Here is a 55136-nt window from a genome sequence, read left to right as displayed (position 1 = left end):
CTGCCGGTCGACGATCGGGCCGACGTACTGCTCGCACAGTTCGCTGACCTTGTCCTCGTAGCCGGGGGTTTCCGGCGTAACCGTGGACGGCAGGTCGAAGGCCCGGCCGACCTGGCCGTTGTGCGACTTGCTGCACGGCACGTCGTCGGTCTTGGTGCCGTTCTGGTTGATGCACTGGCCGGTCTTGTACGTGAACGCGTCGATCACGTCGGCCGAGCCGCTCGCGGAGCCGGTCGGCTTCGGCAGACCCGTCGCCTTGCCGGTCGGCTTGCCGGTCGGGCTCGTGGTGGCCTTTTCGGTGGCGCTCGCGTTCGTGGACGCGGTCGCGGAGGACGAGGGAGCTTTGCTGCTCTTGTCGCTCTTGTCACTGCCGAGACAGCCGGACAGCAGGGCGGTGGCGGCGACGACTCCGGCCACGGCCGGCGCGATCGTGCGCAGGCGGTGGATGGTGGGCATGAAGGACACAACCTTTCGCTTTTCGGGACGCCCAAGATCCTGTCGCGATCCACGGTCGAAAGGTTGAGGGAAACGGTGCTTGAACATTCGCCGAAATCGGCGTATCCGCGCACGGTGGCACAGCCGCGGCAATCAGTCGCGGTACGCGTCGAACCAACGGGGTTCGATCCCGCGCCACGCGCCGTCCATCGTGTCCGATTCCCGCGCCCCTTCATCCTCGTACGCCGGCGCCGTCCACGCCAGCCCCTCGCGCGAGGTAGGTGCCGCGCCGCCCGGCGGCGCGATCCGGCGCACCGCCACGCCGACGACCTGATCGCGGTGCACGAAGCCGTACGCCCGCGAGTCCCAACTCGCGGCGGTGTTGTCGCCCAGCACGACCAGCGCGCCCTCGGGCACACGTTCCTCGGCCACGTCGCGCAGTACCGGGAACCGCTCCCGGGGCACCCGATCGCCGCCCACCGCCACCGCCCGCTTGATCATCAGCCGTCCGGCCGGTCGCGGGGCCAACTCCGGCCGCATCGGCAGCGCGGCCAGCTCCTGCGGGGTCAACTCCAGCAGCTCGGGCGGCAGTCCGGGCAGCGTCGCCGGATTGGGCACCAGGACGACCACCACCTGACCGGCCCGGACCCGGACACCGCGCCGCACCAGGAGCCGATCGCCCGGCGCGAGTGTGGGCTCCATGCTGGACCCCTCGACCGTGGCCACCAGATAGCGCTGCCGCATCCACAACAGCGCCGCCCCGCCCAGCGCCCCGATCGCCGTCCCGGCCGCCACGACCGTACGTCCGTGCACCCGTGCGCTCACTTCGCCTCCTGATATCCCGCGGCCTGGAGCCGGAAGAGTTTCGCGTAGTGCCCCTCGCGGTCGAGCAACTCCTCGTGCGAGCCCTGTTCGGCGATCCGACCGGCCGCCAGCACCACGATCACGTCGGCGTCGCGCACCGCGCCGAGCCGGTGCGAGATGAGCAGGCTGGTGCGACCCTCGCGGTACTCGCGCATCCGGGTGTGCACCTCGTGCTCGGCCTGCGGATCCAGCCCCGAACTGGGCTCGTCCAGGATCATCAGATCCCGCCCGACGCGCACGAACGCCCGGGCCAGGGCCAGCCGTTGCCACTGGCCGCCGGAGAGCACCACACCGGTGTCCGGGTTCTCCTTGTCCGCCTCGCTGAAGAACATCCGGGTCAGCAGCGTGTCGTAGCCACGCGGCAGGGCGGCCAACTTCTCGTGGATGCCCGCCCGTTGCGCGGCGGCCACGATCCGGTCCCGGTCCTCCGAGTGCGCCGGGTCGCCGAGCGCGATGTTCTCCGCCGCGCTCATGTCGTAGTTCATGTGGTCCTGGAACACCGCGCTGATCCGCTCGCGCAGCGCGGCGGGCGGGATATCGCGCAGGTCCACGCCGTCCCAGGTGATCCGGCCCCGGGTCGGGTCGTACATCCGGCACATCAGCTTGACCAGCGTGCTCTTGCCCGCGCCGTTGAGCCCGACCAGGGCCACCGCGCGGCCGTGCGAAAGGCTCAGGTCGACCCCGTTCAGCACCCAGGGGTGGTCCTCGCTGTAGCGGAACCAGACGTCGTGGAACTCGATGCCCGTCCCGGGCGCGGGTACCACCGTCGGTGCGGCGCTCGCCGAGACCAGGTCGGGTTCGGCCCGGGACACCGCGACGTAGTGGGTCAGGCCGAGCAGTTGCCCGTAGGTGGCGGCGATCGAGGCGACCAGGGTGTTCAGCGCGTTTTGGATACCGGTCAGCGCGGCGACGAACATCACCACGTCGCCGACGGTGAGCCTGCCGTCGTGGGCCGCCGTCACCGCCCACCACAGGCCGCCGCCGGCCACCGCGGCGCCGAGTGCGCCCAGTGCCGCCTGGGTGACGAACTCGCGCAGATCCATGCGCCGTTCGGCCTCGTTGGCGCGCCGCCGTTCGCCCATCATCCGGGCCCGCAGCATCGGCCCGATCCCGAACAGCCGGATCTCGGTGGCTGCCTGAACACCCGTCAGCAGCCCGCCGTAGAAGAACTCCCGGCGGTGCACCTGCTCGTTGTCCCACACCATCGCGGCCCGCATGCGGGACAACCGCAGTTCGGCGATCAGCACCGGCACACCCGCGGCCAGCACCAGGGCGGTCATGGTGGGGCTGAGGATCAACAACGAGCCGATGAAGCCGACCAGGGTCAGCGTGCCCTGCAGGGTGCTGCCCGCGCCGTCGACGAGGCCGCCGAAGTCGGTGGTGCTCTGCTTGGCCAGCCGCAGCCGGTCCAGGAACGCCGGATCCTCGAACCGGCGCAGCCCCACCTGGCGTTCGGCCGCGCCGAAGAGCCGATCGGTGGCCAGCACGCCGGTGGACCGGCCGATCTGGGCGTGCAGATAGCGGCCGAGCCCGGGTAGTACGGTCGCCGCGAGCCCGATGCCCGCGAGCGCGAGCACCGGCGCGGTGATCGTGTCGTGCGGGTCGGCCAACCGGTCGATGACCAGCTTGGTCGACCAGGCGGTGGCGATCGGCAGGCCCGCCGAAGCGATCGTGGCCGCCAGCGACGCGAGGGCCCGCCCGGGCGCGGCGCGCAGGATCAGCGCCAGCCCCACCCGCGCGGCGCCGGCCGCCTCGCGGGTGGATATCCGTCCGCTCACGCGGGGGCTTCGCTGAACAGGTCCGCCATCCGGCCGCCGGCGGCCACCACGCGTCGATCCCGCCCGAGCAGGTACAGCGAGGGGGTCCAACTGTTGTGGAAGGCCGCCTGCACGGCGCCGTCGTAGTCCTCCCGGATCACCCGGGCCACCGGGGCGAGGATCGCTGTCAACTCCGGGTCGTCGCCCGCGATCACCGTGATCACCCGTTCTCGCCCCATGACCCGGGCCTGTTCGGCGAACCGCGGCGCGAGGGTGTGGCAGGGCTCGCACTGTGCGGAGAAGAACCCGACCATGCCGTAGACATCGGAGTCGCAGACCTGCTCACCCTCGGTGGTGGTCGCGGTGAACACTTCCGGCTGCGCGCCGAGGGGCAGCCCGTGCGCGGGTGGGTCCGAGGGTGCGTGGCCGCCGTGCGCCGGACTCGATGGTTCGCGCAGGCGCCGGATCACGCCCAGGGTGAGCAGCAGATTGACCGCGGTGATCAGGGCGAGCAAGACCACGGCGGCGACCAGGTAGGGCATCAGGCAGTCCTCGCGAACAGGTCGACGATGTCGTCGAGGGTGATGATCAGGAGTGCGCCGACCAGGCCCGCCACGCCCGCGATCAGGCCGCCGGCGAGCGGCGGGGAGTCGGCGGCGCCCAGCATGGCGGCTGCGGCGCCGGCGCAGGCGGCGGCGAGCAGGACCGCGTTGCGGGCCAGGTGGCGCGCGCCCAGCGGGGCGTCGGAGGTGCCGAAGCAGCGGCACGAGGAGCGCCGGCCGCGCCGCAGGGCGCCGGCGATCGCGACGGTGAAGGCGAGCAGCAGCACCGCCGCGACCGTGAACCCGAGTGCGCCCAGGGGCGGGACCGCGACCAGGATCGGCACCGCCGTCTCCGCGGCCACCACGAGGAGCGCGATCGGCCGGGCCCGCCCGATCGGCATCGGCACCAGTCGCGGCACCGACGCGACGAAGCCCGCGAAATCCCGGAGCTTCGAGACCGCCGAGACGACGAGTACCAGGCCGACCAGACACGCGCAGCCCACATATACATACCCCATGGGCACCCCCTTTTATGGCGCACGGAAACAGCGCGCGCGAAATCATCGCGGCCCGCCGTCGAGTCGGGTGGGCTCGTTCGTCCTTCCGTGCCGGAAGCGGTGGTCGAGAGATCCGCGGGACGCCGACCTCGTGGGTCGGCGTCCCGAAATTGACGGCAGTAATCCCGTTGTACGTTATTGCGAGGCGAAGTAATTGCACCGGGGAAAGCTGTTGCCGCGAGAGCGATGGAGAGCGATTTCTTGGGGTCGCCGCGGGCGGGGAGGGTTGGGGGCCTGCCCCGCCCGCGACGGGGTCATCGGTGGATTGTCAGCATCCCTTGGCGATCAGCGTGGTCTGGCAGCCCTCGTTGAGGCAGCAGACGCGCAGGTAGTAGTACCCGTTCTGGCAGTAGTAGCGGGTCGAACAACCGGCTTCCACGGTGACCTTTTGGGTCATGCGGTTGAGCAGGCGGTCGGCGAGACGCATCATGACGTCTCCTCTCCCGGCCGGGTAGGGCCGTTTGGATTGGGTGATCGGATTATTTCCAGTTCCCCTTTTTATTGGCAAGACCCAAAATTGCGCCGGCCGATGATCGACATCGCCCGGTGTGGCCGTCGGCCAATTCCCGCCAGGTAATGGCAGGTTCGTTTACCCGCACGCGGACATATGGATACGACTGGATACGACGCTCTTACGGGACGAGGTGGGCGAAAGCGACGACATTGCCGGAGTAGTGATTCTTCTTGCTGTACGCACCACCACAGGTGATCAGCCGCAATTCCGGCCGCGCCGCGTCGCCGAACACCCGCGCGGTGGGGAACGCGTCCTTGGCGAACGCCTCGACCCCGTCCACCTCGAACGCCGCGACGCTGCCGTCCTCACGATCGATCTCGATCCGGGACCCGCGCGGGAGCGCGCCGAGCGGATAGAAGACCGCCGGGCCGGCCGCGGTGTCCACGTGGCCGGCGATCGACGCGGTGCCCTTCTGCCCGGGCGTGACGCCGCCCTGGTACCAGCCGGCCAGGTTGCGCTCGCCCTGCGCGGGCACGTCGATGCCGCCGTCCTTGTCCAGACCGACCCGCGCCAGCGGCGCCGAGATGCCCAGCGCCGGGATCCGGATCCGGGTCGGCGACGACGCGCGCATCGGCGCCGCCTCCGGCGCGGGCGCGGGTGCCTCGGCGGCGCCCACCGGCCCCGCGCCCGCGCCCACCGGCCCCGGAGCCGCCCCGGTGACCGGCACGGCCGCCGCGGCGGGCGGGCGCGGCGGCGGCCGGTCGGCGTCGAACCCGGCGGACAACAAAGCGGTGCCGCAGATCGCCAGCGCGCCGGTGGCCGCCGCCCAGACCAGGCGGCGGCCACTGCGTCGGTGCTGCCGATCCGCGGCGCCCTCGGGTGCCTCGGGTACGGAACGGGCCATCGGTCAGGCGGGGTTCGCGGCCCGACGGCGCAGCGCGACGAAGCCGGTGCCGGCCGCGCCCGCGAGCGCCAGACCACCCACCGCCAGCAGCGCCGGGTCCGCCCCCTGGGTGCCGCCGAAGCCGGCCGTGGACGGCGCGGTGGGCGCGCCGCCCATCACGTGCAGGCTGCCGATCAACTCCTGACCCTCACCGCAGACCACCTTGACCTCGTAGTCGCCGGTGGCCACGTCCTTGATGGTCGCCTGACCCTTGACCTCGTCGCCGGAACGGGTGAGAGTGACCGAGGACGTGAACGCCTCCGAGGTCGCGGTCGCGGTGTTCGCGGTGCAGTGCTTGTCGTCCGACAACAACACGGTGTCGCCGGGGCGACCGGAATCGGCCTGCATCGGCGTGGCGGCGAATGCCGCGCCTGCGGAACCGCATACGGTGAGACCGACGATCGTGCCGACGACGGCGAGACGGGCACAGCGCATTTCGTCCTCCAATGGGCAGCCGGAACCCGAACCCGACAGACCGGGCTCAAGGGGGAGTTCCGCTACAAGGAACGTAAAAAGTCGCCGAATCGCCCGCCACCGCTCGCCGCCGAACGGTGGATCACGCCGAGCGTGGGGGTGGAACGCGCCCGGCGGGGGGTTTACCGCTCCCGCACCGAGCCGCCCTCCGACAACCGGGCCGCCACCACCGCGATGTCGTCCTCCACGGGCGGCACCACCAGCCGGTCCAGGAGCGTGTCCACCAACGACTCCAACGGCGCGTCCGACGCCAGCCGCACCGAGGCCAGGCGGGCCAGCGACGCGTCGATGTCCTCGTCCCGACGCTCCACCAGGCCGTCGGTGTACAGGATCAGCACCCCGCCGGCCACGTCCGGCCGGATGTACGACGCATAACCCCCGCACCCGGTGCCCAGCGGCGGACCGGTCGGCAGGCGCAACAACCGGCTCGCCCCGTCCGGCGCGATCAGCAGCGGCGGCAGATGTCCGGCGTTGGCGAACGTGGAGATGCCCGCGTGCGGGTCGATCAGGACCAGCAGACACGTGGCCACCCGATCCAACTCCACCTCCTGGCTCATCCGATCGGCCTGGGCCAGGATCTCCTCCGGCGCCAAGCCGCCGGCCGCCAACACCCGCAGCAGCGCCCGATAGTGGCTCATGTCCACCGCCGCCTGCACGCCGTGCCCCATCACGTCGCCGACCGCGAGCAGCGTGCGCCCGCGCGGCAGCGCGATCGCGTCGAACCAGTCCCCGCCCACCTCCGCGCTGCGCCCGGCGGGCAGATACCGGGTGGCCAGTTCCACGTCCGGGTGCGGCACCTTGGGCCGGGACAACAACGCGCGCTGCAGGGCCAGCGCGACACCGTGCTCGCGCGAGTAGCGCCGCGCGTTGTCCACACACGTCGCCGCCCGGTACGCGAGGTCGCGGGCCATCTCCACGTCGTCCTCGGTGAACGGCGGCGAGGAGCCGGCCCGGATCAGGCTGAGGGAGCCGATGATCTCGCCGCGCGCGATCAACGGCACGATCAGCGCCGAGTGCAGGCCCGCCTCGCGGTACACCGCCACCCGCGACGCGTCCGGCGCGGTGGTCCGCAACCGGTCGTCGGGCGGCCGGTTGTCCACCACGGTGGCGCCGGTGCGCACCACGCGCGCCACGTCGGCGCCCGGCTGATAGTCGATGTGCTCGCCGGGCCGGCCCAGTACGGCGCCGAGCCGGCGCAGCTCAGGGATCGACGTCCACGCGGCCCGGCGCAGCCGCACGGTGTCCGGCGCCGGGCGCGAGCGACCGCTGTCCTGGTCCGGGTCGGCCGGCTCCAAGAGTTCCACACCCACCACGTCCGCGAGCACCGGCACCAGCAGCTCGGCCAGTTCGCGGCACGTGGTGTCGGTGTCCAGGGTGGTGCCGATCTCCAGCGCGGCCCGATCGAGCAGCGCGAGCCGCCGGTGCGCCTGATCCAGCGCCAGTTGGGTGCGCCGCGACCGGGTGGTCTCCATCAGGATCCCGACCACGCCGAACACCCCGCCCTCGTCGTCGAGGCGGTGATACGCGGCATGCCACCAGCGCTTTTGCGGCAGGCCGCGCACCGTGGTGATGCCGCTGATCGTGGTCTCGCGCGCGACCCCGTCGGCCAGTACCGCGCGCAGCAGGTCCTCGGGCACCTCCAGGCCGGGAAACCCCTCGGCGATGGAGCGCCCCACCTGCTCGCTCGCGGGCCGACCGTCGATCGCGGACATCGCCGGATTGACGTACACGTGCCGCAACCGCGGGTCCAGGATGCCGATCGGCGCCTTGGTCTCGGCCAGGACCCGGTGGAACAGCCGCAGCCGAGCGCGCACCGACAACCGCGAGTCGGCGCCGAGCAGTCCGCCCACGTCGAACTCGTCGTCCGCCGGGTCGACATCCCTGTGCAAGCCGCTCCCTCCTCGCCACCGCCGCCGTCACCCGCGCTCAGCCCGTGGGCACCCCCGACGGACCCGCGAGCGCGGCCGGGTCGAGAGGCGACAACCCGTACGCGCGCAGCGTGCCCGCGACGGCGGCGAAATCGGCGCCGGCCGCCACCGGCACCGCGGTACGCACCCGCGGATCGGCGGCCCGCGCGAACGCCCCCAGCACGTCCCGGGCCCCGGTCTCCACGAACAGCTCGATCCCCCGCTCCCGCAACGTGGTCACCGCGTTGCGATAGCGCACCGGGTGCCGCAACTGTCCGACCACGCCGTCGCGCAACTCCCGCTCGTCGGCGTAGTCGCGCCCCAGCAGCGGCGACAACACCGGATAGCGCGGAGGGTGGAACTCGACATCGGTACCGAGGCGACGCCACTCGGTCGCCGCCGACTCGCGCAACCGGTTGTGGAACAGGGTGCGCACGGTCAGCGGCTTCGAGGCCACCGCCCGCCGCTCGGCCAGCGCGGCGAACGTCGCCAACGACTCGTCCGGCCCGGAGACGACCGTGTGCTTCGCCGAGTTGTCACAGGCCAGATCGAGCCCCGGCAACTGCGCCGAACACAGCAGCTCCAGGGTGTGCCCCGGGGCCAACCGCAGGGTGAGCAGCCCACCCGGATCGCAGGTGTACAGCGTGCACGCCGCGGCCCGCGCCAGGTACAACCGCGCTCCGTCGCCCGCGGTGAACACCCCGGCCGCGGCCAGCGCCGCCATCTCGCCCAGGCTGTGCCCGAGCAGCACGTCGGGATGCACCCCGAAGTCGCCCTCCAACAACCGGAACGCCGCCAGTGCCCCCGCGTAGATGGCCAGATGCAGGGCCAGCTCGTGCCGATCCATCAACTCGTGCGCGTCCGGCGCGTGCGGATCGACGAGCAGGCGCGACGCCGGCAAGGTGGCCCGGTCGCCCACCGCGTCGTCGACCTCGTCCAGGGTGTCGCGGACGGCGGGGCGATCCTGGAGCCGGCGCAACGCGCCCGGCACATAGGAGCCAACACCGGGCATGACGATCGCGGTACGTGGCACGCTCACGGAGACTCTCCCTTGGCTCGGTGGTCTCTGGCACCAGGAGACGACTCGCGGGACTCGCGGCGACGGCTGCGCCGCGCGGCTCGCGGATCGCCCCCGCTCATGGCGGAAGCCCGGGCGCGCGGGTCGGGCGCGGTCCGGGTCGGGCGGGTGGGGACGGGGCCGTGGGCGGCGGGTCGGGAATGGAAGACGGCCCAGGGTTCCAGGAGAGTCGAGCCGGCCCATGCCCGCAACCGCGCCCCACGCCGCGACCACCCCCGGGCCGGGCCGCACACACGCCGGCCGACCGGCCCCGAGCCGGCCCCGGGCGGCCGGCGTCGGCCGTTCGGCCGTATGCCATCCGGGTGGACCCGACCGTGAGCCGGTCGCCGATTCGGGTGGAGAGCGCCGCCCGCCCGTCGCCCACGCGCACCCGGATCGTTGGGCCGAACGTGAACACCCCCAGCCGGGCACTCGCCGCCGGCCTCGTCGTCGCTGCCGCCCTCACCGGATGCACGGCCGCCGCCGCGCCGGCTCCCGACGCCGGCACCACGGTCGTGGTGACCGGCGACGACCGCTACGTTGTGGCGGACCACGTCGTGGTCCGCCACAACCCCTCCGCGCACTCCGCCGCCGTCGAGATCGTGCACCGCGGCGACGTCCACACCGTGCAACACACCTCGACCGCCGCCGCCGAACCGTCGGGCCTGCGCGCGGAACACGAGCCGGAGCCGGCGAGCGTGGATCCGGGAGCCCCGCGGGCCGAGGGCACCCCTATGCTGACCACGCCATGACCCGGGCATCCGGCCCGGCGGCGCACATATGCGAGGGGTTCGGATGAGGGTCGGCGTCATCGGTTTGGGCGACATCGCGGAAAAGGCCTACCTGCCCGTCCTGTCGACGCTGCCGGACCTCGACCTGCGGCTGCACACCCGTACGCCCGAGACGCTGCGCCGGATCGCCGCCGCGTACCGCGTGCCCGCCGAGCACTGCCACGCCGACCTCGACGGGCTGCTCGCCGAGGGGCTGGACGCGGCCTTCGTCCACGCCGCCACCTCCGCGCACCCGGCGCTGGTGACCCGGTTGCTGGAGGCGGGCGTGCCCACGTTCGTGGACAAGCCGCTGGCGTACACCCTGGCCGACAGCGCGCGCCTGCTGGAGTTGTCCCGCGAGCGCGGCGTCGGCCTGATGGTCGGCTTCAACCGTCGCCATGTGCCGGCCTACGCGGCGAGCCGGGACTTGCCGCGCGATCTGATCGTGGTGCGGCGCAACCGGGTCGACACCGCGCGCGAGGTGCGCACCGTCGTCTTCGACGACCTGATCCACGTGGTCGACACGCTGCGCTTTCTCGCGCCGGGCACGATCGAGCACGTCGACGTGCGGGCGCGGGTGGTGGACGGGCTGGCGCAACACTTCGTCCTGCACCTGTCCGGCGCGGGGTTCAGCGCGATCGGCACGCTCAACCTCCGCAGCGGATCGAACGAGGAGATCCTGGAGGTCTCCGGCCGGGACACGATGCGCGAGGTGTACAACCTGGCCGACGTCATCGACCACGACCGCGGCCTGCCGTCGGCCCGGCGGCGCGGCGACTGGACGCCGATCGCCCGGCAACGCGGCATCGAGCAGCTCGTGCTGTCCTTCACGGAGGCGGTCCGCACCGGCGTCTTCCCCGACCTCGACGATGTGCTGCGCACCCACGAGATGTGCGAACTGGTGGTCACCGAGGTGGAGAAGCACAACGCCTGAGCCCGCCGTCCTCGCCCATCACCCCGTCGCGCTGTGATCCGCTCGGGCGATCGCCGCCCGCAACACGTCCGCCGTGTCCGTGTGGGAGCCGATCTCGGCCCAATGCAGCGGGGTGTGTCCGGTGCCGTAGTCCTCGCGCAGGCGGGGGTCCGCGCCGTGGGCGAGGAGTTCGCGGACGGTCTCGGTGTGCCCCCAACAGGCCGCCGCGCACAACGGGGTGCCCTCGGTGCCGTGTCCGCTCTCGGTATCGGGCGCGGCGCCGGCCCGGAGCAGGAGCGCCACCACGTCCGCGGCGCCGTGCACCGAGGCGGCGTACAGGGGTGTGGTGCCGTGCCGGTCGGCCCGCCCCGGATCGGCGCCCGCCCGCAACGCGGCGGCGGTTGCCGCGAGCCGGCCCAGTCCGGCGGCGGCCACCAGCAGTGTCGACAGTCGTTTGCGCTCGCGATTGTTCACGCCGGCGAGGGTAGCGGGGCGACCACGACCGAGGGCGACCATTTCCGGGTCGCCGGGGTCGGTGCTAGGCGCGGTGTCGGGCGGCGGCCCTGGTGCTCTCTTCCACCCACGCGAGCTCGTAGTCGCGATCGAGGCGGTTCTGCTCGTTCTCGGAGAGGTGGTCCAGGGCGGGGCGCAGGTCGCGTTGTTCGTGCAGGAGGAGGCCGTCCATCGCGGACGCCGCGTCCTGCGCCTCGTCGTGGAAACCCGGGCCCTCCGGGCCGATTCGCGCGGCCGAGTCGAGGAACGCCTCGATCCGGCGACCCTGCGCGATCGCGGCGTCGATGTACCCGGCGCGTTGCTCGTCGGCGTTGCGGACCGCCGGGTACAACACCCGCTCCTTGGTCGCGAGGGTCGCCCGGATCGCGGCGTCGGCCTCGGCGAAGAGCGCGACGGTGCTCTGCGGGGTGGCCCGCCACCGGCGGATCAGCTCACGGAGGTTGCGGTTGTCCAGCACGGTTGTCTCCTCGCACGTCGACTCGGCCGCACCCGTCCGCCCCGGGCGGACCGGGCGGACCGGCGGGCATCACATCCGGGACAGGTGCCCTTTTCGGTCGGGATCATCCCTGGATCGGCCGGCCGCGGGGTCTCCCGGGCGTGGGTTCGTGGGCGGCGGGGGCGTTTCCGACCGGCTCGGCGAGCCGGCATGGTGTGGTGGGTGATTCAGCCAACGCGTAATCGCCGTGCTGCCCGGTCCCTCGTCGCCACCGTCGCCGTCGCCGCCGTGCTGGGGGTGGCCGGGTGCTCGTCGGACGACCCGGTGAAGTTCAAGGACGGCGACCACACCAAGCCGGTGGACGAGGCATCCGGCCGGGACTTCGCCGAGGCCCGGCTGGTTCCGGAACGAGCCCTGGACGAGCGGCAGTTGGCCGCGTCGGCGGAGACCGTCCGCAAACGGGCGAGCGCGGGGCGGCTGCCGGTGAAGTCGGTGACCGTGCGGGACGGTGCGCTGGTGGTGCGGGTCGCGGTGAAGCCGTCCGGGGACGACACCCGGCAGCGACTCGCGGCCATCGTGCACACCGGACAGTTGAGCGTGCGCGCCGTGATGGACGTGACGCCGTACCCGACCGCGACCAACGGGCCGGGCGGTACGGCGGCGCCCTCGGGCGGGCCGGAGTGCGGCGATCCGGCGGTGCCGCGCGTGGACGATCCCGCCGCGCCGCTCGTGGCGTGCGACGACAAGGCGACGGAGAAGTTCACGTTGGCGCCCGCCGTGATCACCGGGACCGATGTGGCGAAGGCGGAGGCCAAGGCGTCGCTCCAGGGCTCGGGTGGTTGGGAGATACAGCTCGACTGGACGCAGAAGGGCCAGGCCGCCTTCACCACGCTCACCGCCGATGCGGCCGGGCGCGACGTGCCCGCCAATCGGGTCGCGATCGTGTGGGACGGTCGGGTGCTGGTCGCGCCGACGGTGCGATCCGCGATCCCGGGGGCCGCGGTGATCTCCGGCACCTACACGGAGGCGGATGCCCGGCAACTGGCCGGGACCATCGGCTCGGGCATGTTGCCGGCGGGGTTCAGGGTCGAGTCGTTCGAGCCGGGGCGCTGAGGGGTCCGGGTTCCCGGGCGAGTGGACGTGGCTGCTCCTCGCGCGCGGCCATGGCGTCGGCGATCCGGTCCCGCATCGGGTGGCGGTCCAGGGCGGTCAGCGCCTCGTCGATCAACCGACTGAGGGGGTACGGGAGTTCCGCCTCCAGAGCGCGGGCCGCGGCGGTGGTGGCGGTCCATTCGGCGTCCAGGACGGGCAGCAGGCGTTCGGCCTCGGGGGTGGCGGTGACGATGCGTTGGCGGGCGTCGGCGCCGGGGGAGAGGGTGACCAGACCGGCCTTGGCCATGTGCGCCACGGTCTGGCTCGCGGCCGAGTGGGTGACGCCGATCGCGGCGGCCAGGTCGCGGATCGAGGCGGGCCCGTGCGCGGTCAGGACCCGGACGACGGGCGTGTAGCGCGGGCGGAATCCGGCCAGGCCGAGGTCGGCGTAGGCCGCGCCGACACCCGCGTCGAGGACGTCGAGCAGGTGCCGCAGCCTGGTCCCGAGCAGTTCCGGGCCGGGGGTCGATCCGACGGGCGGCGTCGGGGGTGGCGGGGTCATGGCGGTAAATATAACAGCGCTGTTGTATTAGGGTCGGCCTCTACCCGCCCGCCTCTTCGACCGAGGGAACACCGTGACCGTTCGATATCCGCCGATCGAGCCCTACGAGCACGGGATGCTCGATGTCGGGGACGGCAACCGCGTCTACTGGGAGAGTTGCGGCGACCCCGCCGGGAAGCCCGCGCTCGTCGTGCACGGCGGTCCGGGGTCGGGCTGTTCGACGGGGGTACGGCAACTGTTCGACCCGAGTCGCTACCGCGTCGTGCTCTTCGACCAGCGCGGGTGCGGGCGCAGCACGCCGCACGCGAGCGATCCGGACACCGACATGCGGCTCAACACCACCGAGCATCTGCTCGCCGACATCGAGCGGCTGCGCGAACACCTGGGCGTGGAACGCTGGTTGTTGTACGGCGGCTCGTGGGGGTCGACGCTGATCCTGGCGTACGCGCAGCGCCATCCCGAGCGGGTGTCCGAGATCGTCATCCCGGCCGTCACCACCACCCGTCGGGTCGAGATCGACTGGCTGTATCGCGGGGTCGGGCGTTTCCTGCCCGCCGAGTGGGAGCGTTTTCGGGACGTGGTGCCCGAGGCCGAGCGCGACGACCCGGTCGCGGCCTATGCCCGCCTTGTGGAGAACCCGGATCCGGTGGTGCGCGAGCACGCGGTGCGGCAGTGGTGCGCGTGGGAGGACGCGGTGGTCGGGGGCGAACCGAACGGCCGGCCCGGCGCGTACGGCGGCCGGCCGCCGGCGGCCCGCACGGCGCTGGTCCGGATCGCCGCGCACTACTTCTCGCACGGCGCGTGGTTGCCCGAAGGTGTCCTGATCCGCGAGGCCGGCCGCCTCGCCGGCATCCCGGGCGTACTGATTCACGGCCGCCTCGACCTGAGCAGCCCGCTCGACACCGCCTGGCACCTGTCCCGAGCCTGGCCGGATGCCACGCTGGAGGTCATCGACGACGCCGGCCACCTGGGCAGCGACACAATGCGCGCCACGATCCTGTCCGCCCTCGACCGCTTCGCCACGACCTGACCCCCGCGCGAGCCGGCCACCGCGAAAGGCGGTGGCGGGTCCGCGGTGGGATCGGCATGCTGGGCGAATGTTGATCAGGGAAGCGGGAAGCGACGACTGGGCGGCGATCTGGCCGTTCTTCCATGAGATCGTCGCGGCCGGGGAGACGTTCACCTATCCGCTCGATTTGGGGATGGACGAAGGCCGCGAGTGGTGGCTGCCGGCCCCGCCGTCGCGCGCGGTGGTCGCGGTGGACGAGGCCGGAGTGGTGCTCGGCACCGCGAAGATGAATCGCAACCACATGGGCAACGGGTCGCACATCGCGAGTGCGAGCTACATGGTCGACCCCGCACACTCGGGGCGGGGGGTCGGCCGGGCGTTGTGCGAGTACAGCATCGAGTGGGCCCGGGCGCAGGGCTACCGGGCGATGCAGTTCAACGCGGTCGTGGCGACGAACGAGCACGCGGTGCGGCTGTATCGCAGCCTCGGCTTCGAGGTGATCGGCACCCTGCCGGAGGGGTTCGACCACCCGAAACACGGCTACGTCGGGCTGCACATCATGCACTTGGCGCTCTGACTTCGAGTCGGTCGATTCCGAAGGCGCCGCGCAGGTAGGTCAGGTTCAGGCCGTCCTGGTAGGCGCCGCCGCCCTCGTGGCCGTTGAACGTATGCACCTCCATGCGCTTGTCCGCCGCATAGTGGTGGTAGGCGGCGAACACCGTGGAGGGCGGGCACGTGGTGTCCATCAGCGCCACGCTGAACCGCGCCGGGGCGCTCGCGCGGGCGCCGTGGTTGACCGCGTCGAAGTAGTCGAGGGTGCGGAACACCCGGTCGCCGCGGTCCCGGTGTACGGCGAGGTAGCGGGCCAGTTCGCCGTAGGGACCCGTCGCGGCGATCTCCGCGCCGCGGCGGAAGTGGCACAGGAACGGTACGTCGGCCACCACCGCGGTCAGATCGGGCACCAGTCCGGCGACCGTGAGGGCCAGGCCGCCGCCCTGGCTCGCGCCGAGCGCGGCGATCCGGGTCGGGTCGACGGCCGGATGGCTGCGGGCGACGGCGATCGCCCGGACCGCGTCGACGGTGACGCGGCGGTAGTAGTACCGATCCGGGTCGGTGACGCCCCGGGTCAAAAAGCCCGGGTGGGTGGAGCCGTCCCCCGCGGGCGCGTCGTCCCCGGTGGCGCCGGCGCGCCAACTGCCGCCCTGGCCGCGTACATCGATCACGAGATGGGCGAACCCGGCCACGGCGTACAGCAGTTGCTCGTGCGGCAGGCCCCGGCCGCCGCCGTATCCGGGGAACTCCACGACACACGGCAGGGGTTTGTCCCGACGCACGGGCAGTACCAGCCAACCGTGCACCCGTTGGCCGCCGTACCCCGCGAACGAGACGTCGTACACCTCGACTCCGGTCAGCGGACCGACCTCTGGCGTGAACGTCGGGTCGAGGGGGTGGACGTCGGCCTCGTCGAGCGTACGTGCCCAGAAGGCGTCGAAGTCGGCCGGTTCGCACCGTTCCGGGTGAAACTGCTGCAACTCCGGCAGTGACAGGTCGCTCAGGGGCATGGCGGGTTCCTCTCCGAGGGGCGGCTCTGATCGGCATTGTCGAGGCCGGCGGATCGTGGTGATCATGCGGGGCGGGGCGTCGACCGAACGGGTGCCCGATCCAAGGGTGTTCCCTGAGGAGTAGGGGGCCGTGGACGTAGGTTCCGGGCAGTACTTTTGTCGCCCCCACTGCGTCGCCGGGAGTAGTACCCCTAGGGGAGAGTCCTCCCCAAGCAGTAACAGCAGTACCTACACACGACTGATTCACCGGTGCTTCCGGACCTCTAGATTTGTCGAGTAGAAGACGACGACCGGTCGACAAAGAGGAACCAGGGGACTCATGAGCGCCGCAGGGAAGTCGGGGACCGTGGCCGCGTTCGTGCGCTTCGTCGTCTGCGGCGGTGGCACCGGACTCGCGTCGAGCGCCGCGCTCGTGGCCCTCACCGGGCACCTCTCCATAGCCGTCTCCAACGCCCTGGTGACCGTGGTCTTCACGCTCCTGGCGACCGAGTTGCACAGCCGGTTCACCTTCGGCGCGGGTCGGGCGCGGGGCCGACTGCACGTCCAGGCCGCGCTGTCCGCGCTGGTGTGCTACCTGTTCACCACCGGCGCGATGCTCGCGCTGCACGCGATGCAGTCTTCGCCCGGCGTGATCAAGGAGCAGGCGGTCTATCTGACGGCTTCCGGGATCGCCGGGATCGCTCGGTTCCTCTTCCTGCGCTTCGTTGTTCGGGTTCGGGCGCGGTCGAACGCGGCGGAGGTGGAGACGGGGATCGGGGCCGGAGCGGAGACGGCGACGGCGGTGGAGGTGCGGGTCGGCGGCGCGGCGGCGGAGGCCGGTGTGCCTGTGGGTGCCGGTGCCGCCGCGGGCGAGTCCGCGACCGGGCTCGCCGCCGCGCCGGTGGCCGCGCCCGTGTTCGGGCCCCTGCAGTCGGTGTTCGTGCCTGCCCCCGCGTCCGCGTCGGCCTCCCGCTCCGCGTCGGATGTGGTGTCCGCTCTGCTGTCCGCTCCCGCCTTCGTGCCCACGGCGTCCGCGCCGGAGTCGGCCGGTTGGGGTTCGGGACGGGCGTTCGAGTCGCTTCTGATTCTTCCTGCGTGCGATGGCTGGGTCGCGCCCACGCGCGCGGCCATGGTCGCGACGGCGTAGGCGTCACACCTTCGACAGGAGTCCGTGGATGACCCGCGCCGCCGCCGAACACTACGAGCGAATCCTGGCCGCCAACTACACCTGGACGCTGGGTGGGGACCTGGCACCGATCGCCGCCGGGCAGGGCGAGTTGCTGACCGGACTGGGCGTCGCCCCGACGGCGACGTCCGCGTTGGCCGTGGATCTGGGCTGTGGGCCCGGCAACCAGAGCCTGGCCCTGGCCGGTCTCGGCTTCCGTCGGGTCCTGGCGGTCGACACCAGCCGCATCCTGCTGGCCGAACTGGTCGAACACGCGGCCGATTTGCCCGCGATCGAGCCGGTGTATGGGGACATCCGCAAGGTGTTGCCCGAGTTGACCGCGCCCGGCGAGGTCACGGCCGTGGTGTGCATGGGCGACACGCTCACCCACCTGTCGACGAAGGACGACGTGAGCGCGCTGCTCGCCGAGATCGCCCAGGCCCTCGCCACCGGGGGTCGCCTCGTCGTCACGTACCGCGACCTGACCGAAACCCTGCATGGAATCGACCGGTTCATCCCGATACGGAGCACGGACGATCGGGTGTTCACCTGCTTTCTCGAATACCCGGACGACGACACGGTTCTGGTTCACGATCTGCTGCACGTCCACGACGGCACCGGCTGGACCCAGCACGTCGGCAGTTACCCGAAGTTGCGGATCGCCCCGACCTGGCTCGCCGAGCGCTGCCGGGACGTCGGGCTGACGGTCGAGCACAACCGCATGGGCGCGCGGGGCCTACAGGTCCTGGCGGCGCGCAAGGACTGACGCGGGGGCGGGGGCGGGGGCGGAGTCGGTGGGCGTGCGTCGGTGGGTGTTCTCGCAGGTCGGCGCGGGTGGAAATCGGATGCGGGGCGGCCTTCGGCCGTGATACTCCAGGCTCCCATGGGAGATCTCGAAACCGCACGACTCGTACTGCACCCGTTGACCGTCGCCGAGACGGAGCGGGTGGTGGCGGGTGAGCCGGCCGCCGACGACCGATGGGAGGTCGGCTATCCGACGGCCGGGGACGTGGCCGGGGGTGGCCGGTTTCTGCGAACCTGCGCGACCGTCGGGGATCCGGGGGCCTTCGGCAACTACGAGATCCGCCGTCGGGAGGACGGCATGGCGGTCGGTGGTATCGGCTTCCACGGCGCGCCGGACGAAAGCGGCACGGTCACGATCGGCTACGGCCTGATCGAGGCGGTCCGGGGGCGCGGCTATGCCACCGAGGCCCTGCGTGAACTGCTGCGCTTCGCCCGAGCCGCGGGCGTGACCCGGGTCATCGGGGACACCGCGCACGACAACGTCGCGTCGCAGCGCGTGATGGCGGCGGTGGGGATGCGGCTGGTCAAGGAGGGGGCCGGGCTCAAGCACTACGCGATCGAGTGGTCGCCGGGCGCCGACGGGGCGGAGCCGGCGGCCGATGCCCCGGCGCGGGTCAGGCGCCCGTGACGGCGGTTCTCCGGTAGGCGTCGGGGGTCTGGCCGGTCCAGCGTTGGAAGGCGCGGCGCAGGGCGCGGGCGTCGGTGTAGCCCAGCCGCCCGGCTATCGACTGGACCGGTAGCTCCGTATCGCGCAGCAGCGTTGCGGCGTGCTCGTGCCGCACCGATTCGATCTCGTCCCGCCAGGTGGTCTCCAGCTCGCTCAGCCGGCGCTGGAGGGTGCGCGGGCTCATCGCCATCCGGTGGGCGACCATCTCCAGGCTGAGTTCCTCGCCGCCGAGGGAGCCGGCCAATACCGATCGGAACCTGCCGTGCCACCCGGCCGCCGGGCGGGCGTTTTCCAGCAGGTTGTCCGCGTATCGGCGCAGGATCAGCCCGAGTTCGTCGTCGCCGGGACCGGTCGGGCGGGGGCGTTCGGCGTCCATGTCGAGGAACGTCATCGAGTTCGTTCGGGCACCGAAGTCGATGGCGCGGGTGCCGAATGCCTCGATCAGATGCCGGTGGTTCTTCGGGGCCTCGTGCGCGAGGGCGACGTGTACGGGTACCACGCCCGGGCCCCGGGCGTCGCGCGCCCGCTTGAGCATGATCGCCATCGCGAATTCGTCGATCGCGGTGACCGCCGCCGGCGAGTAGTTGGCGATGCCGTAGGTGACGGTGAGGCGTCGATCGTCCTCGACCACGGTCATCTCGACCACCGGGTCGGACATCGTCGACACGTAGCGCGCGGCGTCGCGGCAGCCGTCGGCGAACGAGCCGGCGGAGGTGAACAGGTAGTCCCACACGTGCAGCCGACCCTGCGTGGCGCTCTCCGCGGCCCGGATGGCGACGTCGGGCGGGCCGGTGGCGACGGCCAGCTCCCAGGTCCGGACCACGCTGGCGGTGGGCACCCGCAACAACGGGTTCGCCAGCGTCTCCGGTTCGAAGCCCGGCAGATGCGCGAGTTCGCTCAGCGCCACCCCGGCCTCCAGGGCAGCGTCTCGCACCACGCGTGCCGCATGCGAGGAAAGCGTGTACTCGATCACTGCCGGAGCATATCCGGACGGTCGGCCGCAATGGGGATTCGGGATCTGTCGTCCTCGGTCCCCATGTCGACGTGAAGTGTCCCCCGACGGCAGGGGGGTGGGATACCACAGGTGCGAAAAGCGCGACCGCCGTCTCGAATTTCGGGACGGCGGTCGCGGTGAGGAGGGGGTGGGACGGGGACGGGGGCGGGGGCGGGGTGGGAGCGGGTCAGGCGCCGACGGTGCCGTCGATGCCCTCGCGGAGAAAGTCGGCGTGGCCGTTGTGGCGGGCGTACTCGTGCATCAGGTGCAGCATGACCAGGCGCAGCGACACGTCCTGGTCCCACCTGGCGTTGTGGCCGATGACGTCCAGGGACTCCGCCTCGGCCTCGATCCGCCGCGAGTGGGCCACCTCGGCTTCCCACGCGGCGAACGCCTCCGAGCGGGTCGACGCGCTCGCGTCGTAGGCCACCTGGAAGTCGCCTTCGTCGGACCACACGAGCGGGATGTCCTCCGCGTTGATCACCCGCCGGAACCAGGTGCGCTCCACCTCGGCCATGTGCCGGACCAGTCCGAGGAGGGAGAGCGTCGACGGCGGCATCGACCGCCGGCGTAGCTCCTCGTCGGAGAGTCCTTCGCACTTCATCGCGAGCGTGGCCCGGTGGAAGTCGAGGAAGGCCCGCATCATCTCGCGCTCGTTGCCGGTCACGGGTGGGGTGGGGCGCTGGTCGGTGGCCATGGGTGTGCTCGCTTTCGCTCCGCGTGGGCGATCGGGTGGACCTGCTTTCTAGCAGGCCGGCAGCTCGAACCCCTGACCGAAGTCGCGAAGGACGCGGGCGACGGCCCGGCGGGCGTAGGAGGTCGAGACCGTGAGGTCGCCGGCGGGGAGGGCGCGGAGGATCGCGGCGGCTTCGGGGCGGAAGCGTGGGCTGAGCATGCCCAGGGCGGCCGCGGCTCGGCGGGTGGCGACCGGGGGTGTGGCGGGGGCGGCCGGGATGCGGCGCAGGTGTTCGGCCGCTTCGTCGAGGAAGCGGGGGCTGAGGCTGCCGAGCAGGCGGGCTGCGCGGGTGCGGGTGTAGGGGGTGGTGTCGGGAGCGGCGAGGACGGCGCGGAGGGTGGCGGCGACGTCGGGGAGGGATCGGTGGCTCAGTGTGAACAGCCTGCGGGCCACTGTGACCTGGTCATCGAGGTGGGTGTCGGTGGAGGTGAGCAGTTGTCGGAGCGCGGCGATGCCCTCGGCCTTGAAGCCCTGTCCGAGATCGGCGAGTTTCGCCGCCGCCTTGGCCCGTGCGGACGGGGGGAGATCGGGCGCGGCGAGGATGGCCCGGAGGTGGTCGGCGCCTTCGTGGACGTAGCCGCGGCCGAGCCGGCCGAGCGTGTGAGCGGCGAGGGTTCGGGCGAGGGGGGCGGTGGAGGGGTCGATGAGGATGGTGCGGAGGGTCTGGGCCAGATCGTCTACGCAGGCGGTGCCGACCACGCGGAGAGCCCCGGCCGCCCGGCATCGCTCGGTTGTGTCGATGTCGGGTGTGGTGACGATGCTCCAGAGCGCGTCGGAGGCTTCGTGGAGGTAGCCGTCACCCAAGTCGGCGAGGGCAACGGCGGCCACCCGGTGTAGGGAGGGTCTGGACGCGGTGTCCCGGAGGATGGCCTGGATTACCGAGACCGCGTCGGCTGCGCAGGTCGGGCCGATCCCCGCGCAGATCTCGGCTACGGCGATAAGGGACTTCGCAGGTAGACCGGGCATCGTCAGGACGGCTCGCCCGATGCCCGTGGCCTCTGTGACATAGCCTTGGCCGAGAGAAGCGAGGTATTGGGTGGCGTGCGCCCGATCGATCGGTCGTGCCGTGGGGCAAGTGGCCAGCGCGCGCAATGTGTTCACGGCCACGGCCGTGTTGTTCCGGTGCCAACGGAGCAGATCGTCGGCGGCCCGGGCACATGATCGCGCATCGGCGTCGGGAGCCGAAAGCAGGTCCCGGAGTGCGGTCGCGGCTTCCCTTGTGTAGGGCCGTCCGCGAGTGCTCAGGATCTGCGCGGCGCGGCGGCGGTCCTCGGCGACTGCATCGGGTGCGTACAGGACGGCCCGGAGGGCGTCTATCACCTCGGTGGTGCTGCCTCCGGCGTTGTGCAGAGTTCGCGCCGTTTCGGGTCGAATCCGGAACGACGTATCGGGATCGTGCAGCATTCTTCGGAGCCCGATCCTCTTGGCCTCGAGATGCTCGGGCACGACGTTCACGGTCTGGATGATGTAGTTGCGCAGAAGGCTGGGGATATCGGGGTCGTCGAACAGTCGATCCAATACATCGACTGCCTCGGGTAAGTGGACCGCGCCCAGGAGCGTCAGGGACCGAGCCGCTTCCACCAGTGCCCAAGAGTCGGCATCGGGTGCCGTCAGGACCTCGCGTAGTCCTCGAATGGCCGGCGGCAGCCATGTGGGTCCGAGGTCGATCAGGGCATCCGCTGCCCGTGTGCTTTGGTGTGACGTGAGATCGGCGGCGTCGATCATCGCCTGCAACAGCGTCGCCGCCTCCGATACATGGTCGGGACTCAACTGCCCCAACGCACTGGCGGCAAGGGTCCGACGGGTCGCGTCGGACGTCGGCGCGGCGAGCATGGCGCGGAGGAAATCGGCGGCCTCGGGACGTCGGTTCGCATCCAATCGGGCCAACGAACCCGCGAGATCACAGCTTTGCCATGCTTGAGTCGTGGGGGCTGCCAGAACTCGGCGAAGGGCGTCGATGCTCTCGTCCGAGTGGGCGGGGACGAGTTTTGCCAACGCAAGTGCCATCTCGTCGGTGAAGGGGGCGCCCGCGTTCCCCGCCGCGAGATGTGCTCGTAGCAGTCGTGTCGCCTCCGCGGTGTGGCCCGGCCCGAGAGCAGCCAGCGCCAGTATGGCTTCCTTGCGTACAAACATGCTGCCGTCGGGTGCGTCCATGAGGACACGGAAGAGACCTGCGGCCTCCTCTGTGTAGGCGGAACCGAGTTCGGCCAGTCGTGCCGCTGCCGAGAGGCGATAATGGAGCGAGATATTCGGATCGTTCTGCGCCGTACGCAACACGTTCACGGCTTCCGTCTTATGTGTCGGCGCGATTTCGGCCAGTGTGCGTGCCGCCCGCGTACGGTCGTCGACCAGTGCGAGGGGGGCGGCAAGGACGGTTCGCAGCGCATCGACAGCCGTGTTGGTGCAATCCGGGCCAAGCGCGGCCAACGCCATGGCGGCCTCGACCAACTGGTATGGGTCCGCGTCTGCCGAGGCGAGGGCGGCTCGAAGAGCGCCGGTGGCCTCGGCGACATGTTCGGGACCGCAGCCGGCCAGCGTGCGCATGGCCGCGATGCGGGTGTTCAGGTGGACGTTCTCCCGGTCGAGTACACCGCGTAGGATTTCGACCGCGAGGCCGGCGTCATGGGTGGCCAGGGACTGGGCGAGTTGGATACGTACGTCGTCCCTCTGGTAGCAGCTTTCCAAGAAGTCGAGCAGCGTTCGGCGGACTACGGGCTCCGTGACCAACGCGGCGGCGTCGCAGGCCGCGCGTTCCACCTGTCCATCGGTGGAGTCCCGGGTCAACGTCAACATCAGATTCGCCGCGAACGACTCGGTGTGCCTGCTCGCCGCCGGGACACCCCGGGCCAGGAGTTCGCCGGCGAGCGCCGCGAAGTCGCCGGTGCCGCGGCCCAGCCAGTCCAGGATCGCGTCGCCTGTGCCGTAGCGGTGGGCGTGGTGGGCCAGGATCGCGTGGGCGAACAGGTCGCCGTGGACGGCTCGGTGCACCACGTGGGTCCAGTCCGGGGCCGCCGGGTCGAAGTGGGGCGGCAGTCGGTCGGCTCGGACGTCGGCGGCCAGGTGTTCGGCGAAGCTGTAGTGGGTGAAGCGCAGGAAGTCGTGGTGGTGGGTGAAGACGCCGACCGTGCCGAGTACGGAGGCGACCAGCCTGGGCCATTCCGGGACGCCTCGGCGGGTGGCCCGACAGTCGTGTTCGTCGAGCCAGTCCAGGGCCAGGTCGAGGAGGGGGCGGGTGCCGGCCGTCGGGTCGGTGACCACCGTGACGGCCAGGTGTTCGACGAGTTCGGGTCGATGGTCGAACAGGAATGCCACGCCGGCTCGGTGTACAGCGGGGCGCAGTGTCCAGCGCTGCAGCACGGTTTGTTGTTGCTCGTGCATCTCCTCCAGATGCGCGTCGGTCAGGAGGGTGAAGTAGTCGCAGTAGAGGGTGAATCGGTTGCTCGGCAGCGGTGTTGTCGGGTGCTTGCGGTAGACGAGCGCCGCCACCGTCGCCAGCAGTGGTACGCGGACCAGGTCGCGGACACCGGCGGCCTCGGTTTGCCGCAGGAAGCCGGCCGCCAGGGTCGGTCCGTCGGGGTGGTCGCGGAACCAGCGGTGGGCGAACTCGCGCAACTGCTCGCGGTCGAACGGCTCCAGCGTGTAGGTCCCGGTCGCCGCGTGTTGGAGCGGGGCCAGTTCGTCGTTGGGCAGCGGCCTGGTGGTGATCAGCAGTCGGAAACGGCCGTCGGGGTTGCGGACCCGGCCGGCCAACTCGGCGACCAGGCCGCGCCGTCGCTCCGGGTCGGTGATCTCGTCCAGGCCGTCGACGATCAGCAGGCACGTGGTGTTCTCGGGCAGGTGGTCGAGCAGGTCGTCCGGGAGGCCGTAGTCGAGGTGTGGCGCCAGTTCGGCGGAGAGGATCCGGACCAGGCGTGGGATCAGCGCGCTGCGCTCGGCGGCCAGGCGTCCGGCCGTGACGCGCAGGGGCAACAGTCGTTCACCGTCCGGGCCTTGGGCCTCGCCCGACTCGTAGGCCAGGGCCAGGGACGCGGCCAGTTGCAGGCTCAGAGTGGACTTGCCCTGGCCCGCGCCGCCGGTGATCAGGACGTGGCGGTGCAGTCCGAGCGTGTCCTCGGCGGCTCGGGCGGGGGCGATCGCGGGTCCGCTCGGCTCGGTCGATACGAAATGCCGTTGGTGGTGCTCCTCTTCGCGCGGGTTCCGGCGGGGGTCCCGCATGCGGTCGAAGGGTTGCCGGGTGGGTGCGGTCGGGGCGCTGCGGGCCTGTTGCCGGACGTAGACGGTGGCGAGTCCGTCGAGTGGCGCGTCGTAGAGGCGGTAGGTGAAGTTGCGCGCGGCGATGGTCTGCGCGTGCAGCAAGTCCCGCAGATGGGGCGGCAGTCGGGGCGCGGCGTCGGCGGCCGATGGGTGGCGGTTCCAACCCAGTACGATCCGGGCGCCCTGGTCCTCGTTGCGCTGTCGGGGCCGGGGGAAGCCCAGTTCGGGCAGGATCCGGTGCAGGTGGGCGTGCACCGTGGCCAGGTCGAGGGTCTTCGGGCCACCCGGGATGCCGTGTTCGAGGACGTCGATCAACTGCCCGGTGAAGGCCGTGTATTGCCCGCCCACCGGGGCGATCGCCTGCCGGGTCGCGGCGGCGGCGGCCAGGACGTAACTGCCCTCCACCCGGGACAGCTCCGTCAGCCGCGCGTCGTCCGGCCCCATCGCCCCCGCCAGGGCCCGGCCGGCGAAGCAGCAGTCCAGGAGTACCGCTTTGGCGGGGACCCGGCGGGCCGAGCGCAGCACGTCCCGGATTTCCTGGAACGGCAGTGCCGTGTAGGGACGTTCGGGGCGGCAGCGAGGGAGGGACAGCAGCAGGTCCTCGCTGTCCGGGGAGACCAGGCCGTGGCCCGCGTAGTACAGCAGGACCAGGTCGGTCGCGGCAGCCGTGGCGTCGGTGAGCGCGTCCAGGACCAGGTCGCGGTGGTCCGGCTGCTCGATCACGACACAGTTCTCGGCGGGCAGGCCCCACACTGCCGGGTCGGTCAGCAACTCCCGTAGTCGGGAAAGATTTCGGGCCACGGCCGGCAGCGGGGTCAGGTGTTCGAAGGTGTGTGCGCCGACCAGGACCACCCGGGATCCCCGGGGGTCGTGCGGTGCGGTGCTCATGTCCGAACGGGCCCGGGACGGCGGGTCGTGGCTCGGCACGTGCATCCATCCCCCTCGTCCGGCCGGGTGGTTCAGCCTAATGGGTGGACTCGACGGGTGGGGCGAAATGGTGGGGCCGGGCGCGCGCGGACCTGCGGGCGGTCGGAGCGGGGTGGAATCGGCGGTAGCCTGCCGAGCGCATTGTCGAGGTTCGACGTGGAGGTTTGCGCAGTGGGCAAGGCGGCGGCGGAGCAGGGGACAGCGGTGGAGGCGGAAACCGGTGCGGCGGAGCGGGCCCGGGTGGCGCTGCTCGACGCGGTGGCCCGGATGGCCGGCCAGGTGGGCAAGGAGGCGGTGAGCGTCAAGGAGCTGGAACAGCTCGCGCGCACCTACGCGATCGTGGTGGGAGCGGGAGCGGTGTCGCCCGCCGAGGCCGCGGGCGGTGCGGACGCGGAGATGGCGGAGACCCTGCAGATCGTGCCGGTGGCGCAGCGCGGTGAGGACGGGCGGGAACTGTCGTAGCACGCGGTGTCGGCGGGGCGGTCGGCTCGACCGGCGGCTCCGCCGGACCACTCGGGCGGGTGAGTGGGTTGTCGCGGGTGGGTGACGGTTTTGCCGCCCGGGTGGGTGAGACCTCGGGCGTGTGGGGTTGCGCCTGTCGCGGATCCGTCCCGAGTGCGCTGCGGGTCGGTCACAGGCCGAAGCGGGGGCGTGACATCGTTTCGACGCTTTTCGTTGACTCAACCGAACGTTTGCAGCAGCAAACGGGCTCTCGCCCCCGTTCGTGTTGGAGGCCGTCGTGTGTGGTTCCCAGGTGCCCGGACCCCGCCCACTCGAAGCGCCCACCTGGCCCGAACGCTACGCGGAGCCGCACCCGGACGCGCCCTGCGCGATGTGCGAAAAGGACTTCACCGCGCCCGACATCGGCTGGGGCCTGCTGCTCAAGCGAGGTGTCTACGGCAATGCCTACCTGTGGCGTTCGGGGCGGGTACGCGGGTACATCGTCGTGGTGTGGACCGGTGGCCACGTCGCGCGCCTGATCGACCTGACCGCACGTCAGCTCGCCGGGTTCATGACCGAGGTGACCGCGGCGGGGCGGGCGATCGAGGCGCACTATCGACCGATGCCCGGGCTGAACGTGTCCCTCCTCGAGAACGACATCCCACACCTGCACGCACATCTGATTCCCCGTCACCCCACCGCCCCGAGCCCCGGCCGCCCACCCGCCTTCGCCCATCTCGACCGGGGTCGGCAGAACGAGGCCCACATCCAGGCGGACGCGGCGGCGTTGCGAGCCCTGCTGGCCTACACGGGGGCGACGGAGGCGGTGGTGGGGGAGCCGCTCCCGCCGTCGGGCGGGGGCGGTTCGCGGGACGTGGGTGCGGTGGGGGAGGAGGGCTCGGAGGAGGTCGGTTTGTGAGGCGATCGCCGGGGTGGGCGCGTGGGTTCGTCGCCGGCCGCGCCGGCCTCGCGGTTGTCCGTCGGGGGAGTGGCGGGGGGTGGGATAACCCGTTGGTGGTCCCGGTCCCGGCTGGGATGATCGGTGGATGTCCGCAGCTTCCTCCGCGTCCGCGCCGCCGCCGTCCACGACATCCGGGACGCCCGAGACGCCCGTGCCGGCGGAGCGGGTGGTGCGGTGCCTGGTCGACGCGGTGTTGGGTCGGGACGCGGGGCGGGTCGTGCGGCCGATCGACGAGGGTGGGGAGCACTCCTCGTGGTGGGTCGGGGCGGATCACGTTCTGCGGTTGGCCCGGGACGCCGATACGTCCGCCCGGCAGCGTCGCGAGATCGCGCTGCGCGACCTGCTGCGTCCCGTGGTCGGCGTCGCGCTGCCCGCGAGCGTGGCCGCCGGCGAGTGGGCGGACGGGCTCGCCTATTCCCTCGACACCCGCATCCCCGGCACCTCCGCCGAACTGCGTCGGGTCTCGCGGCGGGGCGAGGTCGCCCTGGCGCGGATGTTGGCCGGCCTGGCCCGGGTCACCGAGGCGGACGCGGTCGGCGTCGGCCTGCCCGTGGTCGCGCCCCGGTCGATGGCCGAGCTGCGCGAACCGGCCGAGGCGGCGGCGCAACGGCTCAGCGCCGACGGCGAGTTCGACGGGGCGCCGCTGCGCGGTCCGGGCGCGGAACCCGTGTCGCGAGTCGTGGTGCACGGCGATCTCAAGGGCGAGCACCTGATGGTCGGCAGCGGCGGTCGGGTGCGCGGGGTGCTGGACTGGACGGACGCGGTGGTGGGCGATCCCGCCGAGGACATCGCCGGCCTGGCCATCGCGGTGGGCGCCGCGGCCGCCGTCCGGGTGGCCGCGGGAGCCGGATACGGCCCCTGGTCGTGGGCCAGGGGGCTCGCCCTCGCCCGCCACGACACGCTGATCCGCCTCGCGGACCGCCTGTACGGCACGGACGACAGCCCCATCCCCCTGCTGCGCGCGCAACGGGACCGCGCCTGGCAACCCACCGCCCTCGACCGCATCCCCGAGCCGCCGAGCCCGGACGCGGGCCGGGCGGCGGACCGGTGGCCATGGCCGGCGGTCGCCCATCGGCCCCGCCGCTGACGTCCGTGGAGCGCCGGGTCGGGTACGCGGCTCGGCGGCTCGGATCCACCCGTCGTCGAGGCGGATCGACCAGGTGTCGCCCACCGCTCGGTTCAGCACCACCAGGGCCGCGACGTCCGCGATGATCGACGGCGTGTCGGCCGGCCGCAGCGGGGAGTCCGGGACGGCGTGCCGGGTGTAGGTCGACGACTCGTCGAAGGAGTCGAAGGTGTGCAGCGGTGCGTGAACGCCGCCGAACCAGGGCGGTTCTCCTCGACCCAGCGGGTTGCGGCGTCGATGCGGTCGACATACGCCGAGACGAACTCGGGAGCCGGACCACGGCTGAACTGCACGGGCAGGCCCTCCGCGTCGACAGCCCACCAGTCCCATGTGAAGCCGGGCCGAGGGTGTCGCAGGATCGTCGTCATCCCGTCACCGTATGCCGGGCCACACGGCAGGCGGGTGCGGTTGCGCCCGGCGGTCGACGTCGGGTCGGGAGTGTGTGGGACGGCGGGCAGCGGGCCGGCCGTTGCCGGGGGCGGCGCTAACCTCGACCGGTGCACGCATCGCGCCCGGGCGTCGATCGTGCGCCGCGTACCGCCTGCCGCGCCGTGCGTCCGATGCCCACTTCGGGTGCGGACAGCGGATATTCGACCATGGGAGTTGCCGACGTGAACCCCTCCGCACCTGAGCCGGTCGATCCGGTCGAGTCTGTCGAGCAGGTCGGGCCCGCCGCCGAGGCATCCTCCACCGGCGGCTATCGGCGATCCGTCGGGTCGCCGCGGGGGGAGGCTCGGCGGCGGGAGTTGCTCGATCGGGTCACCGCGGATCTGGCGGCCAATGGGCTCGTGGACTTTTCGCTGCGTCGGGCCGCGCGCGCGGCCGATACCACCCACAAGGTGCTGCTCTATCACTTCGACGGGGCCGACGATCTGCTTCGGCAGGCCATTCTGCAACTGCGCGATCGGCGGATCGATCGTTCCGTCGCCGCCGGGCGGCCCGGTTCCGAGCGGTTGCCACTGGCCGAGTGGGTGCGGGTGGTGTGGCCGATTCTGGTCGGTGACGAGGCGCGGGTGCTCGACCAGGCGATCGGGCTGGCGATGTACGACCCCGACCGCTACGCCGAACTCGGCCGGGGGGCGTCCCGGCAGTATCTGCCCACGCTGCTGGCCATCTGTCCCGAACACTGGTCCGAGCAGCGCAAGTTCGAGGTCGCCGAGATGATCCTCGCGGTGCTTCGGGGGTTTTTGGTGGATGCGCGGACCAGTGGCGACACGGCGGGGGTCGCCGCCGGATTCGAGGCGCTGATGCGGGCCCTGGAGCGGGAGGAGGCCGCCGAGGAGTGACGGCACGCCGGCGTCTCGGGACTTCCCGTGGCCTCCCATGGACAGTTTGCGAACCACGTGGTTCACTTTTTTGAGGGTGAACGGCGAACGGTGCACGCTGTGTGATGCCGGAGGGGAAGACCATGGCCCACAAGGAAGTTCGGCTGTCGGTAGGCACGATCGGGTACGAGGACACCGGTGGCGACGGTCCCACGGTCGTGCTGCTGCACGGCTTCCTGATGGATTCGTCGTTGTGGGACGAGGTGATCGCCGCGCTGTCCGTCGACCACCGCTGCGTGGCGCCCACCCTGCCGCTCGGCGCGCACCGGCATGCGATGTCCGCCGACGCCGACCTGTCGTTGCCCGGAGTGGCCGCGCTGGTGGGCGAGTTCCTGGACACGCTCGACCTGAGCGAGGTCACCCTGGTCGGCGTCGACACCGGCGGCGCGCTCGTGCAACTGCTGATCGCCGGCGGAAACACGGCCCGGGTGGGGCGGGTCGTGCTCGCCTCGTGTGATGCCTTCGACAACTTTCCGCCCGGGCTCACCGGCCGGACGCTCGTGCGCGCCGGTAAACTCCCGCCGCGTCTGTTCGGGCTCTTCATGCAGCAGATGCGGCTGCGCCCGATCCGCCGACTCCCGCTCGCCTTCGGGTGGTTGACCAAGCGGGGCGACGCCGCCACCGCCCGCTGGGCGGCGCCGATCCTGTCCCGGCCCGAGATCCGCCGCGACGCGGTGCGCATGTTGCGCGCGGCCGGCGCGGACACCGACCTCCTGCTCGCGGCGGCGCAGCGCCTGCCCGACTTCGACCGCCCGGCCCTCGTGGTCTGGGCGAGCGCCGACCGGGTCATGCCCCCGGAGCACGGCCACCGCCTCGCCGAACTCCTGCCCGGGGGACGGCTGGTCGAGATCGACGACAGCTACACCCTCATCCCCCTCGACCGCCCTGCGGAACTGGCCCGAGTTGTCCGGGAGTTCACCCGCGCGACCGATCCGGCCCGGTAGCCGGAGCCGGATCCGGAACCGGTCCGCGCTACCGGCGGCCCGCCGCCGAATCCCCGTCGGCCCGCCGTCGATGGAAGGTCCGGCGATACGCGTCGGGCGGTACGCCCACCGTGCGGTTGAAGTGGCGGCGCAGGGTGGCCGCGGTGCCCATGCCGGTGGCCTCGGCGACGGCGTCCACGCTGTCGTCCGTGGTCTCCAGCAACTCCTGGGCCCGGTGGATGCGTTGGATCAGAAGCCACTGCAACGGGGTGGTGCCCGTCACCGACCGGAAGTGCCGGCCCAGGTGACGCGAGCTCATGTTGGCCCGGCGGGCCAGGTCCTCCACCGTCAAGGGTTGGTCCAGCCGGCCGGCCGCCCAGCCGAGCAGTTCGCCGAGCGGGTGGTCGGGCTGTTCGGGTACCGGGGTGGCGACGAACTGGGCCTGGCCGCCCGGTCGGTGGGGTGCCACCACCAGCCGGCGGGCGATCGCGTTGGCGACCGTCGAGCCGTGGTCGAGGCGGATCATGTGCAGGCTCAGATCCATCGCGGCGGCCTTGCCGGCCGAGGTGAGCACGCTGCCGTTGTCGACGTACAGCACGTCCGGGTCCACCTCGACCTCGGGATAGCGTTCGGCCAGGGCCTCGGTGTGGGCCCAGTGGGTGGTGGCGCGCCGCCCGTCGAGCAGCCCCGCGGCGGCCAGGACGAAGGCGCCCGTGCAGAGCGAGGCCACCCGCGCGCCGGCCTCGTGGGCCGCGCGCACCGCGTCGACGAGGTCTGCCGGCGGGTCGGTGTCCACATCGGCCCAGCCGGGGACGATCACCGTGTCGGCGCCGGCGAGCCGGTCGAGGCCGCCGTCCGGTTCGAGCAGGAAACGCCCGTCGACCCGCACCGGACCGGCCCCGCAGACGACGACGTCGTACCAGTGCTCGACGCGGACCGCGGGCGCGGCCGATGCCGGTGCCGGTGACCCGAAGATCTCGTGGGCCAGGGCCAGTTCGAAATGCAGGATGCCGTCGGCGACGGCTATCGCGACTGTGCTCACGTCCGGAAGTGTACGCATCATGTCGTTCCGGACGCTCGCCCGGCCGGTCGGGTACTCGACACGATGTCCGGGTCGATCAGGCGGACCGGGGCGACCGGCGCGATCGGACGGCCCCGCTATCGAGAGAGAAGTGACATGCGCGCCATCAGTCAGGACGTTCTGGGTGATCCGGCGGTATTGCGGGAGGTGGAGCTGGAGCGGCCGGTGCCCGGCCCGAGCGAGGTGCTGGTCCGCGTGTGCGCGGCGGGGGTGAATCCGACCGACTGGATCCACCGGGCCACCGGCCTGATCCTGGGCCGGCCGCCGTTCGTACTCGGCTGGGAGGTGTCGGGCGTGGTCGAGGCGGTCGGCCTGGGCGTGGCCATTCACCGACCGGGCGACGAGGTGTTCGGCATGCTGAGGTACCCGTACGGGAACGGGGCGCACGCCGAATACGCGGTCGCCGCTGCCCGCCACTTGGTGCGCAAGCCCGCGAATCTCGATCACGTCCGCGCCGCCGCACTGCCGCTGGGTGCGACCACCGCGTGGCAGGCCCTGGTCGATGTCGGGGAACTGCGGGCCGGGCAGCGGGTGTTGATCCATGCCGCCGCCGGCGGGGTCGGTCACCTGGCGGTACAGATCGCCAAGGCGCGCGGCGCGTACGTCATCGGTACGGCGAGCGGGCCCAAGCACGACTTCGTCCGGGCGCTCGGCGCCGACGAGGTGATCGACTACACCACGACCGACTTCGCCGAGGTGGTGCGGGACGTGGACGTGGTCCTGGACGGCGTCGGCGGCGAGTACGGGCCGCGCTCGTTGCCGACGCTGCGCCCGGGCGGCATCCTGGTCGCGATCGTCAACCACGTGCGGGACCTGGACGTCGGGCGATACCGGGTCCGGGCCGCGGAGATGCTGGTCGAGGCCGATCACGCGGCCATGCGGGAGATCGCGGCGCTGGTCGAGGCGGGTCGCCTTCGCCCCGAACTGGACTCGGTGTTCCCCCTGTCGGCCGCCGCCGAGGCGCACGCGCGCGGCGAATCGGGCCGGGTCGCCGGGAAGATCGTGCTGACCCTCTGACGGGGGACCGAAGACACGCCAGGGCGTGTCTTCGGTCCCGTCGGGCTCCGCGGCGTGAGCGCAGCGAGGAGCCCGAAGGGCGGATGCCGTGTATCGGCGTGCCGGAGAAGCAGGTGCATAGCGGTTCCATTCGCCTGTTTCTCCGGGGCGGCGAGGTGCGGTGCCGGGCGTCGTGGAGCTCGGCGGGAGATTGAAGACACGCCCTAGGGTCGCGGCTCGCTGTACCAGCGCCACGAGGTGCGGCGGGGGTGGCCGGGCAGGTCGCCTCGGCCGGTGGCCCACAGGAGGGTGGGCCAGGGGTCGGTGTCCTGCGGGACGTCCGGGAAGATCCGGGCGATCACTCGTGCGCACAGGTCGGCGGGCGGGGTCCAGGGCAGGCCCAGGTCGTCGGCCAGGTCGTACGTGTGCACCACGGTCTCCACGATGCCCATCGCCGCGCTGCCCTCGGGGTCCGCGTCGCCGAAGGTGTGGTGGGCGCGCACGCTCGGCGGCGTGGTCCGCACCATGGACGCCAGCAGGGCGCCGGTCACCTCCAGGACCTGCAACAGCCCGCCGGGGCCGGCCGCGCGGTCCGCGTGGATCGCGTTCGCCGGGCCGCCCGGGCGGCGGCTCTCCCAGACGAAGGGCACGTTGGCGGTCAACGGCGGGGTGCGCAGGCCCAGTTGGGCGGCATACGCGAAGAGGTCGTCGTTCAGGTGCTCGACCGTCTCCCAGCGGGTCCACTCCAGCGAACCGGCCCGGTCGTCCCAGGCGGTCGCCGGCGCCTCGCGGAGCGCGGCCACCGCGAGCCGGACGGCCAGGTCCAGGTCGTCCGCGGTCACGGGCCCGGGCGAGGCGGGCGCCGCCGGTTCGGGCGTGGGGTCGGAGGCGGCGGCTCGCGGCGAATCATGCATGGCAGGACCGTACCGCCACCGCCCACCGCCCACCGCCCACCGCCCACCGCCCACGCTCCCCACGGCGGATATGTCCGGCGCTGTAGTCTCCATGCACGTGTAGTACTACAGGTGGAGTGGTTTTTATGGTGCGCAGGAATGACGAGCGGAGGGCGGCGCTGGTCGATGCCGCCATCGAGGTGCTCGCCAAGGAGGGGGCCCGGGGGCTCACCTTTCGGGCGGTCGATGTCGAGGCGCGGGTACCGACCGGTACCGCCTCCAACTACTTCACGAGCCGCGACGACCTGCTCACCCAGGCCGGTGCCCGGGTCTACGAGCGACTACAGCCCGGCGAGGAGATCATCGCGCGACACCGCGCGAGCACGCCGGACCGGGAGACGTACACCGTGTTGATGCGCGAGGTCGTCGACCGCGTCAGCGCCTTTCGCACCGGCTACCTGGCCCTGCTCGAACTGCGCCTGGAGGCCACCCGGCGGCCGGAGTTGCGCACGGTGCTGACCGAGCGGGTCCGGGCCGACGTGGCGGCCAACGTGAGCTACCACGAGCAATCCGGCCTGCCCGGCGACGCCACCGCGGTCCGCCTCCTGTACCTGGCGTTCAACTGGCTCATCGTCGAACAGCTCACGCTGCCGGACGTGTTCTCCCCGGCCGAACGCGACGGCCTCGTCGCGGCGGCGGTCGAACGCATCGTGGGAGCGTGAGGGCGCCGGCGGTGGTTCGGGCGTGACGTCCGTCCCGCACCGGTCGTTGGTCCGGGCACAGGTGCGTGTCGGAGCGCGGGTCGCCCCCGCAGGTCCGTCGCGCGCCGGCGCCGTCGCGCGCCCGGGGCGATCGCCCGCAGGCGCCCCGGAAGCACCCGGATCGACCATGGGGAGACCGACACGTGAGCGACCACCGCCACAACGCCATCGCCTACGCCGCCATCATCCTCGAACGCGCGGACGGGGCGGTGTTGTTCATGGAGCGCAAGGACACCGGCTTCGCCGACGGCCTGCTCGCGCTCCCGGGCGGCCTGGTCGACCCCGGTGAACTCCTCATCGAGGCGTGCGCCCGCGAGACCAGGGAGGAGATCGCCACCGACGTGGCCACGGCCGACCTGCGCACGGCCTACGTTTCGCAGGTGCTCGGCGACACCGGCGCACCGGTGATCGGCTGGTACTTCCACACCGCGGCCTGGACCGGCGACCCCACCAACGCCGAACCCGACCAGTGCGCCCGCCTGGCCTGGCTCGACCCCACCGACCTCCCGCCGGACGTGGAACCCACCGACGCCACGGCGGTGACCGCCTGGCACACCAAGGGCCACCCGACCGCCTGGTCCTGAGCGCCGCCGCCTCCCGGGTGTCTACCGCTCGGCCGCGCGGGCGGACGCACCGGGACCGACCAGGCCGGACTCGTAGGCGGCGATCACCAGTTGCGCCCGGTCGCGGGCGCCCAGTTTCATCAGCAGGCGACCCACGTGGGTCTTCACCGTGGACGCGCTCACGTGCAGGTATTCGGTGATCTCCGGGTTGGACAGCCCGCGACCGATCAGGGTCAGCACCTCGCGCTCGCGGTCGGTCAGGCCCGCGTCCCGGCCGGAGTTCGGTCGCTGTCGCGGCTCGGGGCGGGCGGCGAACTCGGCGATCAGGCGGCGGGTGATGCCCGGTGCGATCAGCGCGTCGCCCGCCGCGACGATCCGGATGGCGGTGAGGAGTTCGGCCGGCGGCGTCTCCTTCAGCAGGAAGCCGCTCGCGCCCGCGCGCAGCGCCGCGTACACGTACTCGTCGAGGTCGAACGTGGTCAGGATGAGCACGCGGGTATCGCACGTGTCGGGCGAGGCGGTGATCCGCCGGGTGGCCTCCAGGCCGTCCATGCCGGGCATCCGAATGTCCATCAAAACCACGTCCGGGCGGGCGGCGCGGACCAGTTCGAGGGCATGGGCGCCGTCGGCGGCCTCGCCGACCGCGGCCAGATCCGGCGCGGCGTCGATCAACAGGTGCAACGCCCCCCGCAGCAGCGCCTGATCGTCGGCGACCAGCACCCGGATCGGCTCCCCCGTCACCGCGCACCCTCCTCGATCGGCAACCGGGCGCCGACCCGGAACCCGGCCCCGTCCGCCCGCGGCCCCGCGTCGAACTCGCCGCCGTAGGCCGCCACCCGCTCACGCATCCCGATCAGCCCGTGTCCCGGCACCGCCGCCGGACCGCCGCGTCCCGAGTCGACCACGTCGAGCGCGATCTCCCGTTCGGTGTAGCGCAGTTCGACCGAACAGCGGTCCACCCCCGCATGCCTGATCACGTTGGTCAATGCCTCCTGGACGATCCGGTACGCGGCCAGTTCGATGCCCGCCGGCAGATCCCGGCGCTCACCGAGCACCGTGAAATCGACGCCCAGCCCGGCCGCCGCCGCGTCCCGGACGAGCGTATCGAGCGCGGCCAACGTCGGCGCGGGCGCCAACTCCGGGTCCTGCGGCGTGCCGTCCGCGTCACGCAACATGCCGAGCAGTCGGCGCATGTCGCGCAGCGCGGTCCGCCCGGTCGCCTCGATCGAGCCCAGCGCCCGGATCGCCTCCTCCGGCCGCTCGGCGCCCACGTAGTGCGCCACGCCCGCCTGCACGGTGATCAGGCTCATGCTGTGCGCGACCACGTCGTGCAGTTCGCGGGCGATCCGCAACCGCTCCTCGGCCGCCTGCTCCCCGGCCCGCCGTTCCGCCTCCTCCCGCCCCTGCCGCTCGGCCTGCCGGCGCAGCGCCCGCGCGTACTCGCGCCGCGAGCGGGCGCTGGTCCCCAGTGTCCAGGCCAGGATCGACGGATACAGCGGGATCGGCGCCGCCACGAACCCCACCGCGACCGCGACCGTACCCAGACACCACACGGCCGGCCGGTTCCGGGCGGTGAGCGCCGCCGTGTACAGGGTGAGCGCGGTCGCGAAGCCGACCGCCGCCTTCAGCCCGAGCCCGCGCAGACATGCCTCCGCCACCAGCGCCGCGGTGAGCGCGGTGATCGGGTACACCCGGCGCACCGCGACGGCGCCGGCGATGACCAGCACCAGCAGCGCGATCGCGATCCAGGTCGCCGAGCCGAGCCGGCCCTCGGCGTCCGGCCGCAGCGTGACGAGCGAACTCGCCAACGCCAACGCGACGAGCACGTCGATGACCAGCCAGTGCCTGGGGCGCAGCCGCTGGGTGAGCGGCGGGCGCGGTTCGTCGACCACGTTCGGACCCTAGCCACGTGACGGGCGCGCCCGCATCGGCCCACGGGGTCGGCCCGGCGATCCCCCCACGGGTGGATCACGACCGGTCGACCGCGGCCCGGGCCGACCCCGGTACCGCGCCGGAAAACGCCTCCCGGCCCGACGACCGGCGGGGCCCGCGCGCGAGAACTTGGGCGACGTCCGCCGCTTCGCGTCGAAAGGCAGCCCCCGTGTTGAAGGCTTCGTTGCGTGGATTCCTCGCGCACAAGGGTCGAATGGTGTTGTCCGCGGTGGCGATCACCCTCTCGGTCGCATTCGTCACCGGCACGCTGATGTTCGTCGACACGGTCTCCGCTGTGTTCGCCGACCTGGCCCGGTCGACCTCGGCCGATGTGACCGTCACGCCCCGGACCGAGGTCAAGGCGATCCGGCTGGTCCGCGCGGGGCGCACGCCGACCGTGCCGGCGGCGCTGGTGGAGCGGGTTCGCGGCGTCGAGGGCGTGGCCGCCGTGCACGGCGACGTGGTGGTCCGGGACGTGCCCGTCGTCGACGGGGACGGGGATCAGGTCGGGGTGGTCTCGGATCCGGAGACGGCGGTCGCCGGGTGGTGTGCGTGTGCCCACGCGCCGGTACGACTGACCTCGGGTCACGAACCGCACGGCCCGAACGAGGCGGTCCTGGACGCCGAGTCGGCGCGGGTGAGCCGGATCCGGCTGGGTGACCGGCTGCGGCTGAGCCCGTCGACCGGCACGTTCGAGGTCACCGTGGTCGGCATCGCCGGCTATCGGGTGCGGGCCACCGGCGACACCCTCGTCTTCGTCGACCCGGAGACCGCCGCCGCCCGACTCCTCGGCAGGCCGGACGTGGTCACGGCGGTCTCCGTCACGGCGGTGCCGGGCGTACCGGACACCGTGCTGCGCGATCGTGTCACCGCCGCGCTCGACCCCGAGGGCGCCGGTTCGCCGGCGCTCGACATCCGCACCCGCGCCCAAACCGGCGCCGCCGCCGTCGGGGAACTCGGCCGCGCGTTGGACGTGGTCCGCTACGGCCTGCTCGGCTTCGCGCTGCTGACCATGGCGATCGGGATGTTCCTGATCTTCAACACCTTCTCCATGCTCGTCGCCCAACGCACCCGCGAAATCGGCCTGTTGCGCGCGCTCGGTGCCTCCCGCGCGGACGTGCACCGGTCGGTGCTCACCGAGGCGGCGGTGCTCGGCCTGCTCGGCTCGACCCTCGGCCTGGGCACCGGCTACGCGTTGGCCACCGGACTGACCGCACTGCTCGGCGCGGTCGGTGTGCAGACCTCGGGCATCGACCTGGCTTTCGCACCGACCACCCCCGTGGTCGGCTACGCCGTCGGCACCCTCGCCACGGTCCTCGCCGCATACCGCCCCGCACGCCGCGCGAGTCGGGTGGCGCCGATGGCCGCCCTGCGCGCCGTGGACGCGCCGCAGGAACCGCCGCGCCGGCGCGCCCTCCGCGGTGGCGTTGTCCTCGCCCTCGGAGCCGCCGCGGTGGCCGGCGGCAACCTTGCCCTGCTCGCGCTCGGCGGCGCGCTGACCCTGCTCGGGGTCGTCCTGCTCGGCCCGATCCTCGCCCGCCGATTGATCCCGGCGCTCTGCGCCCCGTACACCCGACCGTTCGGTGCCGTGGGCCGGCTCGGCCGGGACAACGCGCTGCGCAACCCGCGCCGGACCGGGGCCACCGCCGGCGCACTGATGATCGGTGTCGCACTGGTCGCCGCGGTCGGCGTGGCCGTGTCCTCGATGACCGCGTCGTTCGACGCGACCTTCGACCGCACGTTCCGCGCCGACCTGGTGCTCTCCGGCAAGCCGGCGCTGTCCGCGCGCACCGCGAGCGACGCGCGGGCCGTACCGGGTGTGGCGAGCACGGTGCGCACCCGCAGGGTGGACGTGCGGATCACCGCCCACGAGCACACCGAGCAGCTCGAACTCGACGGCGCCGACCCGGGGGTCGGCGGCCTGCTCGGCCACACCTACGGCCGCGGCACCGAGGCGGCCGGATTGGCGCCCGGCGCCATCGTGCTCGACGCCCGCTACGCCCGACGCCGCGGTCTGGCGGTCGGCGACCCGGTCGTGGTGCGGGCCGTGGCCGGCGAGACCCGCACACTGCGGGTCGGCGGGCTGCGCACGGATCGGCCGGCGGGCACGGGCGGCGACGTGAACCCGATGGTCGGCCTGGACACCCTGGCCGAGCTGGCGCCGGACGTGCGGGACGAGACGGTCTACCTGGCCGCGACACCCGGTACCGATACGGCCGTGCTGCGCGCGGCGGTGAAGGCGGCGACCTCGGCCGAGCCGGGCGTGGCGGTGCGTACCCGGGCCGACTACCGGGAGAGCCGCAAGGGCGCCCTGGGCACGATGGTGGCCCTGGCGTACGGACTGCTGTCGCTGACCATCGTGATCGCGGTCCTGGGTGTGGTGAACACCCTCGTGTTGTCCGTGGTCGAACGCACCCGGGAGATTGCGATGTTGCGCGCCCTGGGCCTGACCCGCAGGCAGGTGCGCCGGATGATCCGCCTCGAATCGGTGATCATCGCGATGTACGGCGCGACCCTGGGCCTGGCGCTCGGTCTCGGCTGGGGCCTCGGCGTGACCCGTTGGATGGCCCACGACGGCAGCGTGACGGTGGTCGCCGTGCCGTGGCCGACGATCGCCGCGGTGATCGTCGGCGCGACCCTCGCGGGCCTGGCCGCGGCGACGCTCCCGGCCCGGCGCGCGGCCCGCCTGGACATCCCCGCGGCGATCGCGGATTAGCTCGGGCCCAGGCCCGCGCGGAAGGCGGTGATCACCAGTTGTACGCGGTCGCGGGCGCCGAGTTTGGTGAGCAGGTGGCCCACGTGGGTCTTGGTGGTGCCCTCGGTGATGTGCAGGCGGCGGGCGATCTCGGGGTTGGTGTGGCCCTCGGCGATCAGGGCCAGGACCTCGTGTTCGCGCGCGGTGATCCCGGGCAGCGTCGTGGGCCGGGCCGGCTCGCCGCTCCCGCTCGGGGCCGGGCGACCGGCGAACTCGGCGATCAGGCGCCGGGTCACACTCGGCGCGAGCAGCGCCTCGCCGGCGGCGACCACCCGGATCGCGGCCAACAAGTCCTCCGGCGCGGTGTCCTTGAGCAGGAACCCGCTCGCGCCGCCGCGCAGCGCCTCGTAGATGTGCTCGTCGAGGTCGAACATGGTCAGGATGAGCACCCGCACGCCCGGCACGCCCGCCGGACCGCCCGCGCCGGTGATCAGCCGGGTGGCCTCCAGGCCGTCCATGCCCGGCATCCGGATGTCCATCAGCACCACGTCCGGCCGCTCCCGCCGGGCGAGTTCGACCGCGGCCGTCCCGGTGCCCGCCTCGCCGACCACGGTGAAGCCCGGCGCCACCTCGACGATCCCGCGAAACCCCGCGCGCACCAGTGCCTGATCGTCGGCGACCAGCACCCGGACGCTCATGCGACACGCTCGCGCAGCGGCAACACCGCGGTCACCCGGAAGCCGCGCCCCGGCAGCGGACCGGCGGTGAACTCCCCGTCGTACAGTCCGACCCGCTCGCGCATCCCGGCCAGGCCGTGTCCGTAGGGGAGTTCGTCCGGCCATCCGTGCCCCGGCCCGACGCCGTCGTCGGTGACCTCGATCGCCAGCGCGTCCCCGCGATAGTCCACGGTGACCGTCGCGTTCGCGGTGCGCGCGTGCCGGGCGATGTTGGTCAGCGCCTCCTGGACGATCCGGTACGCGGACAACTCCACGCCGGGCGGCAACTCGCGCGGTTCGCCGAGCACGGCCGATTCCACCCGCAGACCCGCCTCCGCGCTGCGGTCGAGAAGCGCGGGCAGATCGGCCAACCCCGGCGCGGGCAGCCGGTCGGCCGGGCCGTCCGCGCGCAACACCCCGAGCAGGCCGCGCATTTCGCGGATCGTCTCGCCGCTGATCCGCCGGATCGCCGCCAACGCCTCCCGGGCCTCCTCCGGCCGTCGGTCGAGCACGAAACCACCGTATCCGGCCTGCACGTTGACCACTCCCAGGCTGTGCGCGATCACGTCGTGCAACTCCCGCGCCAGCCGCAGCCGTTCCTCCGCGAACTCGGACCGGGCCAGTTCCGCGTGATGCTCGCGCAGCGCTGCGGCGTACGCGCGCTGCCGGCCGACCGCGTAGCCCACCGCGCCCGCGATGCCGACGAACAGCGGCGTCAACCACGCGTTGCGCCGCAGGTCGTCGGAACCGAACAACCACGGCACCGCGCCCAACAGGCCGAGCCCGAGCACGCCGATCGCCGCGCGCGGCGGGTACGTCACCGCCGCGCTGTAGACCACCGCCATCGAGACCAGCACCACGAACGGCCCGCCCACGTACAGCGCGATCGTGGTCTCGCCGGCCACGGCCACCACGACCGCCCAGCTCGCGACCACCACCGCCGTCGCGAGCGCGGGCCGGAACCGGCGCAGCACCAGCGCGCCGGCCAATACGCCGACGCCGACCAGGGCGACGCACAGTTGAACCCGGTCCGGCTCCGGGTAGCCGCGTCCGTGCGGGTCGTGGTGGTGGTAGGCGTCCAGCACGCGCAGCACCGCGATCGACGCCCCGACCAGGGCCACGAGCACGTCGAGCGCAACCCGGTGCTCGGCGCGCAGCCGCTTCGTGAATGGACGCGACGGCTCCGATCCCATGCCTGTCATGCCTGTCATGCCTGTCATGCCGTCGAGGGTGGCACGCCGGCCGCCGCCGCCCATCGCCCGGCGGACCTATGACCACGGTCGTAGTCGAACCCCGATCCCGGCCGCGCGCTCCGGCCACGGTCCGATGACCGCCCACCGGCGACCCGACACGGTGGAGGACGTATCGCCGGCGGCACCGGGACGGGCCGGCCGGCCGACGCGGATCCGGGAGACGAGATGATCGAAGTGCGCGGGCTCACCAAGAGATACGGCGCACGCGTGGCCGTGGACGATGTCACCTTCACCGTCGAACCGGGACGGGTGACCGGCTTCCTCGGCCCGAACGGGGCGGGCAAGTCCACCATCATGCGGATGATCCTGGGCCTGGCCGCGCCCACCGCGGGTCATGCCCTGGTGGACGGGCGGCCCTACCGTGCGTTCGACCGGCCGCTGCGCCGGGTCGGGGCGTTGCTGGACGCGGATGCGGTGCCGGCCGGGCGCAGCGCGTACCACCACCTGGCGAGCATCGCCGCGAGCAACGACATCGCGGGCGGCCGGGTACACGAGGTATTGGACCTGGTCGGGCTGCGTGCCGCGGCCCGGCGTCGGGCGGGCGGATTCTCGCTGGGCATGCGGCAGCGGCTGGGCATCGCGGTGGCGCTCCTCGGCGACCCGCCGGTGTTGTTGCTGGACGAGCCGGTGAACGGGCTCGACCCGGACGGGATCCGGTGGATCCGCACGCTGATGCGGGAGTTGGCGGCCGAGGGGCGCACGGTGTTCGTGGCCGGCCACCTGATGAGCGAGATGGCGCTGACCGCCGACCACGTGATCGTGCTGGGTCGGGGGCGGGTGATCGTGGACACCGAGATGGCCGAGTTCGTGCGCGACGGGGCGCGGGGGGATGTACTGGTCCGGTCCCCACACGGGCCGCGGTTGGCGGCGTTGCTCACCGCGCGGGGCGCGACGGTGACGGTCGAGCCGGACGGGGCGCTCGCGGTCGAGGGGTTGGCGTACTCGCGGATCGGCGAACTGGCCGCGGCGGAGGGCCTGGTGATTCACGAACTGGCGGCCCGGCAGGGGTCGTTGGAGGAGGCGTATCTGCGGATCACCGAGCCGGAAGCGGTGCACCGGGCGGCCGACGGGGTGCGGAACGGGGCGGGCGCGTGAGCCGGGTGCCGATTCCGCGCGGGGTGTTGGCAGCCGAGTGGATCAAGCTGCGCACGCTGCGGTCGACGTATCTCACCGTGCTGGTGTCCGCCGTCGCGGCGCTCGGACTCGGCGCGTTCGACCTGGGCAACCTGGTCGCGGACTGGGACGGGATGTCGGCGGAGCGACGGGCCGCGTTCGACCCGGTCCGGTTCGGATTCAGCGGCGGCTACTACGTGGTGGTGCTCGCGGTGGGCACGCTCGGGGTGTTGACGGCGAGTTCGGAGTACGGGTCGGGGCTGATCCGGACCACGTTCACCGCGGTACCGAGGCGGCGGCGGGTGTTCGCGGCCAAGGTGGTGGTCGTCGGCGCGGCCACGCTCGTCCTGGGGGAGGTGATCGCCTTCGCCACCTACTTCGTGGGGCAGGCGATCCTGGCGGACAAGGACCTGGAGGTGGGGCTCGGCGCGCCGCACGTGCTGCGGGCGGTGCTCGCGACGGGTGCGTTCGTGACGGTGTTGGCGCTGATCGGGCTGGCGCTCGGGGTGGTCGTCCGGCATACGGCGGGGGCGATCGCGGCGCTGTTCGGGCTGTTCTTCGTGGCGCCGATGGTTACCGGGGCGGCGGGGGACCGGGTGCGGAACGGCACCCTGCAACAGGCGTTCCAGGCGTTGAGCAGTACGACCGGGGCGGATGCCGCCGGGCGACCGTCCACGGTGACGGCGGTGGTGGTGTGCCTGGTGTGGGTCGGCGTCGCGGTGGCGGTCGCGGCGTGGGTGATCGAGCGGCGGGACGTGTGAGGGTGGGTTCGTCGGCCTGGGCGGGCTCGATGGTCGCGTCGGTCGCGTCGGTTGCGTCGGTCGCGTCGGTCGCGTCGACCTCGGTGGCCTCGGGGTGACATGCGCGTGGCCGTCCGACCAGGGGTTCCGGGTCGGACGGCCAGGTGCGGCGGGTGGGGCTGTGGCTGCCGGGGAGCGGGCGTTGTGCGCTGGGGTTACCGTGCAGTTTGCCGCGTGCGCTGCCATGCAGCTTGCCATGCGAATCGCCGTGCGATGTACCGTGCAGGCTTCCATGCAACTCACCATGCATTTAGCCATGCAGCTCGCCATGCAAGTACCTGGTCAGAGGCACTTTTGATGCTCGGGAGCAAGGCTTTCAGCGAGCCTTGTTGAACACTCTGCGCGCCCACACATAACCGACCAGGGTGGCGCCGAGGCACCAGGCGAGGGCGATGATCGCGTTGTTGCCGATCTCGGTGCCGAGGAGCAGGCCCCGGAGGGTTTCGATGATCGGGGTGAACGGCTGGTACTCGGCGAACCAACGCAGTCCGGTGGGCATCGAATCCGTCGGGACGATCGCGCTGCCGAGGAACGGCAGGAACGTCATCGGCATCGGGATGTTGCTCGCGGTCTCCACGTTCTTGGCGACCAGACCGATACCGGCCGAGATCCAGGTCAGGGCCAGCGTCAACAGCGTGAGCAGGCCCATCGCGGCGAGCCATTCGAGCGCCGTGGCGTTCGGCCGGAAGCCGACGGCGAGTGCGGTGGCGATCACCAGGGCCAGGCTGACCAGGGTCTGGATCACGCTGCCGACGACGTGTCCGGTCAGGAACGCCGCCCGGGAGACGGACATCGTGCGGAACCGGTTGACGATGCCCTCGGTCATGTCGACGCAGACCGAGATCGCCGTGGCCAGGGCCCCGGAGGTGGCCGCCATCAGGATGATGCCGGGGGCCACGTAGTCGATGTACTTCGTGTTGCCGGTGGGGGAGTCGGCGATCCCGGCGCCGATGGCGTTGCCGAAGGCGTAGTTGAACAGCAGCAGCATGACGATCGGCATCGCGACCACGGAGACGGTCACCGAGGGATAGCGCAGGGCGTGTCGCAGGTTGCGGCGCAACATGGTCGCCGAGTCGGTGACCGCGTAGGACAGGGTGCTCATCGCGGGTTTTCCTTCCGGGAGTCCGGAACGCGGTCGCCCTGCGGCCGGCCGGTGAGGGTGAGGAAGACGTCGTCCAGGTCGGGGGTGTGCACGGTCAGTTCCTCGGCGGGGATCGACGCCGAGTCGAGCGTGTCGAGAATGGTGCGCAGGGTGGGGATGCCGGGGTCGCACGGGATGTTCAGGGTGAGCGTGTCGTCGTTGCGGCTGGTGGCCCGGAAGAGGTCGGCGGCGGCGTCGAGCCGGTGCGCGTCGGCGAAGCGGAGGCGGATGTGCGCGCCGGGGATGCGCCGCTTGAGTTCGTCGGCGGTGCCCTCGGCGATCAACGTGCCGTGGTCCAGGACCGCGATCCGGTCGGCGAGTTCGTCGGCCTCGTCCAGGTACTGCGTGGTGAGCAGGATGGTGACGCCGCGGTCGGTGACCAGGTCGCGGATGATCCCCCACATGATCCGTCGGCTGCGCGGATCGAGGCCGGTGGTCGGCTCGTCGAGGAAGATCACCCGGGGGTCGCCGACCAGGGTCATCGCCAGGTCGAGCTTGCGTCGCATGCCGCCGGAGAAGGTGGCCACCGGGGTGTGCGCGTCCTCGGTGAGGTCGAAGCGGGCGAGCAGGTCGTCGGCCCGGCGGCGGCCCTCGCGCCGGCCGAGGTGCTGCAGGTCCGCCATCAGGATCAGGTTCTCCCGGGCGGTGAGCAGGTTGTCCACCGCGGCGAACTGGCCGGTGACGCCGATGGATCGGCGTACTCCGTCGGCCGCGCCGGTCAGGTCGTGTCCGGCGATCTCGGCCCGGCCGGCGTCCGCGGTGATCAGGGTGGACAGGATGTGTACGGTCGTGGTCTTGCCCGCGCCGTTGGGTCCGAGCAGGGCGAAGACGGTGCCCTCGGGGATGTGCAGGTCGATGCCGTCCAGCACCTTCTTGTCGCCGTAGGACTTGGTCAGGCCGGTGGCGCTGATCGCGAGGGTGCGGTTGCGGGTGGCGGTGGTCGTGGTCGTGGTCATGGCGATCGTGTCCCTTGGGTCGTGGCTCGTCGATTCAGGCGCGGCGGATCACGATGTGGCCCATCGAGGTGCGGGCGTGCACCTCGACGGTCTGCTCGGTGGCGACGGGCCCCTGGGCGGCGTCGAGGGAGTTGCGCACGCTGCCCATCCGGGTCCGTACGTCGAGCCAGGCCGCGGTGGACTCGCGGATGCCGACCTCCAGGTCACCGGAGCCGGACTGGAGGTGTACCCGGCCGCGGGCGACCTCGTCGAGGCGGATCGCGCCGTTGGCGCACTTGGCGTCGACGTCGGAGTGCGCGATGCCCACGGTGATCCGGCCGTTGGCCGAGCCGACCTGCAGGCGGCCGGTGACCTCGCGGATCGTGGTGTCGCCGTTGGCGTTCCTGAGCGTCGCGGTGCCGCCGACGGTACCGATCTCGATCCGGCCGGCGGCGCTCACCTCGGCGTCGCCGACGACATGGTCCGCGTGGATGGCGCCGTGGTCGGTGTGGGCGTCCAGGGTCGCGGCGGAGTCGATCCGGAGGGTGCCGACCGAGGTCCTGAGCCGGCAGTCGCCGAGCGGCCCGGTGCAGGTGAAGTCGGCCAGCGGCGTGGTGCCGTGCAGGTCGGAGCCGGCCGGCAACTCGACGACGATGTCCACCGAGCCGGACTTGCCGAACGGCGAGCGCTTCCTGGGCCCCTTCACCAGCAGCCTGCCGTCGGTGCAGGTGACGGTGGTCTGTTCCGCCGTGTGTACGTCGAGCTCGTCCCGGTCGTTGACGGGCCGGACCTCGACGAGCGTGTCGGTGCGCTTGCTCGCGGTGATCCGGACCACGCCGATGTCGAACTCGAGGGTGGCGGTGATGGGTTCGGGCGTGGCGAAAGCAGGCATGGCGGTGCCGTCCTCATGGCTCGATGTGAGGTGGTGCGAGTGGGGGTGACTCGGTGGTGTGGTGTCGCCCGGCGCCGGCGCCGGCCCCGGTTAGCGGGCCCAGCCCGTGTAGCCCTGGCGGCCGCGGTGGCGGTGCGGGCCGGGGGCGGGGGCGGGGGAGCGCGGGATGTCGGGCTCCGTGGCACCGGCGACCGCGCGGACCAGCCAGGCGTTGACCGACAGGCCCGCGAGTCCGGCGGTCTCCTCGACCCTGGCCTTGAGGTGGGCGGGGAGGCGGAAGTTGATCCGGGCCATCCCGCCCTCGTCCCCGTCCGGCGCCGTGAGTGGCGCCATCGGTGCGGCCTTCGGCGCCGGCTCGTCCGCTTCCGGCGCCGCGTACGCCTCCTGTGGCGGTGGCGTCGTCACCACGAACTCGGGGTCGAGGCCGCGCAGGCGGATGTCCACGGAGCCCGGCGCCAGCTCGCTGGTGACCTCGGCCATGGCTGCGGACAGGGCGTTCATCAGGGTGAGCCGGACGGCCGACTCCAGCGGAGCGGTCAGCCGTTCGGCCACGTCCAGAGCCTCGGGACCGCCTGCGGCAGCGGCGATGGCGAGTTCCCGACGAAGGTTGTCGACGTACGGTGTGAGGTTCATGACGTCATCATGGCACATTCATGGCGTCATGGCGAGTCAATGGCGCCATGAATGCGCCAGGAGCACGTCATGGCTGGCGCCCTCCAGCCCTGACCAGCCCAAACACGTCCGCCCGGAGCCGATGGCTCCGGGCGGGGGTCGTGCGATGTGGCGGGGCGAATGGGGGTGGTCAGGATGTGGCGTTCGGCTCGCCCTCGTCGATGGTCGAGATGGCGCGGGCCGGGCACATGCTCACGGCGCTGCGGACGTGCGCTCGGAGTGCGTCCGCCGGGCGGCCCTCGTAGACGAGGAAATCGTCGTCGTCGAAGGAGAACACGTCGGGCGCGGCGAACACGCACTGGCCGTGGCTCTCGCACAGGTTCATGTCGACGGTGATACGCATGGTTCGACTCCCTGGACGGGCGGGTTGAAGCGGGAGGCTTGTGGGGCGCTCCAGCGCAGCGGGACGGCGTCGGGGATCTCCACCACGTCCGTGACGGTGAACTCGACCAGACGCTGCGCGCCGGGGATTCGGGCGATCTCGTCGTGGTCCCAGAGGGTGCGGGTCGTACCGGACAGGTGCAGGGACGTACCGCTGTCCCAGCCGGGGATCAACAGCCCGGCCACCGGCCGCAGTTCGAGATTGCCCAGGGTCAGGAACATGGCGTTGCCGACGTAGTCCGGCCAGCGCAACACGGTCGGGGACAACACCTCCACGAAGCCCGGGTTGCCGCCTCGGTGCGAGGCGTCGGTGTTGCCGAATTCGTCGGCGGTGGCCACGAAGAACGTGTCGGCGGCACGCAGGGTCTGTTGCTGGGCCGGGGTGAGTGCGGTGCCCCGGGTGACCGCGCGATTGGCTTGCGGCTGTCCGGAGTCGGGGTCTCGGAGGATGCGATAGTCGCGTTTTTGGATGTACTTCGGGCAGTTGGCGATGACCTGGTCGGGTACTACGCGCAGACCGCCGGGCACCGGCGTGGAGCGGCCGTTGATCCGCATCCTGCGTCGGGACGCCGGCTCGATGGCGATCATCCCCACCTGGGCCGGCTCGCCGAGGAGGTCCGCGAGCGGGTCCTCGGCGAGCGGCAGTGCGTCGATGGTGAGCGTGTGCGGGTCGGGGGTGGACAGGAAGCCGGGCTCGCCGGTCAGTTGTGAGCACCAGATCCGGCCGGCAGCGTTCGCGCCGCCGACGATGATCATGGGTTGTGCGGCGAGGAATGCCGCGGCGACCGGCGGGATGGCGTCCCCGATTCCGCCGAGCGAGTGCGAGGCCTGGCGGGTGAGGTGGGCGCGATCCTGTACCGCGCGTTCCCCGCGGTGGTAGTCGGTTGCCACGACATTGCCTCCGAATCTGCGGTGTGCGGTGTTGGGGCGTGGTGCGCTTGGTGGGGGTGCTGCGCGGGGTCTAGAAGAAGCCGCAGGTCGGTGCGCCGGTGGTGGGGGCGTCGGCCGGGTCGGCGCCGGACGGGGCGTAGATCTCCAGGCGGATGCCGTCCGGGTCGGTGAAGAAGATCCCGCCGGAGGTGCCGTGCTCGCCGTGCGGGACGACGCCTTCGTAGTCGAAGTGCGCGTCGAGGCCGCGCAGGACCTGTTCGGCGGCCTTCACCTCGTCGATGGTCTCCACCTGGAAGGACAGGTGGTGCAATCCGGGATGCCGGGTCGGGAACGTGCCCTCGCTCTGCTGCCACAGCGTGATCAGGAGCTTGCCGTCCCGCCCGAGGAAGGCGAAGCGGCGACCCTCCTCGTTGCCCTCGGCCACTACCTCGACCTCCAGGACCGCCCGGTAGAAGGCCACGGAACGGTCGAGGTCGGTGACGTTCAGTCCGACGTGGCCGGTCTGAAGTGTCTTGAGGTTGCCCATCGTTGCTCCTTGTTTCGGCTCGACGCGACGCGACGTGACGCAGCGCCGGATGCTCGGCACTCGGGGCGAGCACCGTCTATCTAATGATTACACACTTTTTTATCCATTAGAAAGTGAGAACAGACCAATCCCACGGTCTATGGACCGTGGGATTGGTTGCGGGTCTGCGGATCAGTCCATCGGAGGCTGGGGCTCACGACCGCCGTCGGGGTGGTTGAGCGCGGCGAACTGCACCCGACGCCCCAACGCCGTGAAGCCGTAAGTCAGTTGCTCGTAGTGCTCGTGCTGTTCCTCCAGTTGCCTGGTCACCTGCACGGTGCCCGGTCGCCACGCCGCCCCGAGATCGGGCGTCGAGCCGGGCGCGGCGCCGGACGCGGATTCCGCTGTCGAGGCCGCCTCCGGGAAGACCATCGCGGTGTACGTGGTTCCGGGTACCCGGGGGTCCGAGGCGCGCGGGTAGACGATGAAGTCCCAGGACTCGGCGCCTCCGGTCGCCACCCCCGGATCACGCAACAGCAGGGCGTACGCCGGTGGTCGCCGCCAGACCTGGAGCGGGGCCAGCACCGCGAGGTCGCGGCTCACCGCGCGCCATCGCGCCGCCGGGCGCCCGACATGGTGCAGGTCGGAGAACAATTCCCGGCGCAGCTTGGCGTAGGGCGGTGCGATCGCGGCCAGGCCCTCGGCCGCATCCGCCACATCCATCCGGCTGTCGCAGTGGTCGATGCTGTTTTTCCGAGCGCCGAGTTCGCTCCGTATCGATGCGTGCAGCACGGCGTCGAGTGCACCCAGGGGGTAGGCGTCCTCGGCGGACTCCGCGGTGAACAGTCCCGCCTCGTACAACCCCCGATAGCGCGCACCCAGATCCATGTCGACGCTCTCCCCACACTCGGTCGCGGTTGTCCGGTCAGGATAGGACGATCGTCCCGACGGGATGCGATGCGGTCGGGCGTGGGTCAGCGACCGAGTTGGGTGTACGTCTTGAACGTGTACAACCCGTCCAGGGTGACCGAGTTGGTGCCGCCGGGCGACGGCAGGCCGTTGCGCTGATTCAGCACCGTGCCGAGCGGGCCGCAACCGCCGGCGGCGGGGATGGCGACCGTGTTGTCCCACAGGGTGCCCTTGAGGATGGGCGGGTCCTTGGAGATCCACTCGTTGGGGCCCTTGCGCATCATGGTCAGCCGGATCGGCTGCTCGGCGGTGCCGATCGAGCAGTCCTTCGGCAGCAGCGGGCCGCTCAGGGCCAGGGTCACGTCCAGGCCGCCGGCCGAGGTGCCGTGCGAGAGGAAGTCGAACCAACCGCCGTATTTCGTCTCGACGTTCATCCCGAGCAGTGGCGCACGCTCGGGGAGGCCGGGGACGCCGAGCAGGCCGCCGGTGGTCGGGCTCGGGGTCGCGTGCAGTGCGCCGAAGACCTGACCCGTGGTGCCGTCGGGCAGCGGGCCCTCGGCGTGCGTGATGGTCATCGGGCGAATCGGGACGACGATCCCGCCCAGCCGCATCTCCCCGGTGGCGACGTGTACTTCGCAGCGCCACTTGTCGGGATCCGCACCGGCGGGCAGCGTCGGACAGTCGCCGAAGTCGAAGGTGGGGAGTGCGGCGGCGGACGGGGTCGCGCGGTCCTTCGTCGGGGCCTCGGCGAGTGCCGGCGCGGTGGTCAACGCCACTGCGCCGAGGGCCAGTCCGGCACAGGCGGCAAGCCTGGTGAAGGTGCGGTTTCTCCTGCGGTCCATGGTGGTCGTTCCCCCTGGGGTGTTGCGAACGTTTCCGTTCGGCAATGGCCGAACCCCCACGAAGGTAGGGAAGTTCGACCCCCACCCGGAATCCGGCGACCCCCAGGCCGGGCACTGGGGGCAGCCCCAACACCGGGGGCGGGGGTTACCGGCCCGGGGGCGGCGATCGGCGTTTGGCGGTGGACTCGCCGGGCACGAACCGTTCGGGCTCAGGCGATGCGCTTGTAGTAGAAGGTGCAGTCCCGCAACTTCCCGGTCGGGTCGGTCGCATAGTCCGGGACCACGCCGTATCGGGTCCAGCCGGCCGTTCGGTACAGGTGGTCGGCGGTGCTCTCGGTTTCGGTGTCGAGCAGGAGCAGGCGGCTTCCGGCGTCGGCGGCGCCCTGTTCGGCGGTGCGCAGCAGGGCCCGGCCGAGTCCGTGGCCCCGGGCGTCGCCGTGGACCATGAGCTTGACCACCTCGGCCCGGTGCCGGCTGTTCGGTTTCTGCTCCAGGACGAGACTCACCGTGCCGGCCACGCCGTTGGGCCCCCGGGCGACCCACACCCGGCGGCTGCCGTCGGCCACGGCGGAGTCCAGGGACCGCCACCAGGCCGCCGCCGCGGCGTGGTCGAACGGGGCGACGAAGCCGACGGAGAAGCCGCCGGCGACCACGTCGACGAGGAGGTCGGCCAGGTTCGCGATGCCGGTGCGGAAGTCGTCTACGGTCAGTCGGGTGATGGTGTGCAAGGCGGCTCTCCGTCAGGGCAGGACGATCAGCAGGGCGTAGCGGACCGGTTCGAATCCCGGGTTGCGAAAGCGTGTACGGTCCCACGACCGGTAGCGCAGGCAGTCGCCGGCACCCACCTCGTGTGCCCGACCGCCCGAGGTGACCTCCAGGACGCCGTCCAGCACCCAGATGTGGTGTTCGAGGCCGGGCAGGGACGGGCCGTCGTAGGCGATGTCCGCGCCCGGGCGCAGGGTGCCCTCGACGACCTCGCCGCGCAGGCTCGGATGCGGCGGGGACACCGATCGACGGGTGAAGCCCGAGGCCCGGTCCTGCCACACCTCCTGCCGGTCGGCGCGCACCAGTTGCGGCGGCTCCGACTCGACCTCGGCCAGCAACTGCGACATGGTCCGTTCGTACGCCGTGCACAACCGGCCGAGCAGCGCCGCCGTCGGGCTGATCTCGCCCCGCTCCAGCCGGGACAGGGTGGACCGGCTCACCTCCGTCCGCCGCCCCAACTCGTCCAGCGACCAGCCGCGTTCCAACCGGAGTTCGGCGAGCCGACCGGCCAGCCGTGCCTCGACCTGTGCGGCGGCGGCACTGTTCGGCGGTGCCGCGTCCCCGTCTGTGTCTCTCATATTCGAGACAGTATCCCGAATATGAGAGAGAACCATGGTGGGGTCCGTCACGCCGACCGGCGCGGGGCCCCACGCGCGCTCAGCGGCCCCGGTGGCGACCCCGGGACGCAGGCGCCGGCACGGTGACGGCCGGCGCGGCGGCACCCTTCGCCGGCGGCCCGGGCCGCCCGTGATCGGCCGCGGCGAGCAGCGCGGCCAGTGCGGTGGTGACCGGGACCGAGGCGACCAGGCCGATGCTGCCGACCAGCGTGCGGGCGATCTCCTCCGCGACGATCTCGCTGGTGGCCACGTCCAGTACGTCCCGGCGCGCGATCGAGAACAGCAGCATCAGCGGCAACGCGGCGCCCGCGTAGGCCAGTACCAGCGTGTTGACCGTCGACGCGATGTGGTCACGGCCGATCCGGATGCCCGCCCGGTACAGCCGACGGGCCGTCATGGTCGGGTCGGCCTGCTTGAGTTCCCACACCGCCGAGGTCTGAGTGACCGTCACATCGTCGAGTACGCCCAGCGAACCGATGATGAAGCCGGCCAACAGCAGGCCGTGCAACTCGATGTGCGGATACAGCGCGTGTACGAGACCGGTCTCGTCGGAGGTGTTGCCGGTCAGGTGCGCCCACCCGATGAACAGCTTCCCCAACACGCCGATCAGGGCCACCGACACCAGCGTGCCGACCACCGCGACCGACGTGCGCGCGGATATGCCGTGACACAGGTACAGGGCCGTGAACATGATCGCGCTGCCGCCGACGACCGCAACCAGCAGCGGATCCGACCCGTGCAGGATGGCCGGGAGGATGAAGAAGGACAACACCGCGAAGCTGATCGCGAGCGCGATCAGGGCGGTCAGCCCACGCATCCGCCCGACCACGATCACCGCGACCGCGAACAGGCCCGCGAGCAGCAACATCGGTGGGCCGCGGTGGACGTCGATCACCGAATAGCGCAGGTCCTCCGGCGCGCTCGGGGCGTACGCGAGCACCACCCCCTGCCCGACCGAGAACCGGCGCAGTTGGTCCGGCCGGACCACCTCGGTGACCCGGCGGCCCTTGTCGGCGCCGGAGGTGATCTCGATGGTGGCGCGGCGGCAGTCGGCGGGCGGGGGCGCCGAGCCGGGCGCGTTGGTGGGTGGGGGCCAGGGGACGCCGCCGGGGGTGGCGTCCGACGGAGGAGCGGCGCCGGTGGAGCCGGCCGGGTCCCCCGGGTGGCCGTTGCCGGCGGCGAAGGCGTCGGCGTCCGCCTGGGCGCAGGGCAACTCCTCGACCTTGGTGACGCGCCCGTCCCGGGTCTCCTGGTCGAAGCCCACGCCCGTACGCGGATGCGTGGGCGTACCGCTGGGCCACAACACCACGAGGCCGACCACCACGGCGGCGGCGAACGGGATGAGTACGGCGGCCACCAGACGCCGCAGCCGGGTCGAGACGGGGGAGGCGGGGCCGTGCGCGTGGCCGTGGCCGTGGCCGTGGCCGTGACCGTGGCCGTGACCGTGGCCGTGGTTCGCCTGCGGTGGCGGATCGGGCGCGTGCCGGTCGCTCCCGTGGCTGCGCCGGCCGCGACCCGGTGGGTGGGTCGGGCCGCCGACGTCCTCGGGATCCTGGTGATCCGCTCGTGTCCTGCGCATGATGGCGAAGCCCTCCCGCCGATCCGGTCGACGCGTCGACGTCCCCGGGGTCTCGGGTACCGGCGGGAAGCGTATCGGGCCGCGCGGCGGGATCCGGGAGCATCCAGGGGGATCACGGGGGGAGCAGTGGCGATGTGGGCCGTTCGGTCGTCGGCGCAAGCACCTTGCGGCGGATCGGGTACAGGCCGCAAGATTCTTGCCTGCCGATCGGAATCGGGTCCGATGCTTTGCGTGGGCAGCGCCGAGGACGGGAGCGTCGGGCATGGCCGAGATCGACAGCATCGACCACAACATCCTGCGCATGTTGCGGGAGGACGGGCGGCGCACCTTCTCCGAGATGGCCGGGCAGATCGGCCTGTCGGTCGCGGCGGTCAAGCGCCGGGTGGACCGGCTGCGCGAGGAGGGCGTGATCACCGGCTTCACCGTGCAGATCGACCACGCCAAGCTGGGCTGGGGTGTCGAGGCGTTCACCGAACTGCGCTACCCGGGCAGCATGCCGGTGAGCGAGATCGTGCGCACCGCCACGGACACCCCCGAGGTGCAGGCGGTGTACACGATCGCCGGCGACCCGGACGCGCTGATCCATGTCCGGGTCCGCGACATCACCCATCTGCAACAGGTGATCGACCACCTGCGCCGCAACGGAAACGTCACCGGCACCAAGACGCTGATGGTCCTGGGGTCGTGGACGAAGGAGCGCTGAGCCCCGGGGTCGCCGGGATTCCGGCCGAAATTCGGTTGAGGCGCCGCCTAGGGTTTGCCCATGAGCGAACGCACCTTCCGAATCACCGTCCGAGGCGCCTTCGACGCACTGGGCGAGGAGCAGCGGGCGGAACTGCTCGCCCGGGCCGCCGAGCACGACGTACTGCGGGCGGCCTTCACACCCGAGGGGCAGCTGACGTACGACCTGGCGGCGCGCCCGTTCTTCACCTTCCGCTTCGTCGACTCGGGCGAGGCGGAGGAGGACATCGTGCCGGCGACGGAGCGGGCGCGGGCCGCGGCGGAGCGGTGGCTGACCGACCGCGGCTACGGCCACAAGAACCTCCGGGCCCAAGCCGAAGACCTGTCCCAGGCCCCGCTGTCCAAGCGCCAACGCAGGGCCCGGGCAGCCGGCTAGACCGCTGTTGCCGACCCCGTCGAAAGGCCGTCGGAAAACCGGTGGATCGGCGGTGCCGTGCGCCGTTACCGTGCTGCCGACCTGTCCTCCAGGCAAGGAAGTGCCGTTGTACACCGTGTGAGATTCCCCGAGCGCTGTTGGTCGCGCGTCGCGCATCTGCGCCGCGCTGCTTCTTGCTGCGGTCTTCTCACTGGAACCGGTGTACACCTGTGCTCGAAACCTGGGTGGTCATGCCCACCCGCCTGCCCCTCGTGCTCCGCCGCTGCCACGGCTGCGCGGCCGAGCACCTGCGGGCGAACGGCAAATTCCGCGTCAACGCAAACCACAAGCTGATCGACGCCTGGCTCCTCGCGCTCTGTACCGCCTGCGGGGAAACGGCCAAGCTGACGGTCCTGGAGCGAGCGAACGTACGCTCCGTACGACCCGAGCTGCTCGATCGGCTACATGCCAACGACCTCGGCCTGGCGGCCGAACTGCTCCAGGATCCGCTCGTCCGGCACCGCAATCGCATCGCCCTCGACTGGACCGACGCCTGGCGCCTGGACACCGGCGGAACGGCTCACCCCGACCGCGAGGTGATCGAGGTCGCGGTCCGGTTCGCGGCACGGATACCCGTGCGGCCGGTACGTCTGATCGCCGAAGGTTGCGGCCTTCCCCGCGCCGAGGTCGAGCGACTGATCACGGACGGAAAGGTCGTCTCCGCGGTTCGACTGACCAGCAAACTCTCCGCCGACTTCACCTTCATGCTCAAACCCTGAACCCCTCGGGACGAGGGGCCGGTCCGGCAACTCCCGCCGGATGGGCCCCTGGTAGGGCGTGTCTTCAATCTCCCGTCGGGCTCCACGACGCCCGGCACCGCACCTCGCCGCCCCGGAGAAACAGGCGAATGGAACCACTGTGCACCTGCTTCTCCGGCACGCCGATGCACGGCATCCGCC

At 72.0% G+C, this 55136-nt stretch carries 57 protein-coding genes (1 of these 57 running past the window's edge); 22 read left to right on the top strand and 35 right to left on the bottom strand.

What is annotated here, in order from left to right:
* The 10 genes from ACFXKZ_RS28745 to ACFXKZ_RS28700 form a co-directional block, all read right to left on the bottom strand.
* Positions 1-456: the 5' portion of a septum formation family protein gene (locus ACFXKZ_RS28745; protein ID WP_380003956.1), read on the bottom strand. 132 nt of this gene lie to the left of the window's left edge; 456 of the gene's 588 nt are visible here — the first part of the coding sequence; the start codon lies at positions 454-456; the stop codon falls past the left edge of the window.
* 132 nt (positions 457-588) lie between these two features.
* Entirely contained in the window at positions 589-1260 is a 672-nt protein-coding gene (locus ACFXKZ_RS28740) for a S26 family signal peptidase (RefSeq protein ID WP_380003955.1), read from the bottom strand.
* Entirely contained in the window at positions 1257-3077 is a 1821-nt protein-coding gene (locus ACFXKZ_RS28735) for an ABC transporter ATP-binding protein (RefSeq protein WP_380003954.1), read from the bottom strand. Before ACFXKZ_RS28735 ends, ACFXKZ_RS28740 begins: the two co-directional genes overlap by 4 nt.
* Positions 3074-3598, bottom strand: coding sequence for a peroxiredoxin family protein (locus ACFXKZ_RS28730; protein ID WP_380003953.1), 525 nt, complete (start codon positions 3596-3598; stop codon positions 3074-3076). Before ACFXKZ_RS28730 ends, ACFXKZ_RS28735 begins: the two co-directional genes overlap by 4 nt.
* Positions 3598-4116 carry a MauE/DoxX family redox-associated membrane protein gene (locus ACFXKZ_RS28725; RefSeq protein ID WP_380003952.1) on the bottom strand — a complete coding sequence of 173 codons (519 nt, stop codon included), beginning with the start codon at positions 4114-4116 and terminating at the stop codon, positions 3598-3600. The genes ACFXKZ_RS28730 and ACFXKZ_RS28725 overlap by 1 nt, the downstream gene beginning before the upstream one ends.
* A 307-nt stretch (positions 4117-4423) precedes the next feature.
* Positions 4424-4585 (bottom strand): hypothetical protein, encoded by a 162-nt coding sequence (locus ACFXKZ_RS28720; protein ID WP_380003951.1) that lies wholly within the window; start codon positions 4583-4585, stop codon positions 4424-4426.
* A gap of 202 nt (positions 4586-4787) precedes the next feature.
* A complete protein-coding gene (locus tag ACFXKZ_RS28715; RefSeq protein WP_380003950.1) occupies positions 4788-5513 on the bottom strand; it encodes a class F sortase in 726 nt (241 codons plus the stop codon).
* Positions 5514-5516: 3 nt separating this feature from the next.
* Positions 5517-5987, bottom strand: a complete 471-nt coding sequence (locus ACFXKZ_RS28710; protein WP_380003949.1) for a hypothetical protein — start codon at positions 5985-5987, stop codon at positions 5517-5519.
* 161 nt (positions 5988-6148) lie between these two features.
* Entirely contained in the window at positions 6149-7915 is a 1767-nt protein-coding gene (locus ACFXKZ_RS28705) for a SpoIIE family protein phosphatase (protein ID WP_380003948.1), read from the bottom strand.
* A gap of 37 nt (positions 7916-7952) precedes the next feature.
* Positions 7953-8972 (bottom strand): ACP S-malonyltransferase, encoded by a 1020-nt coding sequence (locus tag ACFXKZ_RS28700; protein ID WP_380003947.1) that lies wholly within the window; start codon positions 8970-8972, stop codon positions 7953-7955.
* A 428-nt stretch (positions 8973-9400) separates the two neighbouring features.
* On the opposite strand from ACFXKZ_RS28700, the gene ACFXKZ_RS28695 reads away from it, so the two are divergent.
* Positions 9401-9742, top strand: a complete 342-nt coding sequence (locus ACFXKZ_RS28695) for a hypothetical protein (protein WP_380003946.1) — start codon at positions 9401-9403, stop codon at positions 9740-9742.
* 43 nt (positions 9743-9785) lie between these two features.
* On the top strand, positions 9786-10694 hold the full coding sequence (locus ACFXKZ_RS28690; RefSeq protein WP_380003945.1) for a Gfo/Idh/MocA family protein: 909 nt from the start codon (positions 9786-9788) through the stop codon (positions 10692-10694).
* Positions 10695-10712: 18 nt separating this feature from the next.
* Here the strand turns inward: ACFXKZ_RS28690 and ACFXKZ_RS28685 are convergent, their stop codons facing one another.
* Positions 10713-11147: an ankyrin repeat domain-containing protein gene (locus tag ACFXKZ_RS28685; protein ID WP_380003944.1), complete on the bottom strand. Its 435-nt coding sequence runs from the start codon at positions 11145-11147 to the stop codon at positions 10713-10715.
* A gap of 64 nt (positions 11148-11211) precedes the next feature.
* Positions 11212-11643, bottom strand: coding sequence for a hypothetical protein (locus ACFXKZ_RS28680; RefSeq protein ID WP_380003943.1), 432 nt, complete (start codon positions 11641-11643; stop codon positions 11212-11214).
* A gap of 201 nt (positions 11644-11844) precedes the next feature.
* On the opposite strand from ACFXKZ_RS28680, the gene ACFXKZ_RS28675 reads away from it, so the two are divergent.
* A complete protein-coding gene (locus ACFXKZ_RS28675) occupies positions 11845-12735 on the top strand; it encodes a hypothetical protein (protein ID WP_380003942.1) in 891 nt (296 codons plus the stop codon).
* Here the strand turns inward: ACFXKZ_RS28675 and ACFXKZ_RS28670 are convergent.
* On the bottom strand, positions 12704-13276 hold the full coding sequence (locus tag ACFXKZ_RS28670; protein WP_380003941.1) for a MarR family winged helix-turn-helix transcriptional regulator: 573 nt from the start codon (positions 13274-13276) through the stop codon (positions 12704-12706). The two genes, ACFXKZ_RS28675 and ACFXKZ_RS28670, sit on opposite strands and share 32 nt — an antisense overlap.
* Positions 13277-13349: 73 nt before the next feature.
* Between ACFXKZ_RS28670 and pip the strand changes: the two genes are divergently transcribed.
* Both pip and ACFXKZ_RS28660 read left to right on the top strand, forming a co-directional pair.
* Positions 13350-14306 (top strand): prolyl aminopeptidase, encoded by a 957-nt coding sequence (pip, locus tag ACFXKZ_RS28665; protein WP_380003940.1) that lies wholly within the window; start codon positions 13350-13352, stop codon positions 14304-14306.
* A gap of 67 nt (positions 14307-14373) precedes the next feature.
* A complete protein-coding gene (locus ACFXKZ_RS28660; protein ID WP_380003939.1) occupies positions 14374-14862 on the top strand; it encodes a GNAT family N-acetyltransferase in 489 nt (162 codons plus the stop codon).
* Here ACFXKZ_RS28660 and ACFXKZ_RS28655 read toward each other — a convergent pair.
* Complete coding sequence (locus ACFXKZ_RS28655; RefSeq protein WP_380003938.1) at positions 14843-15847, bottom strand: acetylxylan esterase; 1005 nt, start codon at positions 15845-15847, stop codon at positions 14843-14845. The genes ACFXKZ_RS28660 and ACFXKZ_RS28655 overlap by 20 nt on opposite strands.
* Before the next feature lie 319 nt (positions 15848-16166).
* Here ACFXKZ_RS28655 and ACFXKZ_RS28650 point away from each other — a divergent pair, with 319 nt between their 5' ends.
* From ACFXKZ_RS28650 to ACFXKZ_RS28640, 3 genes are all read left to right on the top strand, one after another.
* Entirely contained in the window at positions 16167-16973 is an 807-nt protein-coding gene (locus ACFXKZ_RS28650; RefSeq protein WP_380003936.1) for a hypothetical protein, read from the top strand.
* A gap of 28 nt (positions 16974-17001) precedes the next feature.
* A complete protein-coding gene (locus ACFXKZ_RS28645; RefSeq protein ID WP_380003935.1) occupies positions 17002-17757 on the top strand; it encodes a class I SAM-dependent methyltransferase in 756 nt (251 codons plus the stop codon).
* A 117-nt stretch (positions 17758-17874) separates the two neighbouring features.
* Positions 17875-18423 carry a GNAT family N-acetyltransferase gene (locus ACFXKZ_RS28640; RefSeq protein ID WP_380003934.1) on the top strand — a complete coding sequence of 183 codons (549 nt, stop codon included), beginning with the start codon at positions 17875-17877 and terminating at the stop codon, positions 18421-18423.
* On the opposite strand, the gene ACFXKZ_RS28635 is transcribed toward ACFXKZ_RS28640, so the two are convergent.
* The 3 genes from ACFXKZ_RS28635 to ACFXKZ_RS28625 form a co-directional block, all read right to left on the bottom strand.
* On the bottom strand, positions 18410-19435 hold the full coding sequence (locus ACFXKZ_RS28635) for a helix-turn-helix domain-containing protein (protein WP_380003933.1): 1026 nt from the start codon (positions 19433-19435) through the stop codon (positions 18410-18412). The two genes, ACFXKZ_RS28640 and ACFXKZ_RS28635, sit on opposite strands and share 14 nt — an antisense overlap.
* Positions 19436-19643: 208 nt before the next feature.
* On the bottom strand, positions 19644-20153 hold the full coding sequence (locus tag ACFXKZ_RS28630) for a DinB family protein (RefSeq protein WP_380003932.1): 510 nt from the start codon (positions 20151-20153) through the stop codon (positions 19644-19646).
* Positions 20154-20201: 48 nt separating this feature from the next.
* A complete protein-coding gene (locus ACFXKZ_RS28625; protein ID WP_380003931.1) occupies positions 20202-25334 on the bottom strand; it encodes an NACHT domain-containing protein in 5133 nt (1710 codons plus the stop codon).
* Positions 25335-25529: 195 nt separating this feature from the next.
* On the opposite strand from ACFXKZ_RS28625, the gene ACFXKZ_RS28620 reads away from it, so the two are divergent.
* From ACFXKZ_RS28620 to ACFXKZ_RS28600, 5 genes are all read left to right on the top strand, one after another.
* Positions 25530-25835 (top strand): hypothetical protein, encoded by a 306-nt coding sequence (locus ACFXKZ_RS28620; RefSeq protein ID WP_380003930.1) that lies wholly within the window; start codon positions 25530-25532, stop codon positions 25833-25835.
* 292 nt (positions 25836-26127) lie between these two features.
* Entirely contained in the window at positions 26128-26733 is a 606-nt protein-coding gene (locus ACFXKZ_RS28615; RefSeq protein WP_380003929.1) for an HIT family protein, read from the top strand.
* A 127-nt stretch (positions 26734-26860) separates the two neighbouring features.
* Positions 26861-27862 carry an aminoglycoside phosphotransferase family protein gene (locus ACFXKZ_RS28610; protein WP_380003928.1) on the top strand — a complete coding sequence of 334 codons (1002 nt, stop codon included), beginning with the start codon at positions 26861-26863 and terminating at the stop codon, positions 27860-27862.
* 650 nt (positions 27863-28512) lie between these two features.
* A complete protein-coding gene (locus ACFXKZ_RS28605) occupies positions 28513-29187 on the top strand; it encodes a TetR/AcrR family transcriptional regulator (protein ID WP_380003927.1) in 675 nt (224 codons plus the stop codon).
* 122 nt (positions 29188-29309) lie between these two features.
* A complete protein-coding gene (locus ACFXKZ_RS28600; protein WP_380003926.1) occupies positions 29310-30170 on the top strand; it encodes an alpha/beta fold hydrolase in 861 nt (286 codons plus the stop codon).
* Between the two features lie 28 nt (positions 30171-30198).
* Here ACFXKZ_RS28600 and ACFXKZ_RS28595 read toward each other — a convergent pair whose 3' ends face one another.
* The gene (locus ACFXKZ_RS28595; protein WP_380003925.1) at positions 30199-31191 is read right to left on the bottom strand and encodes a helix-turn-helix domain-containing protein; all 993 of its coding nucleotides are present in this window, start codon (positions 31189-31191) and stop codon (positions 30199-30201) included.
* A 135-nt stretch (positions 31192-31326) separates the two neighbouring features.
* Here ACFXKZ_RS28595 and ACFXKZ_RS28590 point away from each other — a divergent pair, with 135 nt between their 5' ends.
* Positions 31327-32247 carry an NADP-dependent oxidoreductase gene (locus ACFXKZ_RS28590; protein WP_380003924.1) on the top strand — a complete coding sequence of 307 codons (921 nt, stop codon included), beginning with the start codon at positions 31327-31329 and terminating at the stop codon, positions 32245-32247.
* Between the two features lie 203 nt (positions 32248-32450).
* On the opposite strand, the gene ACFXKZ_RS28585 is transcribed toward ACFXKZ_RS28590, so the two are convergent.
* Positions 32451-33140, bottom strand: a complete 690-nt coding sequence (locus ACFXKZ_RS28585) for a hypothetical protein (protein ID WP_380003923.1) — start codon at positions 33138-33140, stop codon at positions 32451-32453.
* A gap of 125 nt (positions 33141-33265) precedes the next feature.
* Here ACFXKZ_RS28585 and ACFXKZ_RS28580 point away from each other — a divergent pair, with 125 nt between their 5' ends.
* Positions 33266-33841: a TetR/AcrR family transcriptional regulator gene (locus ACFXKZ_RS28580; RefSeq protein ID WP_380003922.1), complete on the top strand. Its 576-nt coding sequence runs from the start codon at positions 33266-33268 to the stop codon at positions 33839-33841.
* Positions 33842-34023: 182 nt separating this feature from the next.
* Complete coding sequence (locus tag ACFXKZ_RS28575) at positions 34024-34464, top strand: NUDIX domain-containing protein (RefSeq protein ID WP_380003921.1); 441 nt, start codon at positions 34024-34026, stop codon at positions 34462-34464.
* Positions 34465-34485: 21 nt separating this feature from the next.
* On the opposite strand, the gene ACFXKZ_RS28570 is transcribed toward ACFXKZ_RS28575, so the two are convergent.
* Together ACFXKZ_RS28570 and ACFXKZ_RS28565 are read right to left on the bottom strand one after the other, a co-directional pair.
* A complete protein-coding gene (locus ACFXKZ_RS28570; protein ID WP_380003920.1) occupies positions 34486-35184 on the bottom strand; it encodes a response regulator in 699 nt (232 codons plus the stop codon).
* Positions 35181-36335 carry a sensor histidine kinase gene (locus tag ACFXKZ_RS28565; RefSeq protein ID WP_380003919.1) on the bottom strand — a complete coding sequence of 385 codons (1155 nt, stop codon included), beginning with the start codon at positions 36333-36335 and terminating at the stop codon, positions 35181-35183. The genes ACFXKZ_RS28570 and ACFXKZ_RS28565 overlap by 4 nt, the downstream gene beginning before the upstream one ends.
* Positions 36336-36544: 209 nt before the next feature.
* On the opposite strand from ACFXKZ_RS28565, the gene ACFXKZ_RS28560 reads away from it, so the two are divergent.
* Positions 36545-39091, top strand: coding sequence for an ABC transporter permease (locus ACFXKZ_RS28560; RefSeq protein ID WP_380003918.1), 2547 nt, complete (start codon positions 36545-36547; stop codon positions 39089-39091).
* Here the strand turns inward: ACFXKZ_RS28560 and ACFXKZ_RS28555 are convergent.
* Both ACFXKZ_RS28555 and ACFXKZ_RS28550 read right to left on the bottom strand, forming a co-directional pair.
* Positions 39088-39768: a response regulator gene (locus tag ACFXKZ_RS28555; protein ID WP_380003917.1), complete on the bottom strand. Its 681-nt coding sequence runs from the start codon at positions 39766-39768 to the stop codon at positions 39088-39090. The genes ACFXKZ_RS28560 and ACFXKZ_RS28555 overlap by 4 nt on opposite strands.
* Positions 39765-41006, bottom strand: coding sequence for a sensor histidine kinase (locus tag ACFXKZ_RS28550; protein WP_380003915.1), 1242 nt, complete (start codon positions 41004-41006; stop codon positions 39765-39767). The genes ACFXKZ_RS28555 and ACFXKZ_RS28550 overlap by 4 nt, the downstream gene beginning before the upstream one ends.
* A gap of 198 nt (positions 41007-41204) precedes the next feature.
* Between ACFXKZ_RS28550 and ACFXKZ_RS28545 the strand changes: the two genes are divergently transcribed.
* Both ACFXKZ_RS28545 and ACFXKZ_RS28540 read left to right on the top strand, forming a co-directional pair.
* Positions 41205-42134, top strand: coding sequence for an ABC transporter ATP-binding protein (locus tag ACFXKZ_RS28545; RefSeq protein WP_380003914.1), 930 nt, complete (start codon positions 41205-41207; stop codon positions 42132-42134).
* The gene (locus ACFXKZ_RS28540; RefSeq protein ID WP_380003913.1) at positions 42131-42913 is read left to right on the top strand and encodes an ABC transporter permease subunit; all 783 of its coding nucleotides are present in this window, start codon (positions 42131-42133) and stop codon (positions 42911-42913) included. Before ACFXKZ_RS28545 ends, ACFXKZ_RS28540 begins: the two co-directional genes overlap by 4 nt.
* A gap of 355 nt (positions 42914-43268) precedes the next feature.
* On the opposite strand, the gene ACFXKZ_RS28535 is transcribed toward ACFXKZ_RS28540, so the two are convergent.
* From ACFXKZ_RS28535 to ACFXKZ_RS28480, 12 genes are all read right to left on the bottom strand, one after another.
* The gene (locus tag ACFXKZ_RS28535) at positions 43269-44054 is read right to left on the bottom strand and encodes an ABC transporter permease (RefSeq protein WP_380003912.1); all 786 of its coding nucleotides are present in this window, start codon (positions 44052-44054) and stop codon (positions 43269-43271) included.
* Complete coding sequence (locus ACFXKZ_RS28530) at positions 44051-45049, bottom strand: ATP-binding cassette domain-containing protein (protein WP_380003911.1); 999 nt, start codon at positions 45047-45049, stop codon at positions 44051-44053. Before ACFXKZ_RS28530 ends, ACFXKZ_RS28535 begins: the two co-directional genes overlap by 4 nt.
* A 34-nt stretch (positions 45050-45083) precedes the next feature.
* Complete coding sequence (locus tag ACFXKZ_RS28525; protein WP_380003910.1) at positions 45084-45920, bottom strand: DUF4097 domain-containing protein; 837 nt, start codon at positions 45918-45920, stop codon at positions 45084-45086.
* A gap of 90 nt (positions 45921-46010) precedes the next feature.
* On the bottom strand, positions 46011-46553 hold the full coding sequence (locus tag ACFXKZ_RS28520) for a hypothetical protein (RefSeq protein ID WP_380003909.1): 543 nt from the start codon (positions 46551-46553) through the stop codon (positions 46011-46013).
* A 169-nt stretch (positions 46554-46722) separates the two neighbouring features.
* Entirely contained in the window at positions 46723-46935 is a 213-nt protein-coding gene (locus ACFXKZ_RS28515) for a ferredoxin (protein ID WP_380003908.1), read from the bottom strand.
* On the bottom strand, positions 46914-47864 hold the full coding sequence (locus tag ACFXKZ_RS28510; protein WP_380003907.1) for a pyridoxamine 5'-phosphate oxidase family protein: 951 nt from the start codon (positions 47862-47864) through the stop codon (positions 46914-46916). The genes ACFXKZ_RS28515 and ACFXKZ_RS28510 overlap by 22 nt, the downstream gene beginning before the upstream one ends.
* Before the next feature lie 70 nt (positions 47865-47934).
* The gene (locus tag ACFXKZ_RS28505; RefSeq protein ID WP_380003906.1) at positions 47935-48390 is read right to left on the bottom strand and encodes a VOC family protein; all 456 of its coding nucleotides are present in this window, start codon (positions 48388-48390) and stop codon (positions 47935-47937) included.
* A 171-nt stretch (positions 48391-48561) separates the two neighbouring features.
* Positions 48562-49257, bottom strand: a complete 696-nt coding sequence (locus ACFXKZ_RS28500) for a hypothetical protein (protein ID WP_380003905.1) — start codon at positions 49255-49257, stop codon at positions 48562-48564.
* Between the two features lie 86 nt (positions 49258-49343).
* Positions 49344-50120, bottom strand: a complete 777-nt coding sequence (locus tag ACFXKZ_RS28495) for a hypothetical protein (RefSeq protein ID WP_380003904.1) — start codon at positions 50118-50120, stop codon at positions 49344-49346.
* A 209-nt stretch (positions 50121-50329) separates the two neighbouring features.
* Entirely contained in the window at positions 50330-50848 is a 519-nt protein-coding gene (locus tag ACFXKZ_RS28490; RefSeq protein ID WP_380003903.1) for a GNAT family N-acetyltransferase, read from the bottom strand.
* A gap of 12 nt (positions 50849-50860) precedes the next feature.
* Entirely contained in the window at positions 50861-51463 is a 603-nt protein-coding gene (locus ACFXKZ_RS28485) for a helix-turn-helix domain-containing protein (protein ID WP_380003902.1), read from the bottom strand.
* Between the two features lie 79 nt (positions 51464-51542).
* Positions 51543-53081 (bottom strand): YibE/F family protein, encoded by a 1539-nt coding sequence (locus ACFXKZ_RS28480; RefSeq protein WP_380003901.1) that lies wholly within the window; start codon positions 53079-53081, stop codon positions 51543-51545.
* A gap of 262 nt (positions 53082-53343) precedes the next feature.
* On the opposite strand from ACFXKZ_RS28480, the gene ACFXKZ_RS28475 reads away from it, so the two are divergent.
* The 3 genes from ACFXKZ_RS28475 (at position 53344) to ACFXKZ_RS28465 (ending at position 54956) form a co-directional block, all read left to right on the top strand.
* The gene (locus ACFXKZ_RS28475) at positions 53344-53784 is read left to right on the top strand and encodes an Lrp/AsnC family transcriptional regulator (protein ID WP_126636947.1); all 441 of its coding nucleotides are present in this window, start codon (positions 53344-53346) and stop codon (positions 53782-53784) included.
* Between the two features lie 60 nt (positions 53785-53844).
* Positions 53845-54198 carry a DUF6204 family protein gene (locus tag ACFXKZ_RS28470; protein WP_380003900.1) on the top strand — a complete coding sequence of 118 codons (354 nt, stop codon included), beginning with the start codon at positions 53845-53847 and terminating at the stop codon, positions 54196-54198.
* Positions 54199-54428: 230 nt separating this feature from the next.
* Positions 54429-54956: a DUF1062 domain-containing protein gene (locus ACFXKZ_RS28465; RefSeq protein ID WP_380003899.1), complete on the top strand. Its 528-nt coding sequence runs from the start codon at positions 54429-54431 to the stop codon at positions 54954-54956.
* Positions 54957-55136: the final 180 nt, after the last annotated feature.

The organism is Embleya sp. NPDC059237, from assembly GCF_042754105.1.
Classification (GTDB): Bacteria; Actinomycetota; Actinomycetes; order Streptomycetales; family Streptomycetaceae; genus Embleya.
This window is presented reverse-complemented; position numbering and strand designations above follow the sequence as displayed.

Coding starts and splice junctions, on each gene's coding strand:
- ACFXKZ_RS28730 (WP_380003953.1), bottom strand. CDS start 3,598: ATGCCCTACCTGGTCGCCGCCGTGGTCTTGCTCGCCCTGATCACCGCG.
- ACFXKZ_RS28725 (WP_380003952.1), bottom strand. CDS start 4,116: ATGGGGTATGTATATGTGGGCTGCGCGTGTCTGGTCGGCCTGGTACTC.
- ACFXKZ_RS28720 (WP_380003951.1), bottom strand. CDS start 4,585: ATGATGCGTCTCGCCGACCGCCTGCTCAACCGCATGACCCAAAAGGTC.
- ACFXKZ_RS28715 (WP_380003950.1), bottom strand. CDS start 5,513: ATGGCCCGTTCCGTACCCGAGGCACCCGAGGGCGCCGCGGATCGGCAG.
- ACFXKZ_RS28710 (WP_380003949.1), bottom strand. CDS start 5,987: ATGCGCTGTGCCCGTCTCGCCGTCGTCGGCACGATCGTCGGTCTCACC.
- ACFXKZ_RS28690 (WP_380003945.1), top strand. CDS start 9,786: ATGAGGGTCGGCGTCATCGGTTTGGGCGACATCGCGGAAAAGGCCTAC.
- ACFXKZ_RS28670 (WP_380003941.1), bottom strand. CDS start 13,276: ATGACCCCGCCACCCCCGACGCCGCCCGTCGGATCGACCCCCGGCCCG.
- ACFXKZ_RS28660 (WP_380003939.1), top strand. CDS start 14,374: ATGTTGATCAGGGAAGCGGGAAGCGACGACTGGGCGGCGATCTGGCCG.
- ACFXKZ_RS28655 (WP_380003938.1), bottom strand. CDS start 15,847: ATGCCCCTGAGCGACCTGTCACTGCCGGAGTTGCAGCAGTTTCACCCG.
- ACFXKZ_RS28650 (WP_380003936.1), top strand. CDS start 16,167: ATGAGCGCCGCAGGGAAGTCGGGGACCGTGGCCGCGTTCGTGCGCTTC.
- ACFXKZ_RS28645 (WP_380003935.1), top strand. CDS start 17,002: ATGACCCGCGCCGCCGCCGAACACTACGAGCGAATCCTGGCCGCCAAC.
- ACFXKZ_RS28640 (WP_380003934.1), top strand. CDS start 17,875: ATGGGAGATCTCGAAACCGCACGACTCGTACTGCACCCGTTGACCGTC.
- ACFXKZ_RS28630 (WP_380003932.1), bottom strand. CDS start 20,153: ATGGCCACCGACCAGCGCCCCACCCCACCCGTGACCGGCAACGAGCGC.
- ACFXKZ_RS28625 (WP_380003931.1), bottom strand. CDS start 25,334: ATGAGCACCGCACCGCACGACCCCCGGGGATCCCGGGTGGTCCTGGTC.
- ACFXKZ_RS28610 (WP_380003928.1), top strand. CDS start 26,861: ATGTCCGCAGCTTCCTCCGCGTCCGCGCCGCCGCCGTCCACGACATCC.
- ACFXKZ_RS28600 (WP_380003926.1), top strand. CDS start 29,310: ATGGCCCACAAGGAAGTTCGGCTGTCGGTAGGCACGATCGGGTACGAG.
- ACFXKZ_RS28590 (WP_380003924.1), top strand. CDS start 31,327: ATGCGCGCCATCAGTCAGGACGTTCTGGGTGATCCGGCGGTATTGCGG.
- ACFXKZ_RS28585 (WP_380003923.1), bottom strand. CDS start 33,140: ATGCATGATTCGCCGCGAGCCGCCGCCTCCGACCCCACGCCCGAACCG.
- ACFXKZ_RS28580 (WP_380003922.1), top strand. CDS start 33,266: ATGGTGCGCAGGAATGACGAGCGGAGGGCGGCGCTGGTCGATGCCGCC.
- ACFXKZ_RS28555 (WP_380003917.1), bottom strand. CDS start 39,768: ATGAGCGTCCGGGTGCTGGTCGCCGACGATCAGGCACTGGTGCGCGCG.
- ACFXKZ_RS28550 (WP_380003915.1), bottom strand. CDS start 41,006: ATGACAGGCATGACAGGCATGACAGGCATGGGATCGGAGCCGTCGCGT.
- ACFXKZ_RS28545 (WP_380003914.1), top strand. CDS start 41,205: ATGATCGAAGTGCGCGGGCTCACCAAGAGATACGGCGCACGCGTGGCC.
- ACFXKZ_RS28535 (WP_380003912.1), bottom strand. CDS start 44,054: ATGAGCACCCTGTCCTACGCGGTCACCGACTCGGCGACCATGTTGCGC.
- ACFXKZ_RS28530 (WP_380003911.1), bottom strand. CDS start 45,049: ATGACCACGACCACGACCACCGCCACCCGCAACCGCACCCTCGCGATC.
- ACFXKZ_RS28525 (WP_380003910.1), bottom strand. CDS start 45,920: ATGCCTGCTTTCGCCACGCCCGAACCCATCACCGCCACCCTCGAGTTC.
- ACFXKZ_RS28520 (WP_380003909.1), bottom strand. CDS start 46,553: ATGAACCTCACACCGTACGTCGACAACCTTCGTCGGGAACTCGCCATC.
- ACFXKZ_RS28515 (WP_380003908.1), bottom strand. CDS start 46,935: ATGCGTATCACCGTCGACATGAACCTGTGCGAGAGCCACGGCCAGTGC.
- ACFXKZ_RS28505 (WP_380003906.1), bottom strand. CDS start 48,390: ATGGGCAACCTCAAGACACTTCAGACCGGCCACGTCGGACTGAACGTC.
- ACFXKZ_RS28500 (WP_380003905.1), bottom strand. CDS start 49,257: ATGGATCTGGGTGCGCGCTATCGGGGGTTGTACGAGGCGGGACTGTTC.
- ACFXKZ_RS28495 (WP_380003904.1), bottom strand. CDS start 50,120: ATGGACCGCAGGAGAAACCGCACCTTCACCAGGCTTGCCGCCTGTGCC.
- ACFXKZ_RS28485 (WP_380003902.1), bottom strand. CDS start 51,463: ATGAGAGACACAGACGGGGACGCGGCACCGCCGAACAGTGCCGCCGCC.
- ACFXKZ_RS28480 (WP_380003901.1), bottom strand. CDS start 53,081: ATGCGCAGGACACGAGCGGATCACCAGGATCCCGAGGACGTCGGCGGC.
- ACFXKZ_RS28475 (WP_126636947.1), top strand. CDS start 53,344: ATGGCCGAGATCGACAGCATCGACCACAACATCCTGCGCATGTTGCGG.
- ACFXKZ_RS28470 (WP_380003900.1), top strand. CDS start 53,845: ATGAGCGAACGCACCTTCCGAATCACCGTCCGAGGCGCCTTCGACGCA.
- ACFXKZ_RS28465 (WP_380003899.1), top strand. CDS start 54,429: ATGCCCACCCGCCTGCCCCTCGTGCTCCGCCGCTGCCACGGCTGCGCG.